Origin of the sequence: Streptomyces sp. SLBN-31, from assembly GCF_006715395.1 — a bacterium.
Lineage (GTDB): Bacteria > Actinomycetota > Actinomycetes > Streptomycetales > Streptomycetaceae > Streptomyces.
In genome coordinates, this window is record NZ_VFNC01000002.1 from 3232125 (window position 1) to 3288795 (window position 56671).

Genomic DNA, 56671 nt, shown 5'->3' on the forward strand with positions numbered 1-56671 from the left:
GGAGGAGAGCAGGGTGCCCGCGGGCTCCTGGCCGAAGGCCTTGGTGCGCATCGGAGTGGCGGTGCGCTCCGGGTTGATGCAGTTGACGCGGATGCCGTCGCCGGCCCACTCGTCGGACAGGGCCTGGGTGAGGTTCACCATGGCGGCCTTGGTCGAGGAGTAGAGGCTGTACTCGGCGCGGCCGCGGGTGTAGCTGCTGGAGGTGTACAGCAGCAGCTGGCCCTTGGTCTCCGACAGGTACTTGTAGCTCGAACGTGCGATCTGCACCGGCGCCAGGTAGTTGACCTTCAGCGCTTCCTCGATGGTCGCGTTGTCGGTCTCGGCCAGCTTGCCGATGCGCAGCACGCCCGCGGTGTTGACGACGTAGTCGATCCGGCCGGTCTCCCCGTACGCCTTGGACAGGGCGTCGTCGACCTCCTCCGGGTTCTCGACGTGGGTGCCGGTGGTGGAGCGGCCGAGGGCGTAGACCTTGGAGCCGTAGGACTCGGCGAGCTCGGCGATGTCCTTGCCGATGCCGTAGGAGCCGCCGAAGATCACGATCGTCTTGCCGGTCAGCAGCTCGCGGTAGGCGTCCTCGCTCACCTGCTCGGGCGCGGCGGTCGAGGCCAGCTGGAACAGCTTGTCGGCGATGAAGACGTCGACCGGCTGGGTGACCTTCATGTTGTACTCGTCGCCCGCGACGACATGGATCGGCACGTCGGGCAGGTACCTGAGCACGACGGAGCAGTCGTCGGTGGCCTGGAAGTTCGGGTCGCCGGCCGCGACCTCGTAGGCCCGCTTGATCGTGGACAGCTTGAAGGCCTGCGGCGTCTGGCCGCGGCGCAGCCGGGAGCGGTCCGGGATCTCGGTGATGAACTCGCCGTCCTGGCCGTGCGTGCGGGTCACGATGATGGTGTCCGCGGACGGGATGGCGACGTCGACGGCCTGGTAGCGCTCCAGTGCGACCACGCAGTCGTCGATCACGCGGCGCGAGAGCAGCGGGCGGACGGCGTCGTGGAAGAGGACGTTGAGGTCCTCGCCCTCGCCAAGACCCTCGCCGAGGGCCTCGATGGCGCGCTCGGTGGTCTCGTTTCGGGTCGAGCCGCCCTCGATGACCTTCTTGACCTTGGTGAACCCGGCCTTGGCGACGATCTTCTCCACGTCGGGCACGTAGCCCGGCGCCATCAGCACGATGATGTCGTCGATCGAGTCCGCCTGCTCGAAGGTGGTCAGGGTGTGCTCGATGACTGCCTTGCCGGCGATCTTCAGCAGCTGCTTGGGGATGGAGAGACCCACGCGCTGGCCGGTGCCACCGGCCAGGATCACTGCGGTGGTACGGGGCTTGGCTATGTGCTGGGACACAGAGGACCTACCTTGGGGCGACAGGGAACCAGGAAATGGTCCCACTTGCGGTTACCGCTGTGCAAGGTGAGCGCCGTTCACTGCATATGTGCGCGCCACCTGACATTCACCTTGCACTACTGGTGACGCCGGGACACTCGCCGGGAGCGTCCGTGGAATTGCTGTGAGTAACCGCACAGGGGATCAGTGCCGTCGCAGCTTCTTCAGGCAGCGGTGTCCGAGCACCTTCACGAGCTCCTTCGAGGACGTCTGGTGAACCGTGCGCGCCTTGGCGGGATTCGCGTGCCGCACGGGTGCGTCGGCGGCCGCGGCGAGGACTCCGTAGAGCGCCTGGGCGGCCACCTCGGGAGCGATCCGCGCCTCACCCGACGCCGGGGCCGGCGCCTGTGACGTCGGCACGGCGGACAGCAGCGCCGGATCCCCGAGGACGCGTACGCCCGTACGGGCGATGCGTTGCGCCATCTCGGCGGCCCTGGCCGCCGCGGCCTCGACGGCCCAGGCGGGGGTGGAGATCTTCACGTCCTGCGGGCTCGGGCTGCACGCATTCTTCATATGCATCACCGCGCCGTTGCGCACGAGTTTGGAATACAGCTCGTCCGGCAGCCCATTGCCGCGGAATTCCTTGTTAAGATTCCGCAGCATTTCGGTCTCGGCGAGGGTAAGGGAACGATTGGCCGTGTCCGGAACCGGTTGCAGCAGGTTCTCCGGCAGCCCGAGCAGTGCCTCGAAGGTGCGCATCAGGCCGTCCCGGTCCCGGTCGTCGACCACGACGACGGTGACCCGCTCCGGGCCCATGACCGCGGCCCAGCGCTCGACCAGCCGGTCGTGCCCGTGGCGGCGCCAGAAGCTGGGGGTGGGCTGCTCGTACGGCGCCTTCCTCAGCATGTGCCGCAGCCAGTCCTCGTAGCCCATGCGCAGGCCGTTCTGCACGTACTGCTGCCACTGCGAGGGCATGATCCTGGCCAGCGGGCGCAGGGTGACCAGGATGTGCGCCCGGTCGCCGCCGAGCTGTCCGACGATCCGCGCGACGGCCGCCTCGTCCTCGGCGTCGGCGAAGAACTCGCTGCTGACCACCGAGGTGCGTCCGCCGGTGGCCTCGACCTGTTTCACCAGCGTCGTCCAGTGCCGGTCGGTGGGCACGATGTCGCCCATCATCGCGGGCCGGGCGCAGGCGGCCAGCGCGGCCTCCATGGGGTGCCGGGTGTGCGCGGGGAACTCCACGCCGTACGCGGGCAGTCGGTCCTTCGCGGCGAACAGGGCGCCCTGGATCGAGGTGGTCCCGGTCTTGTGCGGGCCGATGTGCAGCAGCCGGGTGCCGGCGGGCAGCGGCTCGGGCCGCTTCACCGGGACGTCATCTCTCGTACAGTCCGTCTCCATGGTCACGGGAGGGTAAGAGGCTTACCTGAGACTTACCTGAGAGAGACCTGGGACACGGATGAGCCCCAGGTCCCCTCCCGCGCGGACGTCAGGCGAGTTCGACGCCGGGGCGGCCGTTGTCCACCCGCAGCCGGGCCAGGGTGCTCGCTGCCGCCGTCGGCCGCACCACCGTATCGACCACCCTGACCTGCGCGTCGATGCCGTGCCGGTCGATGTCGAAGAGGTGGTAGCCGCGGTGGGCGTCGATCAGCTTCCAGTGCGGGTTGTCCGGCATCAGCGGGTCCCACTGGGCGTGGAAGGCGGCCTGGTCCTGGTCGCCGTTGCTGGAGATGGACGTGCCCACGAACTCGGCGCCCACGACGTCGGAGTCGGGGTCGGCGTAGTCCGTCCTGAGGTCGCTGATCATCGTGAGGTGGCGGTCGCCGCTGAGCACGACCGGGTTACGGATGCCGGCGAACTCCCCCAGCAGGGCGTTGCGTTCGAGCTGGTAGCCGTCCCAGGCGTCGTAGTACCAGAGCTTGCCGTCGCCGAGCTGCAGGTCCGTCTCGGCCATCATGATCTGCGAGGCGACGATGTTCCAGCGGGCGGGCGAGTCGTGCAGCCCGTCCAGCAGCCACTGCTTCTGCTCGGCGCCGAGCATCGTCATCGACGGCGACCGGGCGCCCTCCTGCGTGGTCGCCTGGTCGGTGCGGAACTGGCGGGTGTCCAGGACGTTGAGGCGGGCGAGGCGGCCGAACTCCAGGCGGCGGTACATCTGGATGTGCGGGCCGTCCGGAACGGCGCTCGCGCGGACCGGCATGTGCTCGTAGTACGCCTGGAAGGCCGCCGTCAGCCGGGCCAGGAAGGCGTCGTGCGGCTGCTTGGCGGGGTCCTGGGGGATCTCCCCGGCCCAGTCGTTGTCGACCTCGTGGTCGTCGAAGGTGACCACCCAGGGGGCGTTCGCGTGCATCGCGGCGAGGTCGGGGTCGGAGCGGTACTGGGCGTACCGGTTGCGGTACTGCTCCAGGGTGTACGGCTCCCCCGTGCCCTCGTGCCGGCGCGGTCCCGCCGACGACGGCGTGGACTCGTAGATGTAGTCGCCGACGAACAGGACGAAGTCGGGGTCCTGGTCGAGCATGTCGGCGTACGGCGTGAAGTAGCCGTGCTGCCAGTTCTGGCAGGAGGCCAGGGCGATGCGCAGCGAGCCGCCCTTGCTGCGGGGGTGCGGGGCGGTGCGGGTGCGGCCGGCCGGCGAGATCTGCCCGTCCACCCGGAAGCGGTACCAGTACGAGCGGTCCGGCCGCAGGCCGCGTACGTCGACGTGGACGCTGTGCCCGTACTCGGGGCGGGCCTGGGCGACGCCCCGGCGGGCGGTCTTTCTGAACCGCTCGTCCTCGGCGATCTCCCACTGCACCGGGACCACCTCGTCGGGCATGCCTCCGCCGTTCAGCGGGTCCGGGGCGAGGCGGGTCCACAGCACGATGCCGTCGGGCAGCGGGTCGCCGGAGGCGACACCGAGGCTGAACACCCCGTCGGGCGCGGTGCTTTCCGCGGCTCGGGCAGTGCCCGGGAGCCACAGCTGGGCGGAGGCCGCGGCGCCGAGGACGGCGGCACCGGCGGTCAGAAAAAAACGGCGCCGGTCGGGCGAGATGGCTCCGGTCATCGGCGAACTCCTTTGCCTCGCTGGCCGCTTGGACTCGTGCAGGCTCACGCATCCGGGCGGTCCACTCCCTGAACCTGACTGTTCGTGCGCATGACAAATAGGCAGACAACAGAAGACCCGTTGCGACACGGGAACAACAGAATGAACCCGATCTTGTCGCAACGGGCCTCACGAACGAGCCGCGTGCGGTGATCCCACCAAGTTGGCCGAAAGCCCAGGGCGGCCACAGCCCCGCGGCAGCCGCCCTACGGCGCCGAAGGCGCCGCCCGTCTACTCCGCGAACGGATCGAAGTCGCCGTACTCCCGGTCCGCCTCGTCCCGCTCCGCCTGGCGGTCCCGCCGCCGCTGCGCCGCGGGCCTCGGCGCCTCGAAGCGATGGTCCTCGCCCCGGCGGCCCAGCATCTCCGCGCCGGCCGTCAGCGTCGGCTCCCAGTCGAACACCACGGCGTTGTCCTCGGGACCGATGGCCACGCCGTCACCGGAGCGGGCTCCGGCCTTCACCAACTCGTCCTCCACGCCGAGGCGGTTGAGCCGGTCCGCGAGGTAGCCCACGGCCTCGTCGTTGTTGAAGTCGGTCTGCCGCACCCAGCGTTCGGGCTTCTCGCCGCGCACCCGGAACAGCGGCTCGCCGCCGACGTCCTCGCGCGTCACGGTGAACCCGGCGTCGTCGACGGCCTTCGGCCGGATGACGATCCGGGTCGCCTCTTCCTTCGGCTTCGCAGCGCGCGCCTTCGCCACCATCTCGGCCAGCGCGAACGACAGCTCCCGCAGCCCGAGATGGGCCACCGCCGACACCTCGAAGACCCGGTAGCCCCGCGCCTGGAGGTCCGGCCGCACCATCTCGGCGAGGTCCTTGCCGTCCGGTACGTCGATCTTGTTGAGGACGACGATCCGGGGCCGCTTGTCGAGCCCGCCGTACTGCTTCAGCTCCTCCTCGATGATGTCGAGGTCGGAGACGGGGTCGCGGTCGGACTCCAGGGTCGCCGTGTCCAGCACGTGCACCAGCACGCTGCACCGCTCCACGTGCCGCAGGAACTCCAGACCGAGCCCCCTGCCCTGACTGGCCCCGGGGATCAGCCCCGGCACGTCGGCGATGGTGTAAACCGTCGAACCGGCCGTGACGACACCGAGGTTGGGCACCAGCGTCGTGAACGGGTAGTCGGCGATCTTCGGCTTGGCGGCGCTCAGCACCGAGATCAGCGACGACTTGCCGGCGCTCGGATAGCCCACGAGCGCAACGTCGGCGACGGTCTTCAGCTCAAGGACGATGTCCTGCAGGTCCCCCGGCTCGCCGAGCAGCGCGAATCCGGGCGCCTTGCGCCGCGCCGACGCGAGCGCCGCGTTGCCGAGACCGCCCCGGCCGCCCTGCGCGGCGACGTACGAGGTGCCGTGCCCGACCAGGTCGGCGAGCACGTTGCCCGCCTTGTCGAGGACGACGGTGCCGTCCGGCACGGGAAGGGTCAGGTCCTGGCCGTCCTTGCCGGAGCGGTTGCCGCCCTCTCCGGGCTTGCCGTTGGTCGCCTTGCGGTGCGGGGAGTGGTGGTAGTCGAGAAGCGTGGTCACCGACTGGTCGACGGTGAGGATGACATCTCCACCGCGTCCGCCGTTGCCGCCGTCGGGTCCGCCGAGCGGCTTGAACTTCTCACGGTGGACGGAGGCACAGCCGTGACCTCCGTTACCCGCGGCGACATGCAGTTCGACGCGGTCCACGAAGGTGGTCATGGTTCGGTGCCTCCAGAGACGTAAGTACTACTCGTGTTAACACGCGAAAGGCGGACCCGCCTTCCCGACCGGGAAGTGAGGTCCGCCTCGCGAAAAGCTTCCGATCAGCCGACTCAGGCGACCGGAACGATGTTCACGACCTTGCGGCCACGGAACGTGCCGAACTCCACCGCACCGGCCTGCAGCGCGAACAGCGTGTCGTCGCCGCCACGGCCGACGCCCGAACCGGGGTGGAAGTGGGTGCCGCGCTGGCGGACCAGGATCTCACCCGCGTTGACGACCTGACCGCCGAAGCGCTTCACGCCGAGCCGCTGGGCGTTCGAGTCGCGACCGTTCCGGGTGGACGATGCGCCCTTCTTGTGTGCCATCTCTCCTCAGTCCCTTACTTCGCAGCCGTGGGGATCTCAGTGACCTTGATCGCCGTGTACTGCTGGCGGTGGCCCTGACGACGGCGGTAGCCGGTCTTGTTCTTGTAGCGCAGAATGTCGATCTTCTGGCCCTTGTGGTGGTCCACGACCTCGGCCTGGACCTTGATGCCGGCCAGCACCCACGGGTCGCTGGTCACAGCGTCGCCGTCGACAACGAGCAGGGTCGAGAGCTCGACCGTGTCGCCAACCTTGGCAGTGGAAATCTTGTCAACCTCAACGATGTCGCCGACAGCAACCTTGTGCTGGCGACCACCGCTGCGCACGATGGCGTACACGCGGATCTCACTCTCTCGCTCGGGAACGGCACCCCCGAAGTCCAGCCACCCGGCACGGGCAGCCTCTCCGGAACGGCCGGCGCGGAACGCCCGGCGCTCTGGAGGAAGAGGTTTACGGGGATGTGGCGCGTCCTATATCCGTGGACATGCCGAGGGTCAAGGTTACGGGGCCGGGGCCGAGGGGGTCAAACCGGACCGGGTCCCGCGGGTATGCGGCCGATCACACCGACCGGCCGCACCCCGCACCTCGTACTGCTCAGCTCTCGTCGGCGGCGGCGGAGACCGAGGTCTTCTTCGCCGTCGACTTGGCCGCGGCCGTCTTGGCGGTCTTCGCCGCCTTCTTGGCCGTCGTCTTCTTCGCGGCCGTCTTCTTGGCCGCGGTCTTCTTGGTGGCCGCCTTCTTCGCGGTCGCCTTCTTGGCCGTCTTGCGGGCCGTCTTCGTGGCCGGAGCGGCCTCCTCGACGTCCCCCTCGGCGGCCGGGGCCTCGTCCGTCGCGGCCGACGGGACGACCACGACGGCCGCCTCCTCGGACGCGGTGGGCGCGGTGGCCTTGCGGACCGCACGGCGCCGGGGCCGGGCCGGGGCGGCGCTCTCGGCAACCGTCTCGGACCGCTCCTCGGCGGGCTCGGCGGCCTTCTCGGCCTCGGCATGCGGCTCGGCCACGGGCGCGGCCTCGGTGACCGTCACCACGGCCGCCTCGGCCCCGGCAGGCGAACCGGCGGGCGCCGACACCTTGCGGGTGGCACGACGGCGGGTACGGCCCTTGGGCGCGGCGTCCTCGGCGGGCTCGGCAGGCTCGGCGGCGACCACCGGGTCCTCCGCGGCGACCGGCTCGGCCTGCGCCTCGGCGGCCGTCTCCGGCTGCACGGGACGCTCGGCCTCCGCCTCGGCCGGCACGACCTGGGCGGTGGGCACCTCGGCGACCTCGGTGTCGGACTCGGCCCTGGCGGCGTCGGACCCGGCCCGGTCGCCCTCCGGTCGCGTCCGCCCCTTCGGCGCGCCGGCCGGAGCCGACGCACGCCGGCTCGCCCGGCGCCGGGAACGCCCACCGCGCACGGCGGCCTCCGCCTCGGCGACGCTGCTGTACAGCTCCTCGTCGGGCTCGAAGACCGGCGCGGGAAGCGCGACCGGCTCGGCGGCCTCGGCGGCGACCTCGGCCTCCGTCTCCTCGACCTCGGCCTCCGGCGCCTCGACGGCCACCGCGGCCTCGTGCACGTGCTCGTGCACGTCGCCGCCACGTCCGCGCTTCTTGCGCTTGCCGCCGCCACCGCCGGAGCTCGGCTGCTCCATGTGGACGATGACACCGCGGCCGTTGCAGTGGACGCAGGTCTCGGAGAACGACTCCAGCAGGCCCTGGCCGACCCGCTTGCGGGTCATCTGGACCAGGCCCAGCGAGGTCACCTCGGCGACCTGGTGCTTGGTCCGGTCCCGGCCCAGGCACTCCAGCAGGCGCCGCAGCACCAGGTCCCGGTTGGACTCCAGCACCATGTCGATGAAGTCGATCACGATGATGCCGCCGAGGTCGCGCAGCCGCAGCTGACGCACGATCTCCTCGGCCGCCTCCAGGTTGTTCCTGGTGACCGTCTCCTCCAGGTTGCCGCCCTGGCCGGTGAACTTGCCGGTGTTGACGTCGACGACGACCATCGCCTCGGTCCGGTCGATCACCAGCGAGCCGCCGCTGGGCAGCCAGACCTTGCGGTCCAGGGCCTTGGCGAGCTGCTCGTCGATCCGGTAGGTGGCGAAGACGTCGACCTCGGAGGTCCACCTCTGCAGCCGCTCGGCGAGGTCGGGCGCGACGTGCGAGACGTAGCCGTAGACGGTCTCCCAGGCCTCGTCACCGCTGACGATGACCTTGGAGAAGTCCTCGTTGAAGATGTCGCGGACGACGCGGACGGTCATGTCCGGCTCGCCGTACAGCAGCGTCGGGGCGTTGCCGTTCTTCGACTTCTTCTGGATCTCCTCCCACTGCGCCTGCAGCCGCTCGACGTCCCGGCGCAGCTCGTCCTCGCTCGCGCCCTCGGCGGCGGTGCGCACGATGACACCGGCGTCCTCGGGGACGATCTTCTTGAGGATGGTCTTCAGCCGGGCCCGCTCGGTGTCGGGCAGCTTGCGGCTGATGCCGGTCATGGAGCCCTCGGGCACGTACACCAGGTAGCGGCCCGGGAGGGAGACCTGGCTGGTCAGACGCGCGCCCTTGTGCCCGATCGGGTCCTTGGTGACCTGCACGAGGACCGACTGGCCGGACTTCAGGGCGGACTCGATGCGACGCGGGCCGTTGGCCATGCCCAGCGCCTCGAAGTTGACCTCACCTGCGTACAGGACGGCGTTGCGGCCCTTGCCGATGTCGATGAAGGCGGCCTCCATCGAGGGCAGGACGTTCTGCACCTTGCCCAGGTAGACGTTGCCGACGTACGAGGTCGCCTGCTCCTTGTTGACGTAGTGCTCGACGAGCACGCCGTCCTCCAGGACGCCGATCTGCGTGCGCTCGCCGCTCTGGCGGACGACCATCACACGCTCGACGGCCTCGCGGCGGGCCAGGAACTCGGCCTCGGTGATGATCGGGACGCGGCGACGGCCCTGCTCGCGGCCTTCGCGGCGGCGCTGCTTCTTGGCCTCCAGACGCGTGGAGCCCTTGATGGACTGCACCTCGTCGGACGGCTCGGACTTCGGACGGGGCTCGCGGACCTTGACGACGGTGCGCTCGGGGTCGCCCTCGCCGGGCTCGACGTCCATGGAGGTGTCCCCGGCACGACGGCGGCGACGGCGCCGGCGACGGCTGCTGGAGCTGGACCCGCCGGGCTCGTCGTGAGCGTCGTCGGCGTCCTCTTCCTCCTGCTCGGCGGTGTCCTCGGCGTCCTGGTCGGCCTGCTCGGCGGCGACGTCGTCGGAGTCCTCGTCCTCGCCGGAGGCGTCCGCGGACTCGCCACGGCGCCGGCGACGGCCACCGCGGCGACGGCGACGGCGCGAGCCGGTCTCCTCGGTCTCGTCGCCCTCGTGGGCGTCCTCGGCCGACTCCTCGGCCTCCTCGGGCTCGTCCTCGTCCGCGGACTCGACGCGCTCCACGGTCTCGGCGGCGGCCGGCGCCTCGGCCTCCTCGCCGAACGCAACGCCCCGGCGGCGGCGCCGGCGCCGCGCCCCGCTCTGCTCCTCCGGGAGCTCCTCGGGCTCGGCGGCCTCGGTACCGGACCCCGCCTCGGCGGCAGCCTCGGCGGCGGCCCGCTCGGGCGTCTGGAACTTCGGCTCGGTGAACACCGGCGCCTGGAAGACGGCAACGGCGGGCCGCGCCGGGCGCAGCGGGCTGTCCTCCTCGACGGACGCCTCGGCGGTCAACCTGGCGGGCTCGGAGAACCCGGTGGCGGCCTTACGGGCGACCCGGCGGCGACGACGCGGCGAGGCGTCCTCCTCGGCCGGGGCGGCTGCGGGCTCCTGAACGGCCTCGGGGGCGGGGGCGCTCTCGGCGGCCTCCTGCGCCGGTGCCGTCTCCTCCTCCGGCGTCCCGGCGGGCGCGGTCACACGACGCGTGGCACGCCGACGGGTGCGGCGCGGAGCCGCTTCCTCGACACCGTCAGCGGCCACGGCGGGCTCGGCGGCCTCGATCGCGTCGGCCTCCGTGCCCTGCTCACTCGCGGCCTCGGGGGTCGCTGCGGGCGCGGTGGCGCGCCGGGTGGCACGACGGCGCGTACGGGCGGCGGGCGCGGCCTCCTCGACGGGGGTCTCGGCCACGGCCGCGGGCTCCTCGACGCTCTCGCTCTCGGCGGCAGCGGCGGGTACGACGGTCTCGGCGGCCTCCGCGGCGGCGGTCGGCGCGGACACGCGGCGCGTCGCACGACGACGGGTACGCGGCGGAGCGGCGTCCTCACCGGTCACGACGGCCTGCTCGGTGTCCGTGTTCGCAGCAGCCTCGGTGACCTCGGCGGCAGCGGCCGGCACGACCGTCTCGGCTGCCTCGGCGGATGCCGGAGAGGCGGTCGGCGCGGACACGCGGCGCGTCGCACGACGACGGGTGCGGGCGGCGGGCGCGGGCTCCTCGACGGGCGCCGGTACGGCGGCCGCCGTCTCCTCGGCACCCTCGGCCTCAGCGGCCTCGTCGAGCTCCTGCGACTCTGCGGCCTTCTCCTCGCCCTCGGCCGCTACGGCCGACGCGATGACTTCCTCCGGCGTCCCGGCGGCGGCACCCGCCGGCGGGCCCGCCGGGCGGGAAGCGGCACGGCGCCGACGACGCGGCGGCAGGGTGTCGCTGGGAGTGTTCAGTTCTTCGGAACCCTCAGTGGGTTCGGTCGGTTCGAGCATGCGGGCTTGTCTCCCGTCAGGCTCCCGGGCTCCGCGCCTGGTCCGGCGTCGATGACTCGACCGCCGTTGACGTCCGCGGCTCGCGCGTTGCGCGGTGCCGCCGTCCGGGGCGCGGGCGCCGCACGGGAGCTCTCCGTGTCTTGTCTCGCCGGTTCCGTACACCCTGTTGGGTACGGCCTGGCGAAAGTCTTCTGTGTCGGTGCGCTGCCCGACCCAGGTGGCTCCCGAGTACGAGGGCGGCGCTACGACGTCCGTCCTTCGCGGGACCTTCCTTACGCCGGCGCCGTCGCGGCGGCAGCGGCCGTTGGGGCCTCAGCTGCCTCGCGGTCGGGCGCGAGCGGGTCGGTCACCGTGCCGGTCTCTTCATCGAACAGCCCCTGCGCCAGCCTGGTCACCGCTGCGGGGACCGGCGGCGCCAGGTCGGCCACGGCGCGGAGACCGGACAGGACGTCGTCGGGTCGTACGGCAGGCGTCACGTGCCGAACAACCAGCCGCAGTATCGCACAGGGCTGGTCGGTCGGCCTATCAGCCGGTTCACTGTGCGTTTCGAGATCCGCCCGCACCTCGAGATCCGCGACCGCGGAACGGGCGTCGAACGTCCGCAGGCCGTTCTTCGTCGTCCGCTGGACCTCCACGGTCCCGGCGGCGTTGAAGGCGGCGACCGCGCGCTCGGCGTCCTCGGGCGCCACGCCGTCCAGGCGCAGCTCCCACACGGAGGCGGTCAGCCGGTCGGCGAGCCCGGAGGTGCGGGCCTCGACGGCGTCGACGACGTCGAGCCCGGCGGGCAGCGACTCGTCGAGCAGGATCCTGAGTTTCTCCGGGTCCCGCGCCTCGGTGAGGGCGATCTCCAGGTACTCCGCCTCACTGCCCGTGCCGGTGGGTGCGGCATTGGCGTACGACACCTTCGGATGCGGCGTGAACCCCGCCGAGTACGCCATGGGCACCTCGGCGCGGCGCAGCGCACGCTCGAAGGCGCGCTGGAAGTCACGGTGGCTGGTGAACCGGAGGCGACCGCGCTTGGTGTAGCGCAGTCGGATGCGCTGCACCGCGGGTGCGGGCGGCGGGCCTTCGGGCTGTCGCTTGCCCAGTGTCGTTCAGTCCTTCGTGAGAGCGGTCGTACTTCTACCAAGAGTACGTGTCTCGCGGCCCGTGGGTTCCCGCCCGTCGATCCTCTCGGTCCGCGCGGGCTCCCCGAACAGCATCCGGCGGAAGTCCGCCCGCGCCTGCCGTACGGACTCCCGGGCGGAGGCCAGCGCCTCCCCGGTCGCCCGTCCCACACTGCGCGCGACCGCGGCCGCGGGCCGCAGCACGGCGTCCCGGACGGCATGGCCGACGGGGGTGAGCACCGTGCGGTACACCCACCGCACCGGCTCCACGAAGACCAGCCGGAAGAGGGTGGCGAGGGCGCGGCCGACGGCGAGCGAGATCCGCCCGGCCACCCGCCAGGCGTGCCCGAGGGCGTCACCGACCTCGCGGGCGACGACGGCGAGGACGCGCCCGACGGGGACGAGGACCCAGCGCCACAGTGCCAGCGCGGGCAGTACCAGCAGCACCCGGGCGACCCAGTACAGCGCGACGCCGATGCCGGTGGCGACCGTGCCCACCAGCCACGCCAGCCCCCTCGCGCACGCGGCGATCGCGTGCCCCACCGGGGTGAGGATCCACGCGTACACCCATCCCGCGGGGAGGACGAGGAGGTACCGCGCCAGCCAGGCCAGCCCCATGTACACCCCGGTCCCCAGGGCCGCGAGCAGCCACCACATGCCACGCGCGACAGGGGTGACCACCCGTGCGTACACCCGGACAAGGGCATGTCCCAGAGGTGTCAGCACCGACCGGTAGAGCCACACCAGGGGGATGACGACGAGCACCTTGCCGAGCAGTCCGAGTGCCTTGCCCACCGGCACGACGACGTATCGCCACAGCCCTGTGAAGGGCCAGACGAACACCGCCCGCCCCACCCACAGCAGGGCCCTGCCCACCGGCCTGAAGACGGTGTCCGTCAGGAACCTGCCCGCCACCACCAGCGCGTCCCACACCATGCGCACCGGGACGACCAGCACGAGCACGACGATCCGCACCGGCAGGCGGATCGCCACGACGAGACACCCCTCCGGCGTCTGCCGCTCGGGCCGCTGCGGGTATTTCTCCAGGTCCATACCGACGTAGACGCGCCGACGGCCCGGATGGATGCGGTCGGTACGCGGTCCTGGGGCCGAACGGCCCCCGCCGTCGCCGCGACAGGCCCTCGGAACGGGCCTACCGTCATCTGCACCCGCCCGCGCGATCGGCGCACGCTGACGACATGACCGGCAATCAGACATCCCCAGGCACCGGGTCATGGCACCTGAAGGGGTTCATGATCCTCACTCCGTCGCAGATCGAGGTCACGGCCGGAGAAGAGTTCACTTCGTCCGTGAGCGTGTGGCCCGCGGGGCCACGGCACGTCGTCAGCGCGTCCGCGTCCGCCGGGTCGGACCTGCGGGTCTCGGTGGAGGGCCACAAGGTCACGGTCACCGGGCGCCTCGGGCGTACGGGCGAGAGGCACACCGTCCAGGTGTCCATGAGCGACGGGGCGGACGTCGCGCACGACACCCTGACCATCGAGGCCACCGACCTGCACCGGCCGATCCCGCCGTTCCTGCACTCCACCACCGGCTGACCGCCGACCGACCACGAACCGACCGCACGTGCCGCGTCTGCCGGGCAAGTCCATACTTGTCGCAGGATCGTCGCCATCCTCCGGCAGAGGGAGGTGGGTGCGGAGATGTGCCGCTGGATCGCCTACTCGGGCACGCCCGTCCTGCTCAGTCACGTCCTGTTCGAGCCGCAGCACAGCCTGATCGACCAGAGCCTGCACTCCCGGCTGGGGGTGGAGACGACCAATGGCGACGGCTTCGGCGTCGGCTGGTACGCGGAGGATCTCGTCACCCCGGCGGTCGTGCGGGACGTGGGCCCGGCCTGGAACAACCGCAACCTGCAGGAGGTCGCTCACCACGTCGGTTCAGGACTGTTCTTCGCCCACATCAGGGCGACGACGGGAACGGCCGTGCAGCAGACCAACTGCCATCCCTTCCGATGGGATCGCTGGCTGTGGATGCACAACGGCGTGATCAACGAGTTCCCACGACTGCGACGTGACCTGGCCCTGGCCGTCGACCCCGCCCTCTACCCCGAGATCGAGGGTTCCACCGACTCCGAGCTGATGTTCTACCTGGCCCTGACGTTCGGTCTCACCGACGACCCGCCGGAAGCCGTGGCCCGCATGGCCGGCCTGGTCGAGGAGACGGGCCACAAGCACGGCGTACGGCACCCGCTCCAGATGACCCTCGCCATGTCCGACGGCGACCGCCTGTGGGCCTTCCGCTACTCCAGCGAAGGCGCCTCGCGGTCCCTCTACTACAGCACCAGGGTGGACTCCCTGCGCGCCCTCCACCCGGACACCGCGTTCCTGCGAGAGGTCGGAGAGGAAACCCGCCTGGTCGTCTCCGAACCCCTGGGCAACCTCCCCGGAGCCTGGAACGAGGTCCCAGAAAGCACCTACGGCATCGTCCAGCCGGGCCAGGACACCCTCCACGCCTTCGAACCGCGGCCGAACACCGTATGAACCGCCCGGGCCGGTCGGGGCCGGCGTCCCTGCGACAGAGTCACTTCGGTCCGGAACCGCTCCCCGCGATGTCCGCCGACGGGTAGGTCCGGCCGCCCATGTCGAGCCGGAACGGCGGGTACTGATCGGTCAGGAGTGCGGCATAGGCGCTCACCCGGGCGACCCATCGGGCCAGGCCCAGCAGGAAGTCGAACAGGGGGACCGGGTAGCGGGCAGTGACCGCGAGGACGATCACGGCGACCAGGGAGAGGAAGGGAATCACGCCGCCGCCACGCCAGGTGTCCCCTGACGCCCAGCCCCAGTCACCGACGAACATCCCGATGACGATGTACTGCGGGATCGCCAGCAGCCACCACTTCACGAGGACCAGACCGCGCGAGAGGCGCTCGGGATAGACGACGTCGAAATGCGCCGGATAGTCCGGCACGTCCTTGAGCGTGAAGGGCGGGTATCGGTCGGTGCCGAGCGCGGTGTGGGCGTAGTAGCTGACACGCCAGTTCCAGCGCAGTACGCCGACATTGAACTCGAAGAGGGACCGGGGGTACCGGCCCGTGAACAGGATGGCGAAGAACGCGATGACGGTCACGCAGACGAACGCGATCCACAGAAAGAACAGCACGATGTAATGCGGGATGGCGAGGAGCCACTTCACCAGCCACAGCCATCTGGACAGCCGAGGGTCGAGAGACGCTTCGATACGCACCGGTGACGCACTGACAGCAATCATGCGCGCAAATCCTTTCGAACGTCCCCGCCCGGCGGTCACCGGCCATGCCCCGCCGGAGCAGGCGGGCGGCCAGGTGGCTTCCTGATCACGGACTCAGGCTCGCACGTGACCGGGAACACCGCGACCGGGGTTGATCCGTTCGTCAGGGAGAAGCAAAGCCGCCGGGCGGGTCGTCATCCCGCACGCCACCCGATCGAGCGCCTCGCACACCTCAGTGCGTGTGACCGCTCGAAGCCGGCGACGGACCCGAATTCTTGACCGTCAAGGGCAGCAACTTCTTGCCGGTCGGGCCGATTTGTATGGCCGTGTCCATCTGCGGGCACACCCCGCAGTCGAAGCAGGGGGTCCAGCGGCAGTCCTCCACCTCGGTTTCGTCGAGGGCGTCCTGCCAGTCCTCCCAGAGCCAGTCCTTGTCCAGGCCGGAGTCGAGGTGGTCCCAGGGGAGGACCTCCTCGTAGGTGCGCTCGCGGGTGGTGTACCAGTCGACGTCCACGCCGAGGGGCGTCAGGGCCTTGTCGGCGCAGGACATCCAGCGGTCGTAGGAGAAGTGCTCGCGCCAGCCGTCGAAGCGGCCGCCGTCCTCGTAGACGGCGCGGATGACCGCGCCGATGCGGCGGTCGCCGCGGGAGAGCAGGCCCTCGACGATGCCCGGCTTGCCGTCGTGGTAGCGGAAGCCGATCGAGCGGCCGTACTTCTTGTCGCCGCGGATCTTGTCGCGGAGCTTCTCCAGGCGGGCGTCCGTCTCCTCGGCCGAGAGCTGCGGGGCCCACTGGAAGGGGGTGTGCGGCTTGGGGACGAAGCCGCCGATGGAGACCGTGCAGCGGATGTCGTTGGAGCGGGAGACCTCGCGGCCCTTCTGGATGACCCGGGTCGCCATGTCGGCGATCTGCAGGACGTCCTCGTCCGTCTCCGTCGGCAGGCCGCACATGAAGTACAGCTTCACCTGGCGCCAGCCGTTGCCGTAGGCGGTGGCGACGGTGCGGATGAGGTCCTCCTCGGACACCATCTTGTTGATGACCTTGCGCATCCGCTCCGAGCCGCCCTCGGGCGCGAAGGTGAGGCCGGAGCGGCGGCCGTTGCGCGTCAGCTCGTTCGCCAGGTCCACGTTGAAGGCGTCGACCCGGGTGGAGGGGAGCGAGAGGCCGATCTTGTCTTCCTCGTAGCGGTCCGCGAGGCCCTTGGCGATGTCGCCGATCTCGCTGTGGTCCGCGGAGGAGAGCGAGAGGAGGCCGACCTCCTCGAAGCCCGTCGCCTTCAGGCCCTTGTCGACCATCTCGCCGATGCCGGTGATGGAGCGTTCCCGGACGGGGCGGGTGATCATGCCGGCCTGGCAGAAGCGGCAGCCGCGCGTGCAGCCGCGGAAGATCTCCACCGACATTCGCTCGTGGACCGTCTCTGCCAGGGGGACGAGGGGCTGCTTGGGGTACGGCCACTCGTCGAGGTCCATGACCGTGTGCTTCGACACGCGCCAGGGCACGCCCGACTTGTTGGGGACCACGCGGGCGATACGGCCGTCGGGGAGGTACTCGACGTCGTAGAACGCCGGGATGTACACGCCGCCGGTCTTCGCGAGCCGGAAGAGGACCTCCTCGCGGCCGCCGGGGCGGCCCTCGGCCTTCCACTCCTTGATGATCCGCGTCATGTCCAGCACGGCCTGCTCGCCGTCGCCGATGATCGCCGCATCGATGAAGTCCGCGATGGGTTCCGGGTTGAACGCCGCGTGCCCGCCCGCGAGGACGATCGGGTCGTCCAGGCCGCGGTCCTTCGACTCCAGCGGGATGTCCGCCAGGTCCAGGGCGGTGAGCATGTTCGTGTAGCCGAGCTCCGTGGAGAACGACAGGCCGAACACGTCGAACGCCTTCACCGGGCGGTGGCTGTCGACCGTGAACTGCGGGACGCCGTGCTCCCGCATCAGCGCCTCCAGGTCCGGCCACACGCTGTAGGTGCGCTCGGCGAGGACGCCCTCCTGCTCGTTCAGGACCTCGTAGAGGATCATGACGCCCTGGTTGGGCAGGCCGACCTCATAGGCGTCCGGGTACATCAGCGCCCAGCGGACGTCGCAGGACTCCCACGGCTTGACCGTGGAGTTGAGCTCTCCGCCGACGTACTGGATCGGCTTCTGCACATGGGGGAGCAGAGCTTCGAGCTGCGGGAACACCGACGCAGCGACTTCGGCAGGCATCTCGCGAACCTTCGTGGGATGGGCTGGATGGACTCTGACTGACAGGGGTGACCATCTAGCCTAACGCGGCCCCGGCCCCTCCCCGACCGCCCGGCTGCCTTCCCCGTCCCCTGGTGGCGGTCCGCGCGAACAGCATCGCCCGGCGGCCGTCAGATGTCCGTCGCCTCCGTGATCCCCCGCCAGACGGCGGGCAGCGCCAGCTCCGCGGCCGCCGCCCGCCGCTCCTCGCGCCCGTAGAGCACCCCGTACGTGAACGAGCTCTCCCCCGCCGCGTGCGCCACGGCCGACAGCTCGCGCAGGCTCTGGCGGGCCATGACGCTGTCCTGGTGGTCGCCGAGCAGGGTCTGGACCGACTTCATCGACTTGACCAGGGCGGACGCGCGGTCGCCGAGGGCGCCCACGGCGGCTTCCGCCGAGTAGCGGGCCCGCTTGGCCTTCTTGCGGGACTCGTGCAGCGCCAGGTCGCGCTCGGTGCCGGGGTCGAGGGCGACGGCGCGTTCCACGAGCTCCGCCAGTTTCCCGAAGTCCTTGCGTACGGCCTTGGAGATCACCCTCTCCGGCTTTCCACCGGCCGCCTTCAGGAAGGGCGGCTGGTCGACCAGCGCGTCCAGGGTGTCGAGCAGGGCCAGGTACCGCGCGGAGTCCAGTACGCCGGTCAGCCGCCGGCGGGAGCCGCCGCGCCGGGCGTTCGCCCACCGCCGCAGGCGGGTGCGGACGGGGCCGGTGACCAGCGTCCGGGGCAGTCCGTCGAGGGCCGTCGACAGGCGCTCGGCGAGGACCTCGCTGTCCCGTCCCACCCCGAGTTCACCGGCCAGCCACTTGAGTTCCTCGCCGACGGGATCGGTGATCGTGCGGTCGAGGACCTTCGCGTAGCTGCGGAAGGCGCTGCGCATACGGCGGGTGGCGACGCGCATGCGGTGCAGGGCGTCGTGGACGTCCCTCCGTACCGCCGGGTCGAGGGCGACGATGGTGTCCCGCTGTTCGCGGACGTAGGCGAGGACGTGGTCGCCGGCGGTCACCGGCGGGGGCGGGGTCGGCATGCCGCTGCGGCGCTTCTTCTTCGGCGCCGTCTCCGTCAGCGCCCGGGCGAGCTTCGAGGCCGACCCGGAGGGCCGTACGCCCGCCTTGCGCAGTCGTTTGTCGACCTTGTCGAGGAAGGCGGGGTCGCCGTCGTCGGCGAGTTCCACCTCCAGTTCCGTCCACTGGGCGGTGCCGCCGGCGCCGGTGAGCCGTTCGGCGTGCACGGCGTCCACGCTGACCTCGGCCAGGACGCGGCCCGTGGCGTCGACGAGGTCGCTGACGTCGCGGTCGGAGCGCAGCCGGACCACGGGCAGCACTTCGGCGTCGCGGGCCCTGGAGCGGATCAGTCCGGCGAGGACGCGCGGGAGGGTGTCGGAGAGCGGGGCGCGGATCTCGTCCCGCACGCCCGGGGAGACGGGGAACTTCAGGTGCCAGCCGGCGTCCGCGCCACCGGTGCGGCGGCGCAGCGTGATCGAGGCGGCGGCGAGTCGCTCGTCCGCGGTGTCGTAGTAGGTGGCGTCCAGGTGGGCGACGCCCTTGTCTACGACGGCGTCGACACCCGCGACGCCGGTCAGGTCGGGCAGCCCGCTGTCGTCGGACTCGTACTTGCGCTCGATCTCGCGTTTTGTGTCCGCCATGACCCGAATCTAGTGGGATCCGGGTCAGGGCGGCAGGGCCGATGGGGCCGACGGTCAGGCGGACATGGGTCTCTGCACCTTGATCGACTGCAGTAGGCCGACGGCCATCCACACGGCGAACATCGACGAGCCGCCGTAGGACACGAAGGGCAGTGGCAGGCCGGTGACGGGCATGATCCCGAGGGTCATGCCGATGTTCTCGAACGCCTGGAAGGCGAACCAGGCGACGATGCCGGCGGCCACGATCGTGCCGTAGAGCTCCGTCGAGTCGCGCGCGATGCGGCAGGCGCGCCACAGGACCACGCCGAGCAGGAGGATGATCAGGCCCGCGCCGACGAAGCCGAGCTCCTCCCCCGCGACGGTGAACACGAAGTCGGTCTGCTGCTCGGGCACGAACTGGCCGGTGGTCTGCGAGCCGTGGAAGAGCCCGGCGCCGGTGAGGCCGCCCGAACCGATCGCGATGCGGGCCTGGTTGGTGTTGTAGCCGACTCCGGCCGGGTCGAGGCTGGGGTTCGCGAAGGCCGCGAACCGCGCGATCTGGTACTCGTCCAGGATGTGCAGCTGCCAGATGGCGGTGCAGCCGACGACACCGGCGGTGATCATGCCGAAGATCCAGCGGTTGGAGGCGCCGGAGGCGAGCAGCACGCCCAGGATGATCGTCACCAGGACCAGGACCGTGCCGAGGTCGGGCATGAGCAGCACGATCAGGATGGGTACGGCGGCCATGCCCAGCGCCTGCAGGACCGTGCGGTGGTCGGGGTACTGCTTGTCGCCCGCGTCGACCCGGGCCGAGAGCAGCATCGCCATGCCCAGGATGATCGTGATCTTCACGAACTCGGCGGGCTGCAGCGAGAATCCGCCGCCGAAGACGATCCAGTTGCGGCTGCCGTTGATGGTGGCGCCGAGCGGGGTGAGGACCAGCAGCACCCCGAACAGGGAGATGCCGTAGAGGATCGGGACGGCGGTGCGCAGGGTGCGGTGGCCGAGCCAGATCGTGCCGACCATCAGGGCGAGCCCGATGCCGGTGTTCATGATGTGCCGGATCAGGAAGTAGTACGGGTCGCCCTGGTTGATCTCCGTGCGGTTGCGGGTCGCGGAGAACACAAGGAGCGAGCCGAGGCCGGACAGGGCGAGGCCCGACAGCAGCATCGGCCAGTCCAGGCGGCGGGTGACCGAATCGCGGGCGAGGACCCGCGTCCAGCCGGCCCGCTCGGGTCCGTACCCGGAGACGGAGAAGCTGTTGGCACCGGTCATGTGAGCATCCTCCGGCTTCCCCTTCTGCGCGGCCTGCGGCGGGTGTTGCGGTTGGTCGCGGTGGGCGAGGCGGTGGTCGCGCCCGGCTGGGTCCCGTCGGGGGACGTGGCGCCTTCCTCGTCGGCCTTCTGCAGGTCCTTGACCGGGTCCTTGGCGACCTTCGGGGAGGCGATGGTGCCGTCCGCCTTGATCTTCGGCAGGCCCTTCTGCGGGGTCGGCAGCAGCGCCTTCTTCTTGTCGATGGAGCCGTCGGACTGGACGCCGTACATCGAGCTGTAGATGTTGCGCACGGCCTCACCGGAGGCGCCGGAACCCGTACCGGCCTGGGCGATGGTCATGACGACCGTGTAGTCCTTGGAGTACGTGGCGAGCCACGAGGTGGTCTGCTTGCCGTAGACCTCAGCGGTACCGGTCTTGGCGTGCAGCTCGATCTTGTCCTGCGGCCAGCCCTGGAACTTCCAGGCCGCGGTACCGCTGGTGATGACGCCTGCGAGGGCCTTGTCCATGCCCTTGAGGGTGGCCTTGCTGACCGGCAGCTTCGCCTTGACCTTCGGCTTGATCTCCTGGACGGTCTTGCCGTCGGCGCTGACGACGGCCTTGCCGATGGTGGGGACGTACTCCGTGCCGCCGTTGGCGAGCGCCCCGTAGATCATGGCCTCCTGGATCGGCGTGACGAGCGTGTCGCCCTGGCCGATGGAGTAGTTGATGGAGTCACCCTCGCGCATCTTGTTGCCCTCGAGGCAGTTCTCGTAGGCGATCTTCTCGACGTACGAGCCGTCCTTCTTGCCCGTCTTGCACCAGGCGTCCTTGTTGGCCTTCCAGTAGGACTCCTTCCACTGGCGGTCGGGGACGCGGCCGGTGACCTCGTTCGGCAGGTCTACGCCGGTCTCCTTGCCGAGGCCGAACTGGTGGGCGGCCTTGTAGAAGTAGTCCTTGGGCTGGCCCTTCTTGGGGTTGATGCCGCCGTCCTTCTTCCACTGCTGGTCGGCCAGGCCGTAGAAGACGGTGTCGCAGGAGACCTCCAGGGCGCGGCCCAGGGAGATCGGGCCGAAGTTCTCGCCCTCGAAGTTCTTGAAGACCTGGCCGCCCACCGAGTACGAGCTGGTGCAGGGGTAGCCGCCGTCCCACACGTAGCCGGCCTCGACCGCGGCGGCCGTGGAGACCACCTTGAAGGTCGAACCGGGCGCGGACTGACCCTGTATGGCCCGGTTGAGCAGCGGGTAGTCGGACTTCTTGCCGGTGAGCGCCTTGTAGTCCTTGGCGGAGATGCCGCCCACCCACACGTTCGGGTCGTACGTCGGCGCGGACGCCATGGCGACGATGCGGCCGGTCTTGGCCTCCATGACGACGACGGCGCCGGAGTCGGCCTTGTAGTTCTCGCCGGTGATCTTGTCGAACTGCTCGCGGGCCTTCTTCATCGCCTCGTTCAGCTCGTACTCGGCGACGCGCTGGACGCGGGAGTCGATGCTGGTGACGAGGTTCGCGCCGGGCTGGGCGGCGTCGGACTTGGCCTTGCCGATGACGCGGCCGAGGTTGTCGACCTCGTAGCGGGTGACGCCGGCCTTGCCGCGCAGTGCCTTGTCGTACTGGCGCTCCAGGCCCGAGCGGCCGACCTGGTCGGAGCGCAGGTAGGGCGAGTCGGTGTCCTTGGCCTGCTGGATCTCGTCGTCGGTGACCGGGGAGAGATAGCCGAGGACCTGGGCGGTGTTGGCCTTGCCGGGGGCCGGGTAGCGGCGCACGGCCTCGGGCTCGGCGGTGATGCCGGGGAAGTCCTCGGAGCGCTCGCGAATCTGCAGGGCCTGACGCGGGGTGGCCTCGTCGGTGATGGGGATCGGCTGGTACGGCGAGCCGTTCCAGCACGGCTGCGGGGTCTTGGCGTCGCACAGCCGGACCTTCTGCATGACGTCGGCGGGCTTCATGCCCAGGACGCCGGCCAGCTTGGTCAGGACGGCCTTGCCGTCGTCCTTCATCTTCAGCAGGTCGGTGCGGGAGGCGGAGACCACGAGCCGGGTCTCGTTGTCCGCGATCGGCACTCCGCGCGCGTCCAGGATGGAGCCGCGCACGGCGGGCTCGACGACCTGCTGGACGTGGTTGCCGGATGCCTCCTTCTGGTACGAGGCGCCCTCGCGGATCTGCAGGTACCACAGGCGGCCGCCAAGGGTGCCGAGCAGGGAGAGGACGAGGATCTGGATGACGACGAGACGGATCTGGACGCGTGGCGTCCGTCCGGTCTCGGGAATGTTGGTCACGTGGGCTGCCTCCCCCTCTCAGTGCGCGAATGTGTGAGCGCGTACGCATGATGAACGACGGACCTGTGAGGCGCCGTTCCGCGAAAAGTGCCCCGTTCGGGTGAACTGACCCGCTCTCACAGCCGCTTGACCCCCTTGATGCGTCCCACCCGGGCGGTGCGCGTGCGCGCCTTGGTCTTCAGACCGCCGAGGCCGCCGCGCTGGCCGCCGATCTTCAGGCCGGTGCCGGCGGAGATCCAGCCGGAGGAGATGTCGGTGGCCTTCTTGCTCGAGGAGTTGGTCTCGGCGAGCGGGTCGTTGTCCGCGCGCCGGGCCAGGGCCATGATTCCGGGGACCACGAAGGGGGCGAGCAGCAGGTCGTACAGGGCGGCCGTGAACAGCAGGCCGACGAGGCCCACATGACGGGCGGCGGTGTCGCCGACGAGGGCGCCCACCCCGGCGTACAGCAGGGTGGAGCCGATGGCGGCGGCGACCACGACGACCATGGGGCCGGTGGCCGACTTGAGTCTGCCGTTCTCCGGTTTGATCAGGCCGGCGAGGTAGCCGATGACGCACAGGACCAGGGCGTAGCGGCCGGCCGCGTGGTCGGCCGGGGGCGCGAGGTCGGCGAGCAGGCCGGCGCCGAAGCCGACGAGGGCGCCGCCGACATGGCCGTAGACCATGGCCAGGCCCAGGACGGTCAGGAGCAGCAAGTCGGGTACGGCGCCGGGGAGATGGAGCCGGGACAGGACGCTCACCTGGATCACCAGGGCGAGGACCACCAGTGCCGAGGAGAGCAGGATCCGGTTGACACGCATGGGGATTCAGCTCCTACTGCTACGGGGTCGGGCCGTTGGTGGGCGCGTTCGCCGAGGGGGTGACCGTGACGGTGACGGTCGGCGTCGGGGTCGGCTTTGGCTTCTTCGGCAGCACCGTGTCGCGGGGGTCCTTCTTCGGGGCCTCGACGACGATGCCGACGATGTCGAGCTTGGTGAAACCGACGTACGGCGTGACGTAGATGGTCCGGGTCAGGCCGCCCTCGGAGGGCTGGACGCGGGAGACCACGCCGACCGGGACGCCGGGCACGAAGGGCTTGTCGGCCTGGGAGCCGAAGGTGACGAGCCGGTCGCCCTTTTTCACCTCGGCCTTGCCGTTGAGGAGTTCGACGCGCAGCGGCCGGTCGCCCTGGCCGGAGGCGAAGCCGAGTTCGTCGCTGTTCTCCATGCGGGTGCCGACGGTGAAGTCGGGGTCGTTGGCGAGCAGGACGGTGGAGGTGCTCGGGCCGACGGTCGTCACGCGTCCGACCAGGCCGTCGCCGTTGAGGACCGTCATGTCCCGCTTGATGCCGTCGTCGGCGCCGGCGTCGATGGTGATGGTCCAGGAGAAGCCCTGGGCCGCTCCTATGGCGATGACCTGGGCGCCCTTGATGCCGTACTGCCCCTCGCCGGCGATCTTCAGCATCTTGTCGAGCTGCTTGAGGCGGCTGGCGTTGCGGTCGTCGCTGCCGAGCTTCGCCTTGAGGGCCGCGTTCTCCTTCTCCAGCCGGGCGAGCCGGTCGTGCTTGGTGCCGGAGTCGCGGATCGCGGAGACGGCGTTGCCGACCGGGTCGACCGCCGCCGACACGCCGTTCTCGATCGGGCCGAAGGCCGCGGCCGCCGCCCGGCGGGCACCGTCGACCGGTGAGTCCTCCCCGCCGCGGATGTCCACGGTGATCAGCGCGAACGCGACGGCGATCAACAGCACCAGGAGCAGCCGGCTCTCTCTCGTGTCCCTCACGTGCGGCGGCCGTGCCTTCCTCATAGGAATGTGCGGGTGTTCAGGTTTTTTCGGGGCGGAGGCTTACGCGTGAGCTTATGCCTCTATATCAACGATCCGCCGTACGAGAGGAGATCATCTCGTACGGCGGAATCGAAGAGTTACGTCATCTGCGCGGCTGGGCGTCCAGCACCTGCTGGAGCGCCTCGAACTCCTCCACGCACTTGCCGGAGCCGAGCGCCACGCTGTCCAGCGGGTCCTCGGCGATGTGGATCGGCATGCCGGTCTCGCGCCGCAGCCGCTCGTCGAGACCGCGCAGCAGGGCCCCGCCGCCGGTCAGAACGATTCCGCGGTCCATGATGTCGCCGGACAGCTCCGGCGGGCACTTGTCGAGGGTCGTCTTGACGGCGTCGACGATCGCGTTGACCGGTTCCTCGATGGCCTTGCGCACCTCGGCGGCCGAGATGACGACGGTCTTGGGCAGCCCGGACACCAGGTCCCGGCCGCGGATTTCGGTGTGTTCGTCAGCGTCGAGGTCGTACGCCGAACCGATCGTGATCTTGATCTGCTCGGCCGTCCGCTCACCCAGAAGGAGGCTGTACTCCTTCTTGATGTGCTGGATGATCGCGTTGTCCAGCTCGTCGCCCGCGACGCGGATGGACTGGGCGGTGACGATGCCGCCCAGCGAGATGACCGCGACCTCCGTCGTGCCGCCGCCGATGTCCACCACCATGTTGCCCGTGGCCTCGTGGACCGGCAGGCCGGAGCCGATGGCCGCGGCCATGGGCTCCTCGATGATGTGCACCTGGCGGGCGCCGGCCTGGGACGACGCCTCGATGACGGCGCGGCGCTCGACGCCGGTGATACCCGAGGGCACACAGACGACGACCCGCGGACGAGCCAGGTACCGCCGCTTGTGGATCTTCAGGATGAAGTACCGGAGCATCCGCTCGGTGATCTCGAAGTCGGCGATCACGCCGTCCTTCAGCGGGCGGACGGCGACGATGTTGCCGGGCGTGCGGCCGATCATCTTCTTCGCTTCGGCGCCGACCGCGAGGATGCCACCGGTGTTCGTGTTGATCGCGACTACGGACGGCTCGTTGAGTACGATCCCGCGACCCCTGACGTACACCAGCGTGTTGGCGGTCCCGAGGTCGACAGCCATGTCACGGCCGATGAACGACATTGAGTTCCCCATCAGGATTCGTCTGGCCTTCCTGGGAGCTTTTGAGGGCTTTTCAGGTCGGCGAAGTGGGTGCTGTGACGTGAAGGCTTCCATCGTATCGGCGCCCGCACGGACACTGCGTAAGGGTCTCCGCCATTGTCAGCAGATGCTGGGTGCGTTCGCTTGGTGAGAGGGGCGTTCGGGGGTGCTCGTTCCCTCGATCGCCACGCATATGCCAGAAAGTCCGGGGGCACCGCCCCCGGACTCGCCGTTCCGCCGGGGCAGCGCTACGCGCGGCCCGGGAAGAAGATCTTCACCTCGCGCTCGGCGGACTCCTCGGAGTCGGAGGCGTGGATCAGGTTCTCGCGCACGATCACGCCGTAGTCGCCCCGGATGGAGCCCGGCGCGGCGGCGATCGGATCGGTCGGGCCGGCGAGCGCGCGCAGCCCCTCGATGACCCGCTCGCCCTCGACGATCAGCGCCACGACCGGGCCGGAGGCCATGAACTCAACCAGCGGCTCGTAGAAGGGCTTGCCCTTGTGCTCGCCGTAGTGCTGCTCCAGCGTCTCCTGGTCCAGCGTCCGCAGCTCCAGCGCGGTGATCTGCCAGCCGGCCTTGCGCTCGATGCGGCTGATGATCTCGCCGGTCAGGCCACGGCGGACTGCGTCGGGCTTGAGCAGGACGAGGGTGCGCTGGCTCACTGCGGGCTCCTAGCGATCAAGAGTCGTGCGGGGTGTTCGAAGATTACAGGGCGTGTCGGGGCCTTCGTCACGCAGCGTCAGGTGTGGAGGAGCCGCTCTGGGCCGCGAATCTGGCCTTCGCCTCGTCGATCTTCCTGCCGTAGTGCACCGACGCCCACCACAGGGCGGCGAAGACCGCGCCCAGGAAGAACATCGTCGGCACGATGAACCCGGAGGCGATCAGCGCGACCTGAAGGGCCCAGCCCAGCGCGATGCCGCCCGGGCGGGTCACCATGCCGCACAGCAGCAGGCACAGGAACATCGCGATGCCGCTGACCGTCCACACCGTCGAGGTGGACAGGTCCGGGTCCTTCATGGCGACCAGCCCGGCGAACCCGATCACGAAGAACTCGCCGATCAGCGTCGAGGAACACAGCGTACGCACGGTGTCAGCCCCTCCCCAGGAGCAGTCGGGCCTCGCCCACGGTGATGACGGAGCCGGTGACCAGGACACCGCCGCCCGCGAACTCGCCCTCCTCCTCGGCGAGGGTGATCGCGGCCTCCAGCGCGTCCGGCAGCCGCGGCTCGACCTGGACGCGCTCCTCGCCGAACACCTCGACGGCGATCGCGGCGAGTTCGTCGGCGTCCATCGCGCGGTGCGTGGAGTTCTGGGTGACGACGACCTCGGCGAAGATCGGCTCGAAGGCCTCCAGCAGCCCCCGCACGTTCTTGTCGCCGCTGGCGCCCACGACCCCGATCAGCCGGCTGAAGTCGAAGGCCTCGCCGACCGCTTCGGCGGTGGCGCGGGCGCCCGCCGGGTTGTGGGCGGCGTCCAGGACGACGGTCGGGGAGCGCCGTACGACCTCCAGGCGGCCCGGGGAGGACACGGACGCGAAGGCCTTGCGGACGGTGTCCATGTCGAGGGGTTCGGGGCGCTGGGAGCCGACGCCGAAGAACGCCTCGACCGCGGCCAGGGCCACGGCCGCGTTGTGGGCCTGGTAGGCGCCGTGCAGGGGGAGGTAGACCTCGCCGTACTCGCCGCCGAGGCCGCGCAGGGTCAACAGCTGGCCGCCGACGGCCACCTGACGGGAGACCACGCCGAACTCCAGGCCCTCGCGGGCCACGGTGGCGTCCGCGTCGACCGCCTTCTTCAGCAGCACCTGGGCCGCGTCGACCGGCTGCTGCGCCAGGATCACCGTCGCGTCCTGCTTGATGATCCCGGACTTCTCCGTGGCGATCGCGGCGGGCGTCTCCCCGAGGCGGTCGGTGTGGTCCAGGTCGATCGGGGTGATGACGGCGACGTCCGCGTCGATGACGTTCGTGGCGTCCCAGGAGCCGCCCATGCCGACCTCCACGACGGCCACGTCGACGGGCGCGTCCGCGAAGGCCGCGTACGCCATGCCGGTGAGGACCTCGAAGAAGGACAGGCGGTACTCCTGCGAGCCGTCCACCATCTCGACGTAGGGCTTGATGTCGTTGTACGTCTCGACGAAGCGCTCGGCCGAGATCGGGGCGCCGTCCAGGCTGATCCGCTCGGTGATCGACTGGACGTGCGGGGAGGTGTAGCGGCCGGTGCGCAGCTCGAAGGCGCCGAGCAGGGCCTCGATCATGCGCGCGGTGGAGGTCTTGCCGTTCGTGCCCGTGATGTGGATCGAGGGGTACGAGCGCTGGGGCTCGCCCAGCACGTCCATCAGCGCGGAGATGCGGCTGACCGACGGCTCCAGCTTCGTCTCGCCCCAGCGGGTGGCCAGATCGGCCTCGACCTCGCGCAGGGCCTTGTCGACCTCCGGGTCCTCGGGGCGGGCGGGCACGTCGGCGCTCGGGGCTCCGCCCTGGGTGCGGAGGGTTCGGCTGCCGGCCTCGATGACCGCGAGATCGGGGTCGCGGTCCGTCTCGGTCGCGATGATCTCGTCGAAGGGGTCGCTGTCACTCACAGGGCCAGTCTAGGGCTGCGCCCGAGGGGAGAGCTGGCTGGTCCTGGTCGACGGGGGCGGGGAGGTGTGTGGCTTGTCGCGCAGTTCCCCGCGCCCCTTGGGTGGGCGCAGGCCCCCGGCGCCTGTCAGCTCCGGGGGCCCGCGCGCCTGGGTCGGTTACTGCTGGGGCAGGCGGTCCAGCTGGGCCTGGATGCGGGTGATGTCCTCCTCCGCCTTGGCCAGGCGGGTGCGGATCTTCTCCACGACGTTGTCCGGGGCCTTCGCCAGGAACGCCTCGTTGCCCAGCTTGGCCGTCGCCTGGGCCTTCTCCTTCTCCGCCGCGGCGAGGTCCTTGGCGAGGCGCTTGCGCTCCGCCGCGACGTCGATGGTGCCGGAGAGGTCGAGGGCGACCTCGGCGCCGGCGACCGGGAGGGTGGCCGTCGCCGTGAAGGTCTCGCCCTCCGGCTGCAGGCGGAGCAGCTGGCGGATGGCGGCCTCGTGCGGCGCCAGTGCCGTGCCGTCCAGGCTGAGGCGGGCCGGGACGCGCTGGCCCGGCTGCAGGCCCTGGTCGGCGCGGAAGCGGCGGACCTCGGTGATGACCGACTGGAGCGTCTCGATCTCGCGCTCGGCGGCGTCGTCGCGGAAACCGGAGTCCCGGGGCCAGTCGGCGACGACGACGGACTCGCCGCCCGTGAGCGTGGTCCACAGGGTGTCGGTGACGAACGGGACGATCGGGTGCAGCAGCTTGAGCGTGACGTCGAGGACCTCGCCCAGGACGCGCTGGGAGACCTCGGCCGCCTCGCCGCCCGCCTGGAACGTCGTCTTGGACAGCTCGACGTACCAGTCGAAGACCTCGTCCCACGCGAAGTGGAAGAGGGCGTCGGAGAGCTTCGCGAACTGGAAGTCCTCGTAGAACGCGTCGACCTGCGCGACCGTCTTGTTGAGCCGCGAGAGGATCCAGCGGTCGGTGGCCGACAGCTTCGACGGCTCCGGCAGCGGGCCCTCGACCGTCGCGCCGTTCATCAGCGCGAAGCGGGTGGCGTTCCAGATCTTGTTGGCGAAGTTCCGCGACGCCTGGACCCAGTCCTCGCCGATCGGGACGTCGGTGCCGGGGTTGGCGCCGCGGGCCAGGGTGAAACGGACGGCGTCGGAGCCGTACTTGTCCATCCAGTCCAGCGGGTCGACCACGTTGCCGAAGGACTTCGACATCTTCTTGCCGCGCTCGTCACGGACCAGGCCGGTCAACGCGATGGTGCGGAAGGGGACTTCGCCGTCCATCGCGTACAGGCCGAACATCATCATCCGGGCGACCCAGAAGAAGATGATGTCGTGTCCGGTGAGCAGGACGTCGGTCGGGTAGAACTTCCGCAGGTCCTCGGTCTGTTCGGGCCAGCCCAGGGTGGAGAAGGGCCACAGGCCGGAAGAGAACCAGGTGTCGAGGACGTCGGTGTCCTGCTTCCAGCCCTCGCCGCTCGGGGGCTCCTCGTCCGGTCCGACGCAGACGACCTCGCCGTCGGGGCCGTACCAGACGGGGATGCGGTGGCCCCACCACAACTGGCGCGAGATGCACCAGTCGTGCATGTTGTCGACCCAGTCGAAGTACCGCTTCGACATGTCCTCGGGGTGGATCTTGACCCGGCCGTCGCGGACCGCGTCGCCGGCCGCCTTGGCCAGCGGGCCGACCTTGACCCACCACTGCATGGACAAGCGCGGCTCGATGGTGGTCTTGCAGCGCGAGCAGTGGCCGACGGAGTGGACGTAGGGGCGCTTCTCGGCGACGATCCGGCCCTGCGAGCGCAGGGCGGCGACGATGGCGCTGCGCGCCTCGAAGCGGTCCAGGCCCTGGAAGGGGCCGTGGGCGGTGATGACGGCCCGCTCGTCCATGACCGTGATCGACTCCAGGCCGTGGCGCTGGCCGATGGCGAAGTCGTTCGGGTCGTGGGCGGGGGTGACCTTGACGGCGCCGGTGCCGAACTCGGGGTCGACGTGGGTGTCGGCGACGACCGGGATGGCGCGGTCCGTCAGGGGCAGCTTGATGCGCTTGCCGATCAGGTGCTTGTAGCGCTCGTCGTCCGGGTGGACGGCGACGGCCGTGTCGCCCAGCATCGTCTCGGCGCGGGTGGTGGCGACGACCAGCGTCTCGTCGCCCTCGCCGTACTTGATGGAGACGAGCTCGCCGTCGTCCTCCTGGTACTCCACCTCGATGTCCGAGATGGCCGTCAGACAGCGCGGGCACCAGTTGATGATGCGCTCGGCGCGGTAGATCAGCTCGTCGTCGTAGAGCTTCTTGAAGATGGTCTGGACGGCCTTGGACAGGCCCTCGTCCATGGTGAACCGCTCGCGGTCCCAGTCGACGCCGTCGCCGAGGCGGCGCATCTGGCCGAGGATCTTGCCGCCGTACTCCTCCTTCCACTGCCAGACGCGGTCGACGAACTCCTCGCGGCCGAGGTCGTGACGGGACTTGCCCTCCTCGGCGAGCTGCTGCTCGACCTTGTTCTGGGTGGCGATGCCGGCGTGGTCCATGCCCGGCAGCCACAGCGACTCGTAGGCCTGCATGCGCCTGCGGCGCGTGAGGGCGTCCATGAGCGTGTGCTGGAAAGCGTGGCCCAGGTGGAGGCTACCGGTGACGTTCGGCGGCGGGATGACGATGGTGTACGCCGGCTTGTCGCTCTTGGCGTCAGCGGCGAAGTACCCCTTGTCCACCCAACGCTCGTACAGCGGCCCCTCTACATCGGCCGGCGCGTACTGGGTCGGCAGTTCGGTGCTGGGCGCTGATGGCTGCTGCTGAGCGTTCTCGGTCACGGGGTCAGTTTAGGGGTGTCGCGGGGCTGTCCCGAAACGCGTTTGTTCTGTAACGGTGCGGCCCCCGATGCACTGCGTCCACGGCGGCTGCGCCAGGATGTCAGGACCACATAAGGCATCTGGAGGGGAACCCAGAGATGAGTCACAACCAGCCGGGCCCGTACGGCGGGCAGCCCCAGCAGCCCGGGCCGTACGGCCAGCCGGGACCCTACGGCCAGCAGCCGCCGCAGGCCCCCCAGCCCGGCTACGGCTACCCCCAGCAGCCACCGCCGCCGACCCAGCCGGGTTACGGCTACCCGCAGGCGCCCCCGCAGGGCGTGCCCCCGCAGCAGCCGAACCCGTACGGGCAGCAGCAGCCGCCCTACGGCCAGCAGCCTTACGGGCAGCAGCCGTACGGCCAGCAGCCCTACACGGTCGCGCAGCCTCCGGTGCCGGGCGGCGGCAAGAAGAAGACCGGGCTGATCATCGGCGCGGTGGCGGTCGTGGCCGCGATCGGGGTCGGGATCTACCTCACGGTCGGCGGGAGCGGCGGCTCCGGTGGTGGCGGAAGCGTCGCGGACGACGGGGCTCACAAGCTGACGACCCCGGCGACGATCCTCGACGGCACGTACAAGAAGAGCAACTCCGGCACGGGCAAGATGACCTCGAGCGACGTCAAGGACGCGGAGTCGTGGGGCGTCCACGATCCCAAGGACGTCAGCGCCGGCTACTCCTCCGGGTCCGGTCTGTCGACGAAGAGCCTGATCGTCTCCGGTGTCTACGGAAGCATCGACGACCCGGAGAAGGTCGTCGACGCGATGTTCGCCCAGATCAAGAAGGACTCCACGGAGAGCTCGAGTTCCTCGTCCGGCAAACTCGTGGGCAGCCCGCAGACGGTGAAGCCCGCCGGTTTCAAAAGCGGCGTCATGAAGTGCCAGGAGATCGAGACCACGACGTCCGGTCAGTCCATGAAGATGCCGTTCTGCATCTGGGGTGACCACAGCACCCTGACGTACGTCCTCTCCTACGACATGGCCGCCCTGGCCACCGGCAAGGGCGCCTCGGTCTCCGAGGCCGCCGATCTGACCGCGAAGGTCCGCAACGACGTGCGCGTCCCCGCCTGACGGACGCCGTACCGCTCAACCACGAAGGGGCCCCGGTCGGTTGACCGGGGCCCCTTCGTTCGGGTCGTTACGCCGTCTTCTGTTCGCCCGGGCCGCGGCCGTTGCGGGCGTCGCGGGGGATCAGGGTCGGGTTGACGTTGGAGTGGACGACGTCGGCCGTGATGACCACGCGGGCCACGTCCTTGCGGGACGGGACCTCGTACATCACCGACATCAGGACCTCCTCCATGATCGCGCGCAGGCCGCGCGCGCCGGTCTGGCGGAGGATGGCCTGGTCGGCGATGGCTTCCAGGGCCTCGCGCTCGAAGTCCAGCTCCACGCCGTCGAGTTCGAACAGGCGCTGGTACTGCTTGACGAGCGCGTTGCGCGGTTCGACCAGGATCTGCAGCAGGGCCTCGCGGTCCAGGTTGTGGACCGAGGTGATGACCGGGAGGCGGCCGATGAACTCGGGGATCATGCCGAACTTGACCAGGTCCTCGGGCATGACGTCCTGGAACTGGTCCTTGGCCTCCAGCTCGCGCTTGGAGCGGATCGTCGCGCCGAAGCCGATGCCCTTGGCGCCCGCCCGGGACTCGATGATCTTCTCCAGGCCCGCGAAGGCACCGCCCACGATGAACAGCACGTTCGTCGTGTCGATCTGGATGAACTCCTGGTGCGGGTGCTTGCGGCCGCCCTGGGGCGGGACGGAGGCGGTGGTGCCCTCCAGGATCTTCAGCAGGGCCTGCTGGACGCCCTCGCCGGACACGTCGCGCGTGATGGAGGGGTTTTCACTCTTCCGCGCGACCTTGTCGATCTCGTCGATGTAGATGATCCCGGTCTCGGCCTTCTTGACGTCGTAGTCCGCCGCCTGGATCAGCTTCAGCAGGATGTTCTCGACGTCCTCGCCGACATAGCCGGCCTCCGTGAGCGCCGTCGCGTCCGCGATCGCGAACGGGACGTTCAGCATGCGGGCCAGCGTCTGTGCCAGGAGTGTCTTGCCCGAGCCCGTGGGGCCGAGCAGGAGGATGTTGGACTTCGCCAACTCGATCGCGTCGTCACGGCTGCTGCCGCCGCCGTTCTCGCCGGCCTGGACGCGCTTGTAGTGGTTGTAGACCGCTACGGAGAGGGCTTTCTTGGCCGCCTCCTGGCCGACCACGTAGCCCTCGAGGAACTCGTAGATCTCGCGCGGCTTGGGAAGCTCCTCCCAGCGCACCTCGCTGGTCTCCGCGAGCTCTTCCTCGATGATCTCGTTGCAGAGATCGATGCACTCGTCGCAGATGTACACACCAGGCCCTGCGATGAGCTTCTTGACCTGCTTCTGGCTCTTGCCGCAGAACGAGCACTTCAGCAGATCGCCGCCGTCACCGATGCGTGCCACGGTGTGCTTCCCCTTCGCCTGGGAGACGCCTAGATCCAGCGGCTCCTGGTGCTGCCTATTCCGACGGTACCTTGCCGGGCCCCCCGTTCGGGCCCCCCTTGGCGCGGTTCACTGTGACGTGCAGCGTGTCAAAGCAGACCAACCGTGCCAAGGGGCGGCAGACGATACAGCTTCCGCCCGCCTCTTTGTCAGCGGACGGCCGCGTTGTTCATCTTCCGAGTGGAGATGATCTGGTCGATCAGGCCGTACGACAGCGCGTCCTCGGCCGTGAGGATCTTGTCGCGCTCGATGTCCTCGCGGATCTTCTCGATCGGCGTGGTCGAGTGCTTGGCCAGCATCTCCTCCAGCTGCGAACGCATCCGGAGGATTTCGTTGGCGGCGATCTCCAGGTCGGAGACCTGACCGCGGCCCGTCTCGCTGTACGGCTGGTGGATCAGCACGCGCGCGTTCGGCAGCGCCATGCGCTTGCCCGGCGTGCCGGCGGCCAGCAGGATCGCGGCGGCGGAGGCCGCCTGGCCCATGCAGACCGTCTGGATGTCGGGCTTCACGAACTGCATCGTGTCGTAGATCGCCGTCAGCGCCGTGAAGGAGCCGCCGGGGCTGTTGATGTAGACCGAGATGTCCCGGTCGGGGTCCATCGACTCCAGGCACAGCAGCTGCGCCATGACGTCGTTGGCGGAGGCGTCGTCGATCTGGACACCGAGGAAGATCACTCGCTCCTCGAAGAGCTTCGCGTACGGGTCGTACTCACGAATGCCCTGCGAGGTGCGCTCGACGAAGCGCGGGATCACATAGCGGGACTCGGCGCGCGGGCCGGTGTACTCGGCCTCGGTGCGGGCGTGGAGGCCGCTGCCGGGGAAGTCGTTCACTGTCTGTCTCCTAGGGGCTGTGGCGGTCGGCTGGGGGCTCGGCAGGGTGGCCTCAGGCCGCGCCGGTGCCGCCGCCGCCCGGCATACCGGCGGCCGTCGGGATGACGTCGTCGATGAGGCCGTACTCCTTGGCCTCGAAGGCGTCGAACCAGCGGTCGCGGTCCGAGTCGCGGGTGATCTGCTCGACCGACTGGCCGGTGTGCTGCGAGGTGAGCTCGGCCATGCGCTTCTTGGTGTGCAGCAGCCGCTCGGCGTGGATCTTGATGTCGGAGGCCGAGCCCGCCAGGCCCGCGGAGGGCTGGTGGATCAGGATCTCGGCGTTCGGCAGCGCGAAGCGCTTGCCGGGGGTGCCCGCGCTGAGCAGGAACTGCCCCATGGAGGCCGCGAGGCCCATGGCGATGGTCACCACGTCGTTCTTGATGAACTGCATGGTGTCGTAGATCGCCATACCGGCCGTGATCGAACCGCCCGGGCTGTTGATGTAGAGGTAGATGTCCTTGTCCGGGTCGGCGGCAAGGAGCAGCAGCTGTGCGGTGATCTTGTTCGCGATGTCGTCGTCGACCGGCTGGCCGAGGAAGATGATCCGCTCGTTGAGCAGCCGGTTGTAGACCTGGTCGCCGAGGCCACCACCGATGGAAGGCTCGCCGGCGGCGGAGGGCATCAGATTCGTCACGTATCCACCTGCTCGTCTTACGACGGCGCCGGGCCGTCTCACGTGTTCCCATCCGGGGGCTGGGCAGTTCTGGGGACTCCCCTGCCCTTGTACATGGACCCTAACGCGCAGGCCGGACAGTGCCATCCCGGTTCCCGGACTGTTCGCTGTCAGCGCATGCGCCGTTGCTCCGTGGGACGGGCGGCGGGCACGAGTGCCGGAAAGGGCCCGGGGAGCGTGTCCCCGGGCCCTTTCCCTACGGCGTTCGGCGGCGCCGGGGGCGTCAGCCCTCGGTCTTCTCCGCCTCGTCGGCGTCGGTGGCGTCGGCCTCGGTCGCCTCGGCGGCGACGTCGGCGGCGGCCTCCGTCTCCTCCTCGTCGTCCAGGTCGATGACCTCGCCGTTGGTGTCCTTGACCGTGGCGGCCTCGACGACGACCGCGAGGGCCTTGCCGCGGGCGACCTCGCCGACCAGGAGCGGCACCTGACCGCCCTCGACGACGGCCTGGGCGAACTGGTCGGGGGACATGCCGGAGGAGGCGGCGCGGCGCATGAGGTGCTCGGTGAGCTCCTCCTGGTTGACGTTCAGCTTCTCCTGCTTGACCAGCTCGTCGAGGACGAACTGGGTCTTGATGCCCTTGACCGCGGCTTCCTTGGTCTCGGCATCGAACTCCTCCTCGGTCTTGCCCTGGATCTCCAGGTACTTCGCGAGGTCGAGACCCATCTGGCCGAGCTGGTGGTGCTCCAGGTTGTGCTTGCGGGTGTTGATCTCGTCCTCGAGCAGCTTCTCGGGGACGGGCACCTCGACGAGCTCCAGCAGCTTCTCCAGGACGCGCTCCTGGGCCTGCGTGGCCTGGTCGTACTGCTTCATGTTCTCGAGGCGCTTGCGGCTGTCCGCCTTGAGCTCCTCGAGGGTGTCGAACTCGGAGGCGAGCTGCGCGAAGTCGTCGTCCAGCTCGGGCAGTTCGCGCGCGGCGACCTGAGTGACCTTGACGGTGACCTCGGCCTCCTTGCCCGCGGCGGAGCCGCCCTTGAGCTCGGAGGTGAAGGTGGTCTCCTCACCGGCGGACAGGCCCTTGACGGCGTCGTCGATGCCGTCGAGGAGCTCGCCCGAGCCGATGGTGTAGGAGACGCCGTCGGCGACGCCGTCCTCGAGGACCTCGCCCTCGACCTTGGCCTGCAGGTCGATCGTGACGACGTCGCCGTCCTCGGCGGCGCGCTCGACCGGGGAGGTCGAGGCGAAGCGCTCGCGGAGCTGCTCGACGGACTTCTCGACGTCCTCGTCGGTGACCTCGACCGCGTCGACCTCGACCTCGATGCCGGAGTAGTCCGGGATCTCGATGGTCGGGCGGACGTCGACCTCGGCGGTGAAGTTCAGCGTCTCGCCGTCCTTCAGCTCGGTGATGTCGACCTCGGGCTGGCCGAGGACGTCGATCTCCGCCTCGTTGACCGCCTCGGTGTAGAACTTCGGGAGCGCGTCGTTGACCGCCTCCTCCAGGACCGCACCGCGGCCGAACCGCTGGTCGATGACGCGGGCCGGGATCTTGCCCTTGCGGAAGCCCTTCACCGTGACCTGCTGGTTGATCTTCTTGTACGCCGCGTCGAGGCTGTCCTTGAGCTCCTCGAAGGGCACCTCGACAGTGAGCCGAACCCGAGTCGGGTTCAGGGTCTCCACGGCGCTCTTCACGGTTCGGTCTCCTTGATGGCTGACTGCTTGGGTTCTGCCGGGGCCAGAGCGGCTCCGGCGGATCGCCGCCCGGGAGGACTACTTCGTAGAGGAGAGACACACGGGCGTGCAGCTTGCATAGTAACGGCAGCGGCGACACGCCCCAAAGGCGATCACTGGGTGATCAGATGGTCGGGGTGGCGGGATTTGAACCCACGGCCTTCCGCTCCCAAAGCGGACGCGCTACCAAGCTGCGCCACACCCCGTCTGGTGCGACACGTAGGGTACATGCCCGCACGCTGTGCGACCGCCGCATTTCCCGGAGTGCCGCCGCCGGGCCGGGCCGGGCGGCGAAGGGGTGTGCGGCGAGGCCGGCCGACCCGCTACGATGCCTTCAGTGCCGCGGTCTTCCGACCTGCGGCGCGCGTTGTGCGGGCGTAGCTCAATGGTAGAGCCCCAGTCTTCCAAACTGGCTACGCGGGTTCGATTCCCGTCGCCCGCTCTTTCACGGCCGAGGCCCAGGTCAGGTAGTAAATTTACTACCCGCCTGGGCCTCAGTCATTTGGTGCGAGATCAGTCCCGCGTGCCCCCCGCGTGCCCGTTCCGGTCGGAACCGCCCTTGAACGCCTTCACGATCATGCCGTCAACGGCATCGGCGATCTCACGTTCCCGATCGAAGTTCGCGTGCCGGTAGATCAACGCCGCGCGAGCCGTGCTGTGCCCCAGACGGGTCATCAATTCCTTGGTACTTGCGTTCGTCCGCGACGCGAGGGTGTTGCCGGTGTGCCGAAGATCATGGAATCTCAGACCCTTCACCCCAGCATCGGCGCATGCCTTATGCCACAGCCGGTTGAAGTGATTCCGACGCGGTGTGGCCTTCTTGGCTCCGATGAACACACGACCGTCCGAGCCGGATTCGGCGTACACCTTCATGTGCTCATCGAGGACGGGCAGTACCGAGGACGGGACCGCAACCAGCCGCTTGCCGGCCGCACTCTTGGGCGCCTTGTAGACCCGCTTGCCGCTGGTCAGCTCGGAGACCGCGCCCCGAACTCGGATCATGCCGTGGTCAAGGTCAACGTCCGACCGATGCAGGGCCACCAGTTCACCCCAACGAAGTCCGCAGAAGGCGGCGAGCAGGACCAACGCCTTGTAGCGCGGCTGGATTTTGTCGGCGATCCGAAGACCTCGGGGATGGTCGCGGTCGGCCGCTCTGGGGTGACCACCGCACCGCCGTTCCTGATCTGGCACGGGTTGCGGCGGATCAGCTCATCCTGGACGGCAGTACCCATGATCGTCCGAAGGAGGGCGTACGCCTTCGCGACCGTGGACGGACCGACCCCAGCGTCGAGGCGAGCACGACGCCAACTCCGCACGGCAGCGGGGGTGATGGCGGCGAGTGCCATAGGGCCGAAGGTGGGCGCCATGTGCAGCCGCAGCAGCGAGGCGTACAGCTCAGCCGTCCGGGGCGCCAACGGCCGTTCCCGAACCCAGGCTGCCGCGTAATCACCGAAGGGCACCTTGCCCGCGTCAGGGTCGCGCCAGTCTCCCTGTCGCAGTTCGGACTGCTTGTCGGCCAGCCAGTCATCCGCATCGCGCTTCGTGCGGAACGTCTCCGGAGCGGGGCGGTCGACCCCGTCAGGACCCCGGTAGCGAGCCTGGAACCGACCGGACGGAAGCTTGCGGACGCGGCCGAAGGGACGACGCTTGCTGGCCATCAGGCAGCCACCGCCCACCGGCCGGAACTACGGCGGCGCGGCTGCACCGTGTTGGCCTCGATGTACGCGTCAACGACGCTTTCCTTGATCCGGACATACCGGCCCACCTTGACGTAGGCGATCCGGCGCTCTTCAACCAGACGGCGGGGGAAACGCTCCCCGCTCTCTTCCCAGGTCCCGAGCTTTACGGCGACTTCCGCCACCGACAGAAGGCGATCACTCATACTGCGGCTCCTTCCAGGTCAAGCAGGGCGGGTAGCTCTTCACGTGCGGTGTCGCGGTTGTGCTGGATGTCGCGGCGGATGTTGGCGGCGAGCCAGGATTCGCCGGGGGTGTGGCCGTGGCCGGCGTAGGCCCAGTGGGCGAGGGTGAGCGTGGTCGCCTCCGGGGCGTCGTCAGGGTCGGGCAGGCCGAGCGCGGCGCGTTGCTGGGCGGCGCGGTAGTCGGCACGGACCTGGCGCAGGGCGCCGAGGGTGGTGGAGTAGCGACGGGACTTGGTGGAGAAGTGGCCGCGGAAGCCGAGCATGTGGGCCCAGTCGCGCAGCTTGCGGTCCGGGTAGAGCGGGTGGAGGTCGAGGCAGGCCGCGATGAGCCGGGCCGGGTGGTCGGGCACGTCGAGGAGGACCAGGGCCTCCTTGTTGCCGATCCGTCGGTCGACCGTGCCGGTGGTCTCGGCCGCTTTGGTGGCGTACTTGGCGACGTAGGAGGCCACGGCCCGTTCGGTGATCTCCTCGCCGTGGCCGAAGGCGCCAATCGGCTGGACGTCGAGCTGTGCGCCCCAGCGCAGGGTGCGCGCCGGCTGGTCCCCGGCCGGGTCGATGTCGACCGCGACGCGGGCGGCAGCGGCGTGGATGGCGTCGGTGAGGAGATCGAGGGTGGCCCAGGCCGGGCGGATCGTCGGGCCCGTCGGGGCCGTCGAAGCGGATCACGGCGTGGAAGTGCACGGCCCCGCGCTTTTGGTACTCGGCGACCTTGCCGAAGGAGACCCTCGACTGTTCGCGGGCGGCCTTCTGGGTGAGTCCGGCCCGCTTGGCGATCTCGCGGCGCAGGTAGATCGTGAAGTAGCGCCACAGTTCGGAGGCGTGGTTGTTCCACAGCACCGCGCCTGCGTAGTCGTACGTGTCGGGATTGAGCGGTGTGCCGAGTTCGGGAGCGTCCTCGCCGTGGCGGATGCCGCAGCGGCAGGGCCGGTTGCCGGGCCGGTTGTGGACCGGGCCGAAGCTCGGGGCGGTGAGGGTAGCGAAGACCCGCGGGTGATCCCGAATGGTGCGCGGGGTGCCCTTGTCCGGGTCGCCGACCAGACCGGCGCGGATGAGGTGGTAGGTGTCGCCGGCGTAGGTCCAGGCGCAGGCCGGGCAGCGGGAGGCCCGCCGGTTGCCGCACGCGATCCGCAGCATGCCGCCGGGCTCGGTCTCGGTCGTGTATGCGTGGAGCACGGTCTTCGTGGCGGGGTCGATCGTCTTGGTGGCGCCGATCAGCCGGATCGGGTCGGAGCAGCCGCCGGTGCGGCGGATCTGTTCTTGCCAGCGGTCGAAGTCGGCCCGATTGGCCACCCTCAGCACGTCGCTGAGGGTGGCCGCATCGAGGCCCGCCAGGGTGGCGGCGTCGGTCACGTGATCACCGGCCCCAACGACGCTTCTGCGGAGTGCTGGCAGTGTTGCTGGACGGGCCGGACTGGTCCTTGGAGGGCCGACCGCCATTCATCGGCAGGTTGCCGCTGTCGTGGCGGTTGTGGGCCTTGACGGTCTTCTTCAGTCGGTCGTAGTCGCCGTCGATGCCCTCGTAGTGGGTGCGGTCGACGCCGAGGCTCCAGCGGCGGGGCATCAGATGCTCACCTCCTGCTTGCGCGCGGCCAGGGCGCGGCCGGTGCCGTCGCAGCAGGGGCAGACAACGTGGAGGATCGCGCGGGAGCCGTCGCGGTGCCGGCTGCCGGTGGTGATGGCGACGACGGGGAAGCCGTCGCAGTGGTGGCAGACCGGGCGCTTGGAGATGCGGACAGGCATGATGAGTGAAGCCCTTTCGGATCGAAAGATCGGGAAGTGGTGGAGCCGTCCGGGGCGGCGGAAACTTGGCGGTTGAGGCCGCCCCGGAGGGCGCTACTTGCGGTAGCGGTGCGCGGACCGGACGGGCCGGGCGCGCTTCGTGCGCGGCGGGCGGGAGCGCCGGAGGGTGCCCGCGCGGGATAACTCCTTGTGCTTGCCGTGGTGGAGCGTGTAGCTGATCCCGCCCGACGCGGAGAGGACACCGACAGCAGCGGCGGCGATGACCTGGACGACGAAGGCGAGCACGAGCAGCACGGTCACGGCGCCGGCAGTGATGACCAGGGCCAAGACGATCGGGCCCTTGTAGGAGCGCGGGGCTTCCTGGACGATCACGACCTTGTGGACGTCGGTGCCGTCGGGAAGTTGCCGGTAGATCTCGGCCGGGATGTGCCCGGCGCGCATCTGGTCTTCGGGTAACTGCACGCTTCGGCCCTCCCTGTCAGGCGGTGCAGCGGTGGGTGCGGGCGGCGAGTTCGGCGGCCGAGCGGTCGCCGTGCTCGGTGGAGAAGCCGCAGTTGGGTGCGGTGCAGGCGGCGGTGTGCTTGGTTTGGCCACGGCCGTTGTTGAACGTGCCGACCTTGACCGGGCCGATACGGATCACGTTGTAGAAGCGGTTCGGACGCACGGTTGAACCTCCTTGCTTGTCAGGCGAGTTGGGCGGCGATGGCGCCGGCGAGGTCTTCCGGGACCCCGAGGCGGGTGCGCAGGGTCGCGGTGTCGATCTCGGTTCCGGTGCGGGTGCGGTGGTCGGTGGCGACCTTCCGGGCGTGGTCGATGAGAGCCGGAGGCACGGACGGGACAGTCGCCGCGGGCAGGGCCGGGGCGGGCTCCGGTTCGGTGATCTCCGGGGCCGGGGCGGGCGGTTCGGGGTGGTCGACGACCGGCGCCGACTCAGGCACGGGCTCCGGAGCCGGGGCGTTGGGTGCGTGGGCGAGCAGGGTGCCGCCGAGGAAGGCCAGCGCGGGCCAGCCGGCGACGCCGAGGCGGAGCAGGGCGGGCGGGTGGTCGAGGTCGAGGAAGCCGGCCGTGGTGACGTTGGCGCCGAGCGAGGCGACCAGGGCGACCAGGAACCAGCACCAGGCCAGCCGGGAACGCTGGGCCCGCAGGCGACGCCAGGCGGCGACCATCAGCAGGTCGACCGAGATGGGGTAGGCCCAGGCTTTCCAGCCGGTCTGTCCGGCCGCTTGGGCGAGGTCGTGCAGGTGGGCGAAGGACAGCGCACCGGCGATCACGGCTTGTACGAGGACGGCGTCCGGGCGGATCGAGCGGGTCACGACTCTTCACCTCCTTCGCAGGGATCGGGCCGGGGCGGGGAGGGGAACGTCGAGCCGCCCCGCCCTGGGCGGTCAGGTGTCGGCGGGGATCTCACCGGCGCCCAGGCAGGTCAGGCACAGCCCGGTCTGCCGGTGGTCGGTGAGGCGGCCGTTGCGGGTGCCGACGCGGACGGCTTGGGTGATCTCGCCGTTGCCGTCGCAGTCCGGGCACTTCACCGGCCGGGGCTTGGTGGGTTTGCGCGCCATGAGCGATCTCCGTTCGGTTTTCGGCATGGCTCGGGTAGGGGCCTGGCGCGAGGCGGTCACGCCGACCGTGGGGCGGAGGGTGTTACTCGGTGACGGGCCGGGGCTGGACCCTCGGCGGAGTCGCCGGCATCGGCGGGACGATCCCCGAGCCGACCGGGCGGAACGGTGCCAGGAACGGCAGTTCCGGAGTGAGGTGGGCGAACTCGCGGCACACGGCCGCCGCTTCTTCTGCGCTGATCTCCGGGGTGCGGATGCGCGACCAACCGCCCGAGGTGTCACCGGCCACCGCGAGGCCGGGACGATCGGCCGGGATTGCAGTAGCGGCCACGACCGCATCCGGGGAGATGTCCCCCAGGCCCATATCCGCACTGGCCTTGTCGTTCACCCGATGCACGACCCGGCCGGTGAGCTGGGCACGCACGGCCGTGGCACCCTTGCCCTGGTCCGACCCGAAGCGCTGGCCGCACACCTCCAGATAGATGCCGATCGCGCGGGCCATCTGCCCCAGGCGGACCAGTTGCATGACCACCCGGTCCCGCTCCGGCTCGTCCTTCTTGGAGAGCACGAAGAAGAGTTCGGCGACCTCGTCGATCAGCACCACCAGCGGCACCGGCCGGACCTGATCGGGCAGTTCCCACAGGTCCGAGACGCCGTAGAGGGCGAGGAGGTCGAAGCGCTCTTCCATCTCCGCGACCAGGGCGTCGATCAGGCGACCGGCCGAGGGCAGATCGGTGGCCAGCGCCGACAGGCGCGACGCGTACCGGCCGTGTTCCACCCCCCGCTTGCAGTCGATGCCGATCAGCCCAACCGGCAGCTGTGCAAGCCCGTTGATCAGGTTGCGCTGATACACCGACTTGCCGGACTGATTCGCGCCCAGCGTCAGAGCGTGCGGCACCGCGCGGTAGTCCCGCTCGAACACCGAACCGTCCTCCCGCAGCGCCACCGGGACGACCAGGTCCCGGGGCCGGGCCTTGCGCGGCAGGGTGACCCGGTTCAGGACGTCCCAGCCGGTCATGCGCAGTTCGACGTAACCGGGCTTGGTCTCCGCCACGGTCACCGACCGCACACCCCACGCATGGCGCAGGCGCTCGCAGGAGGCGGCGAGGTCGGCGGGCTCCAGACCGGCCGGCAGTCGCAGAGTGACCCGCAGGCCGGTCGAGGTCCCACGGACTCGGCGCACCTTCGGCGGCACCGGTCGGACCTCACTGTGGGCCAGGTTGCGCTTGACGAAGGCATGGAAGCCGGACGGCTGGACCGTCAGCCCGCACACCTCCATCGTGTCGCGGTAGGTCCAGGTGAACCGGCCCCAGGTGACCGGCAGGCCCACCAGCGACCAGTACACGCGCGGGGCGCGGTGCTTGGCGTAGCCGATGCCACCGGCGCCGGCCGCCAGTCCCCCGGCCTCCAGCCAGGTCGCCAGGTCGGTCATGGTCAGACCCCCGCCGTTACGGCGACCGCACGGAAGGAGATCCCGTGCCGCTTCTGGCCGTTGAACTCGTTCTCCCAGTCACGGGCCTTGAGCCCGACCACCCGCACCGGCATACCCGGCATCAGGCCCTCGGGGATACCGGTCTCGGGCACGGTGACCTGGTAGAGGTTGCCCTCTCCCTCGTCCGAGATCAGCAGGCCCACCGTCGACAGGCCCGCACCGGTCTCCCGGTCCATGGCCCGTTCCCCGGTCTGCTTGTTGGCCAGCTTCGGCGTCGGCGCGGTCGCCACGAACACCACAGCAGTCGAAAGATCGATCTTGAAGGACGGCACGGAAAGCACTCCTCACAGAGGCGAGAACGGGAGTGGAATCAACCTCCCTAGGGAGGTTGAATCGCAACCTCCCTAGGGAGGTCGACAGGTTCCGCCTCGCCACCCCATGCGGGCACAGCAAAAAGGCCCACCGAAGTGGGCCTTTCGTCCTGCGACTTATTTTCTGACGGTACGTCAACTACCGAACGTGTAGCGGAGTGCGTAGGCGCCAGCGTCGAGCAACATCTGATTGAGCTCAACTGGCCTACCGTCCGCGGTGTATGCCGTGCGGCAGATCTCGATCACGGGCGTGCCAGGAAGGATCGACAATCCTTCGGACTCCGCAGAGCTGGGCATGCGGCCCGGCCGGCACCGGGATGGAGGCGGCGCCGTCGCCGACCGCGGGTCCGTAGTGGCGTGCGCGGGGTGCTCCCATCCCGACCACCGTTGACCCAGGCAGAGCCGAGCAGACGCGGCCCAGGGCGTCCAGGTCGTTCGTACAGTGGCGCGCTCCACCTGGACGCCCTGAACCACGCCCGCTCCACGGTGTGTGGGTCGACGGCGGACGGGATGGGAGCAGAGGTAGGTGGTGGTCGAGGTCGTCGGCCGGTGCAGCCGGGACCGCATCCGCACTTGCATGCGGTCACACTGTGGATCCGCCTTGACCGAAGGCTTCGGCTCGGAGTTTCTGCAAGTCGGGGAGGTGGTTCTTCAAGGTGCCGATCTAAACGCACGGTGCCACGATGTGGAGTACAGCCGTCTTTGCCACGAGGCGAGCTGCGGTTAGGCCACGTCAAGCTTCCGAGGAGCGGGACAGCCATGAGCAGTGAGGTGTCAGAGCTCACGCAGTTGGCCTACGAGGGCGGCAGGCTTCCCCTCACCGCGGCTCCCGTGGTCGGGACTCCCGATCGGACCTATGGGGAAGTGTTCGAGCCCGGGACGGAGCCTCTGGAAACCGGCGAGATGCGGGTGACCGTCCTGGGCAGCGGCGACCCGTTCGTCCGCCGCAGCCAGGCGGCCGCCTCGGTTCTGGTCGAGGTGGGCAACCAAGAACACGACTTCTTCTTCCTCGACATCGGGTCGGGGGCGGTCGCGAACTTCAACGGCCTGGGCCTGCCCGTCACGGCTGCGACGAAGTTGTTCCTGTCGCACCTACACGCGGACCACGTCGGCGACCTCCCCACCCTGCTGTGGTGCCTGGCCAAGGGCGGCCGACGTGACCCGGTCGAGGTGTGGGGCCCGGCCAGCGAGTACGAACCTCTCGGAACCCGCGCCTTCACCGAGAACCTCGCTGCGGCGTTCGCCTGGGACACCGAGTCCTTGGCGGGCGACCCGCGTCAGGGCGGCGCGCGGACCCTGACTACCGAGGTTCCCTACGACGCGCAGGCGGTCGTCTACGAGCGCAACGGGGTCACCGTCACCTCGTTCCCCGTGATCCACATCCTGAACGGGGCGGTCGGCTACCGCATCGACTTCGCGGGACTCAGCGTGGTCTTTTCCGGCGACACCAGGCCGTGCCGCACCCTGGTGGACGCCGCCGCCGGCGCCGATCTGCTGATCCACGAGACGTTCCCCGCCGCGCGTACCTTCGCGGCTAAGGCGGGCATGCCCCTGGATGTCGCATCGAAGATCATCGACCAGGCGCACACGAGCCCGACCATGGCAGGGCGGGTCTTCAAGCGCGTGGGCGCGCGGATGTCGTCTTTCTGGCACCTCGCGCTCGACCACGAAACGGTCGGACCGGTGTTCCAAGAGATGCGCCGCGAATACGACGGCCCGGTCACAGCCTCGCAGGATCTCACCGTCTTCAACATCACGAAAGACGCCGTCGTAACGCGTCAGGGCAGGTCCGCGCCCATGCCCTGGCCGGTCACCGGCCCCTCCCAGCGCCCCGCACGGCCCGGCCCGGCGCACCCCCCACCCGGGTGGTGGAACGAGGCCCTCCTGTCCTGACCACTGGGGAGGCCGGCCAGACGGATGATGCCGACCAGTCGGATAAGGACGTGGTTCGCACGGGCGAGCTTGCTGCTACGGCTGTCAAGCGGCCCGCTGATGTCTGACATCAGCGCCTGCCACCAACAGCGGCGAACGCACGCGCATCACAGTGGACCCTGGCGACCGCAGCTGCGCCGCGTAGCGGCCGACGTCCAGGGGCGAGGGTTCACGGTGATCGACCTGACGAGGATGAGACCAGTCGGCAACGGCCAGCAGGGCGCGACTACATGACCGTTGAACAAGGCCAAATCGCGCCCTACTGGCATCCGGTCAGAATGAACCACACTTCAATACATGGGGGTTTTATCCGATCAGGACCAGTTCGTATGTGATCGCTGCGGTAGCGCAAGCCCGACCGTGTGCGAACGAGGGCGCATCGACCTAATGGCCAAGCTCTGTGATGACTGCTGGAACAGGCTCGCCAACGAGATGGCCGAAGTCGACGGAGCCACAGCCGCCCCGAGGCCCGATCCCGACCCCGACGACGTGTCTTGGATCGAGTCGCCTATTTGCCCCAGATGTGGAGCACTCATCCGCGTATATCCCACCAACTACGATCGGTGGGTCAGCCTGGCCACGGTAGAACTGCCCGCCAAGGACGTCCCAGAGGCCTTCCGCTGGCGTTTGACGCCACTCCCGACCCGATCCCGCATCGCGACCGATACCGTGGTTGTACAGGTCCGTGGAGTCGATCCCCTGCCCAGCGAACCCGTCGTGCCGGCTCACCGCATGATGTGCGTCCCCGATCGGGATGGGCCGTAGAGCGCAGCCCGTACGCGAGACGTAGGCGTGCCCCCAGCGTGCCCGGTCGAGCAGCATCCAGCGGGGAACACCGGGGAACCTCGGCGAGCAGCGCCAGGACCCGCAGGTCAGGGTCTCGCCAGGTCAGCCCGGATCCGCATACGCGATCTTCCAAACTGGCTACGCGGGTTCGATTCCCGTCGCCCGCTCCATACGGCCCGGGGCCGGACCGGAGGATGATCCTCCGGTCCGGCCCCGAGTGTTTTCCGCGGCGCGCGTGTCCCTGCCGGTGCCGGATCGCGTCGCCCCAGCCGAGGCGGCGGCGGGCGCGTGGGCGGACATGACGGGGCCGCCGCCGGGTACGCGAAGCGTGGGCGGCCGGCGAGGCCCGGGGTCAGAAGCTGATCGAGTTGATCGTTTCCGCTATCGAGTTCAGGAAGCGGTTGATCGACGGGGCCATGCCGGTCGACGCGAGGAAGAAGCCGAAGAGCACCGCGACGATGGCGGGTCCGGCCTTGATCGATCCACCCCGGATCAGGACCACCAGGATGATCGCCAACAGCAGCACCACTGACAGTGAAATGGCCACAACTGATCACACACCCTTGGTCGGTCCGCTCTCCCGGCCCGGGGGCGCGTCCCCGCGCACCCCCGCCAGAACCATCGTGCCACCAACAGGGCCTGCGTATGCGGCTGGTGGGACATCGGCGCGGCACCTGTGTCACACGTTTGCCTGAACCATACGGCCACACGGGCACCGTGGGTCCCAACACCGGCTGTCCGCACGGCAATTCGAGGACCCACCCGCCCGAGTAATTCGGCGGGATCGTTTCCATGTCCACACAACGCGTTCGCAGTTATTTCGAATTGTCGCCACGGGCACATCAAAGCGGGCGGACAGCCGACCCAGTTGTCGGGATTCATCCGGACTAAGCCACCCATAAGTCCAGCGAGCGACTCGGCAGGAATGTCCCCTTCATGCCTCTTTGCCGGGACGAACCGCGAGGTCAACTCCTCGCAATTTCGGGGCACACGAAGCACATAAGCAGGAATGACATGGACGGTTTCACGAAAAGCCACAGACAACGCTAGGGTGCCTCAGATGTTTCACGCCGCCTCGTCCCCCGGTCAGCACAGAACGCCGCTCCCTCCGGCACAGTCGCCGGCGTCCGGAGTGCCGAGTCCGCGTTCACCGCAGAGTCAGCAGGCGCGTGCGGCCCAGGGACGACCGGCCGGTCCCGGCAAGCAGCGCGACGCCTTCTTCGACAACGCCAAGTACCTGGCGATCGTGCTGGTGGCCATGGGCCACTCCTGGGAGCCGCTGAAGGGCGACAGCCGCGTCCTGGAGGCCGTGTACACCGTCGTCTACGCCTTCCACATGCCGGCGTTCATCATCATCTCCGGCTTCTTCTCGCGCAGTTTCGACATGCGCCCCGACCGCCTCCGACGGCTGGTCACCGGCGTCCTGGTGCCCTACGTCCTGTTCGAGACGGCGTACTCCCTGTTCAAGCGCTACGGCGACCACGACCCGAGCATGGACATCAGCCTGCTCGACCCCTGGTACCTCACCTGGTTCCTGATCGCGCTGTTCATCTGGCGGCTGACGACCCCGCTGTGGAAGACCGTCCGCCGGCCGCTGCCCCTCGCGCTCGCCGTCGCCATGCTGGCGTCCGTCTCCCCGGACATCGGCGACGACCTCGACCTGCAGCGGGTGCTGCAGTTCCTGCCGTACTTCGTGCTGGGTCTGTGCATGAAGCCGGAGCACTTCCAGAGGGTGCGCACCCGCCGGGTGCGGATGCTGTCCGCGCCGGTCTTCGCGGCCGCGCTGGCCGTCGGCTGGTGGGCGGTGCCGCGGATGGACACCGCATGGTTCTACCACCGCGACGCCGCGCAGAACCTGGACGCGCCCTGGTGGTCCGGCCCGGTGATGACGCTGGCGCTGTTCGGCTGCTCGCTGCTGCTGACCGCCTGCTTCTTCGCCTGGGTGCCGCGTCGGCGGATGTGGTTCACGGCACTCGGCGCGGGCACGCTGTACGGCTATCTGCTGCACGGTTTCGTGGTCAAGGCCGGTGACTTCTACGGCTGGTTCGACTACGGGTGGATGCGCCGGCCGCTCGGCGAGATCCTCGTGACGCTCGCCGCTGCCGCCGTCGTCACCGTGCTGTGCACCCGGCCGGTGCAGCGGGTGTTCCGGTTCGCGATGGAACCCGAGATGAAGTGGGCCTTCCGGCCGGACTCCGTCGAGGCGGCGCGCGGCCGGGTCAACGCCCCGCGCGAGAAGGTCAACGCCTAGCCACGCCCCAGCAGGGCGCCGAGGCGTCCAGACCGAGAAGTGCGCGCATGCCGGCGTACTTCTCGGTCAGCCGTGTGCGGGTGGCCTCGTCCTCGACGCCCTCGATGCGTGCCGGGTCGGCGTTGTGGGCGATGTCCGCGGCCTTCACCAGCAGCGCGCCGGGGGTGGCCAGGATCCGGTCGGCGTATTCCCGTGCCGGCTCGCCGTCCCGCTTGGTGAGCGCGAGCACGATGTCCTGCGCACGCGGGCTCAGTTCGAGTCCGCGCAGCCACCGCTCGGTCAGCGGCGTGTCCTCGACGGCGTCGTGCAGCCAGGCCGCCTTCAGCTGGTCCTCGTCCCCGGCGCAGGCCCGCACGCCGGCCACGACGGCGACGAGGTGCTCGACGTAGGGGCGGCCCTGCTTGTCGGTCTGGGTGGCGTGCGCCCAGCGCGCGATCTTCTCGACCTCGAGCAACGACAGTGTCATCGGCTACGCCGGCCTGGGCTGTACGGCCGTCGGGCCCTCGCGGCAGATCAGCAGCAGGGCCCGGTCGTCGTTGACGTCCTTGGCCACCGCCTCGATCAGATGCCAGGCCGCGCCGTGAAAACCGCCCGCGACATACCGGTCGGCCTCCCCGGTCAGCCGGTCGATGCCCTCGACGATGTCCCGGTCGGAGGTCTCCACCAGGCCGTCCGTGAACAGCATCAACACGTCTCCGGGGCGCAGCGATCCCTTCACGGGGTCGAACTGCGCGCCGTCGTACACGCCCAGCAGCGGTCCCTCGGCCGCCTTCTCCTCCCAGCGGCCGCTGCCCGCGCTGAGCTGCAGGCCCGGTGGGTGGCCGGCGGAGTAGAGCTCGTAGTCGCCGGAGTCGAGGTCCAGCACGAGGTGGATCGAGGTCGCGAAGCCCTCGTCCCAGTCCTGGCGCAGCAGGTAGCCGTTCGCGGCCGGGAGGAAGGCGTGCGGCGGGAGGGAGCCCAGCAGACCGCCGAAGGCGCCCGACAGCAGCAGCGCGCGCGAACCGGCGTCCATGCCCTTGCCGGACACGTCCGTCAGGACGACCTCCAGGGTGCGGCCGCCGTTCGTCCGGGCCGCGACCACGAAGTCGCCCGAGAAGGACTGGCCGCCGGCCGGGCGCAGCGCCATCTCGCGGTGCCAGCCGTCGGGCAGTTTGGGCAGTTTGCTCTGGACGCGGATGCGTTCGCGCAGGTCGAAGAGCATGGTGCCGCCGCGCCGCCACGGCACCCCGACCCGGCTGCGGAACTGGGCCACCAGCAGGCCGAAGAACCCACAGGCGGCGACCACGAGGACCACGCCCGGGGTGACGCGCGAGGGCCCCTCCGTGTAGGGGCCCAGCTTCACCGACTCCACGATCAGCGCCGTGGCCGCAGCCGCGTACAGGCCGAGCAGGCTGGCCGGACGCAGCAGCAGGCCGCCCGCGACGATCGGGACGACCAGCAGGGCCGGGGAGCACCACACCGAGTTGGCCAGGGTCACGGCCGCGATGACCGGGATGGTGAACAGCAGCAGGCCCAGCGCGATCCACTCCGAGCCGTCCCCGCGGAAATAGTCGACGGCGCTTCTGCGCACGCCGACCCGGGCCCGGTGCCACTGCATCTTCAACCGGGCCGTGAACGTCTCGGCTTCCGCGCGCCGCTCTCGTCCTGCTGCCATTAGTTCGGGACCTTATCCGTCGGACCCGTCACTTGGCACAGGAGGTACGACTTGTCCCCCATCCGAGGTTGAACTTCACAGTCACCGTGAAGGCCGCGAATAGACCGGTTTGTACGGGCCCGTTGAGCCTTTCGACCTGCGCCGCAAATTCCCTCGCTCCTCTCGGGCCGTCCTGATAGGCATGGTTCATGGGGACCGATGTGCGCGTGCTGCGCCAGGACGAGTGGGACGAGTGGTACGACAACCTGATCCGCGCCTTCGGCGGGGTTCCGGAGTCGGACGAGGAGCGCGCGCTGTGGCGCGAGCTCACCGAGCCGGAGCGGTGCGTGGGCGTCTGGGACGGTGCGGCGTGCGTCGGGACGGCCGGAGCGTTCGCCTTCCGGCTGACCGTGCCCGGCGGTGCCGCGGTGCCGGTCGCCGGCGTCACCATGGTGTCCGTGGCCGCCACGCACCGGCGGCGGGGCATCCTGACGGCCATGATGCGGCGCCAGTTGGACGACGTTCGGTCCTGGGGCGAGCCGCTGGCCGTGCTGACGGCCTCCGAGCCCGCGATCTACGGGCGCTTCGGGTACGGGACCGCGACCTTCCACGTGAACGCCGAGATCGACACGACCCGCGTCCGGCTGTCAGCGCCGCCCGGCACCGACGACGTACGACTGCGGTACGCGCGGCCCGAGGAGGTGCTCGACGTCTGCGAGGCGGTGTACGCCCGGCTCGTGCCGCGGCGGCCGGGGATGCTGGTGCGCGGCGCCGGCTGGGAGTGGCTCGGGGTGCTGGACCCGGCGAGCGACCGGGACGGCGGGTCGCCGATGCAGTGCGTGCTGGCGGAGCGGGACGGCGAGGTCGTCGGGTACACCCGGTTCCGGGTCAAGCCGGACTGGGAGCCGACGGGCCCCAACGGCAGCGTGCTGGTGCGGGACCTGGAGGCGCTGGACCCGGCGGCGCACGCGGCGCTGTGGCGGTTCCTGTTCGACATCGACCTCACGTCGAAGGTGAACGCCCGGGGCCGCCCGCTGGACGAGGCCTGGCAGCACCTGGTCTCCGACATCCGGCGGTGCTCGCTGCGGGTGCGGGACTCCCTGCACGTACGGCTGGTGGACGTCGGCGCGGGGCTTCAGGCGCGGACCTACCAGGCGCCGGTGGACGTGGTACTGGCGGTCGAGGACGCCTTCTGCCCCTGGAACGAGGGCCGTTGGCGGCTGACCGGCGACCCGAAGGGCGCCTCCTGCGCCCGCACCGAGGACGCTCCCGATCTCGCCCTGTCGGTGCGGGAGTTGGGGTCGGCTTACCTCGGCGGCGTCACCCTGGAGGCGCTCGCCGCGGCCGGGCGGGTGCGGGAGCTGCGCCAGGGCGCGCTGGCGGAGGCGTCACTGGCCTTCGCTTCGACGCCGGCCCCGTGGCTGCCGCACGGCTTCTAGGTCCGCTGGCAGGTGGGGCACCAGAAGAGGTTGCGGGCGGCGAGGTCGGCGGTGCGGATCTCGGCGCCGCAGATGTGGCAGGGCAGGTTGGCCCGGCGGTAGACGTAGACCTCGCCGCCGTGGTCGTCGACACGCGGCGGGCGGCCCATGGCCTCCGGGGTGTGTTCGGGGCGGACGGTGTCGATGCGGTTGTCGCGCACGCCCTCGCGCATCAGCGCGACGAGGTCGGCCCAGATCGCGTCCCACTCGGCCGGGGTGATGTCCTTGCCCGCCCGGTAGGGGTCGATGCCGTGCCGGAAGAGGACCTCGGCGCGGTAGACGTTGCCGACGCCGGCGATCACCTTCTGGTCCATCAGCAGTGCGGCGATCGTCGTACGGCTGCGGGAGATCCGCCGGTACGCCGGCCGCGGGTCGGCGTCGGCGCGCAGCGGGTCGGGGCCGAGGCGGGCGTGTATCGCCCGTTTCTCGGCGTCCGTGACGAGCGCGCAGGTCGTCGGGCCGCGCAGGTCGACGTAGGAGGCGGCGTTCGCCAGGCGCAGCCGGACTGTGTCGGTCGGCGGGGGCGCCGGGGCGTCGCCGAAGGTCACCTTGCCGAAGAGGCCGAGGTGGATGTGGACCCAGTCGCCGTCACGGAAGCCCAGGAAGAGGTGCTTTCCGTGGGCTTCCGTACGGGTGAGCCGGGCGCCGTCGAGCAGTGCGGCGGCGTCGGAGAACTTGCCCTGGGGGCTGGTGACGCGCGGCGCCGTGCCGGAGAAGCGGTCGGCGTAGTCGGACGCCAGCCGGTGGATCCTGTGCCCCTCTGGCACGGTGCCCGTTCCTTTCCGGCCCCTTTCGCGGGGCGTCAGTCCTGCTGCGGGTGGTGCGCCGGGATCGGGGGCAGGTCGCCCGTCGTCTCGTAGTCCGCGAGCATGTCGATGCGGCGGATGTGGCGCTCGTCACCGGAGAACGGGGTGCCCAGGAAGGTCTCGACGAACTTCGTCGCCTCCTCGGCCGTGTGCATGCGCGCGCCCACCGCGACGACGTTGGCGTTGTTGTGCTGGCGGCCGAGCGAGGCGGTCTCCTCGCTCCAGGCGAGCGCCGCGCGCACGCCCTTCACCTTGTTGGCGGCGATCTGCTCGCCGTTGCCGGAGCCGCCGATCACGATGCCGAGGGAGTCGGGGTCCGCGGCCGTCCGTTCGGCGGCACGCAGGCAGAAGGGCGGGTAGTCGTCCTGGGCGTCGTAGATGTGCGGGCCGCAGTCGACGGGGTCGTGGCCGGCCGCCTTCAACCACTCGACGAGGTGGTTCTTGAGTTCGAAGCCGGCATGGTCGGAGCCGAGATACACGCGCATGCCTGTGAGTGTGACACGGCCGTTTCCGGGCAGCAGCCCCGGGTGTCGGCCAAGGGGAATCCGTGCCTCACCATGGAACCTCAAGGAAACCTCAAATAACGATCCGGATTCAAAGGTTCACGAATTCCCTTGCCTCCGTTTCACTGGACCGACCCGTACACACCCCTGTGCGGGAAACCGCTCAGACCGCTCACCCGGCGCAAAGGAATTCCCCCATGACTTCCGGGCACCAGCCCTCCGGGCTCCAGGCAGGACTCAAGAACCGTCATCTGTCGATGATCGCCATCGGCGGTGTCATCGGCGCGGGCCTCTTCGTCGGCTCCAGCTCCGGTATCGCCACCGCGGGACCCGGCATCCTCCTGTCGTACGCCCTCGTCGGCACACTCGTCGTCCTCGTGATGCGCATGCTCGGCGAGATGTCCGCCGCGAACCCCACCTCCGGTTCGTTCTCCGCCCACGCCGACCGGGCGCTGGGCCGCTGGGCCGGCTTCTCCATCGGCTGGCTGTACTGGTTCTTCTGGGTGGTGGTCCTGGCGGTGGAGGCCACCGCCGGCGCCAAGATCCTCGAGGGCTGGATACCGGCGGTCCCGCAGTGGGGCTGGGCGCTCATCGTCATGGTCGTGCTGACCGCCACCAACCTCGTCTCGGTCGGCTCCTACGGCGAGTTCGAGTTCTGGTTCGCCGGGATCAAGGTGGTCGCGATCGGCGCGTTCATCGTCGTCGGCGCGCTCGCGGTGTTCGGTGTGCTGCCGGGCGTCCACAGCGACAAGGCGGGCCTGGACAACCTGACCGGCCACGGCGGCTTCCTCCCGCACGGCCCCGGCGCGATCCTCACCGGTGTGCTGCTCGTCGTCTTCTCCTTCATGGGCAGCGAGATCGCGACCCTGGCGGCGGGCGAGTCGGAGGACCCGCAGCGGGCGGTGACGAAGTCGACGAACAGCATCATCTGGCGTATCGCCGTCTTCTACCTGGGCTCGATCTCCGTCGTCGTCTGCCTCCTGCCGTGGAACGACCCGTCCATCAAGGATCAGGGCTCCTACGTCGCCGCCCTCGACTCCCTCGGGATCGCGCACGCCGGCCAGATCATGAACTTCATCGTGCTGACGTCGGTGCTGTCCTGTCTCAACTCCGGCCTGTACACGGCCTCCCGCATGGCCTTCTCGCTGGGCGAGCGGGGCGACGCGCCGAAGGCGTTCGCGCGGACCACGTCCCGGGGTGTGCCGATGGCGGCGATCGTGGCGTCGGTGGTGTTCGGCTTCGTGGCCGTCTTCTTCAACTACAAGTTCCCCGACTCGGTCTTCCTCTTCCTGGTCAACTCCAGTGGCGCGGTGGCCCTGTTCGTGTGGCTGGTCATCTGCTTCTCGCAGCTTCGGATGCGGCGGATCATCCAGGCCGAGGCGCCGGAGAAGCTGGTCGTACGGATGTGGCTGTACCCGTATCTGACGTGGGCGACGGCCGCGTTGATCGTGTTCGTGCTGGGCTACATGCTCACGGACACCGAGCACGACGGACGCGAGACCGTGCTGTTGTCGCTGCTGGTCGCGGCGGTCGTGGTGGTGATCGCCGTGGTCAGGGAGAAGGTCCGCGGGAGCCGCCCGGCGGCCGTGGGCGACGCCGTGCCCGCCGCGGCGCTTGACGAGGCCGGGAAGGTCAGGACCGGCTGACGCGCGGGGTGCCGTACGTGCCGGAAGGGGCTCTCGGTTCGTACCGCGGGCCCCTTCGGCGTGCTCTGCCGGGCTCCCCTGCTCACAGGACGGTGAAGCTGTCCTTGACCCGGTCGTAGATCCTGACGGCCTGGGTCTCGACGTCCGGGTGGTACCAGGTGTTGATCTGGTACGACCTGCCCTCCTGGTCGAAGCCGAGCAGCCGCGCGTGCCAGTTCACGCCCTTGAGGGTGAAGGTGTACTCCCAGACCACCGCCGGGTGGCCGCGGAAGGTCGTCTGCTCCAGGCGGATCTTTTGGTAGTTCTGGCCCTGGTGGGCGTCCTGCTCCGACTGCCGCCAGGTCCCCATGAGGTCGTCGCGGGCGATGGAGGACTTCGCCACGAGTTCCTGGGCGCCGTCGGGCGAGGTGTAGTGGACCTCGGCTCCCGTCATCACGTTGCGCTTCCAGCCCTTGGGGGTCGCCCACGCGTAGCCGCCGGCCTCCTCGTGGGTCCCCGGTGGCAGTGTCCGCGGCCGGGAGGTGCCCTCCACGGTGGGAGGCGGGCTGCTGCCGGAGGTGGTGGGGGGCTTGGTCGCGGAGGTCGTGGGACCGGCGTGATCGCCGCCCTGCGAACCGGAGTTCAGGAGCAGTGTCACAACGACCACCGCGCCGGCGGCGACCAGCGCGGCGGCGGCCAGGAGCCCGGCACGGCGGCGACGGCGACCGGTCGCGGGCGGGGGCGCCAGGACCGGGGGCTCGCCGTGCAGCGGGTGGGGGCCCAGGTGTTCGTGCACGGAGCGGCTCGGTGGGGCCGCGGGGCGGGGCCGGGTCACCGCCGGGGAGCGGGTCAGGGAGACGCCGGGGCGGGTGGTGGCCGGAGGGCTTGGCAAAGTGGGGTCGGCCGCCGGGGAGTTGGCGGACGGCTTCTCCGCACCGGCTTCCGAGCGCAGCTCGGAGGGAACCTCGGCGGCAGCGGATGTCCGGAGGCCGCCGAGGGGAGCCTCGCCGGGGTCCGTGGGTGCCACGGCAGTCCCGGCCGGTGCGGCGGGTTCGGGCGGCCCTTCGGCGGGAGGAGGACCGACGGCCGGTGAGGCGGAGGCGGGTGACGGTTCGAGTGGCGGGTGGCCGCGGCGGAGCGGGTGGGTGTCCTGTCGGGCCGGAGGTGGGGTGTCCTCCGGCGGCACGGGGCGCCGGGGGTCCGGGGTGGCTCGTACCGGCAGGGTGTGCGGGGCGGGCGGTTCGTGCGAGGGCCGGTACCCGTGAGTGGGCGGCTCTGGTGAGGGGGGTGTGGGGGTGCCCGCAGCCGTCGGTCGGCCCGGCGGGTGCCCCTCCTCCACCGGTTCCGCGCCGCCGGTGCCCACCGGCAAGGTCGGGGTGGGCGGCGGGAAGGCGACGGGGCGCAGGGCCTCTTCCAGTTCCCGCAGGGCAGGCCTGGCCTCGGGTTCCTTCTCCAGGAGTGCTGCCAGGACGTGGCTCAGGGGGCCGGCCGCGGCGGGGAGTTCTGGCTCCTCGTGGAGCACCGCGTGCAGGGTGGCCAGGGTGGTGCCGCGGGAGAAGGGGGAACGGCCGCCCAGGGCCGCGCAGAGGGTCGCGCCCAGGGACCAGATGTCGGACGGCGGGCCCTGCGGGCGGCCGGAGACCCGCTCGGGGGCCATGTAGTCGGGCGAGCCGACCAGCATGCCGACCATGGTGAGGGCCTTGGCGTCCTGGATCGCGGCGATGCCGAAGTCGGTCAGGACGACCCGGCGGTCGGGTTCGCCGGAGCCCTCGACGATCACGTTCCCGGGTTTGATGTCGCGGTGCAGGACGCCGCGGGCGTGGACCTGCCGCAGGGCCGCCACCAGGCCGAGCCCGGTGCGTGCCGTCTCCCGCGGGCTCAGGGGG

General features: G+C 70.0%; 51 protein-coding genes, 2 tRNA genes and 1 pseudogene (2 of these 54 only partly in view). 9 read left to right on the forward strand and 45 right to left on the reverse strand.

Annotation, left to right across the window (positions count from 1 at the left end):
- The 9 genes from FBY22_RS34705 to FBY22_RS34745 form a co-directional block, all read right to left on the reverse strand.
- Positions 1–1341, reverse strand: the 5' portion of a protein-coding gene (locus tag FBY22_RS34705; protein ID WP_142151929.1) for a bifunctional cytidylyltransferase/SDR family oxidoreductase. The gene continues 156 nt to the left of window position 1, outside the view; only the first 1341 of its 1497 coding nucleotides appear in the window; the start codon lies at positions 1339–1341; the stop codon falls past the left edge of the window.
- A 183-nt stretch (positions 1342–1524) separates the two neighbouring features.
- The gene (locus tag FBY22_RS34710; protein ID WP_142151930.1) at positions 1525–2718 is read right to left on the reverse strand and encodes a hypothetical protein; all 1194 of its coding nucleotides are present in this window, start codon (positions 2716–2718) and stop codon (positions 1525–1527) included.
- An 88-nt stretch (positions 2719–2806) separates the two neighbouring features.
- Positions 2807–4360 (reverse strand): alkaline phosphatase, encoded by a 1554-nt coding sequence (locus FBY22_RS34715; RefSeq protein WP_142151931.1) that lies wholly within the window; start codon positions 4358–4360, stop codon positions 2807–2809.
- 270 nt (positions 4361–4630) lie between these two features.
- Positions 4631–6082, reverse strand: coding sequence for a GTPase ObgE (gene obgE / locus FBY22_RS34720; protein ID WP_142151932.1), 1452 nt, complete (start codon positions 6080–6082; stop codon positions 4631–4633).
- A gap of 113 nt (positions 6083–6195) precedes the next feature.
- Positions 6196–6450: a 50S ribosomal protein L27 gene (gene rpmA / locus FBY22_RS34725; protein ID WP_142151933.1), complete on the reverse strand. Its 255-nt coding sequence runs from the start codon at positions 6448–6450 to the stop codon at positions 6196–6198.
- Positions 6451–6464: 14 nt separating this feature from the next.
- Entirely contained in the window at positions 6465–6785 is a 321-nt protein-coding gene (gene rplU / locus FBY22_RS34730; RefSeq protein ID WP_003990208.1) for a 50S ribosomal protein L21, read from the reverse strand.
- Between the two features lie 256 nt (positions 6786–7041).
- Positions 7042–11076: an Rne/Rng family ribonuclease gene (locus tag FBY22_RS34735; protein ID WP_142151934.1), complete on the reverse strand. Its 4035-nt coding sequence runs from the start codon at positions 11074–11076 to the stop codon at positions 7042–7044.
- Positions 11077–11348: 272 nt separating this feature from the next.
- Positions 11349–12122, reverse strand: coding sequence for a TIGR03936 family radical SAM-associated protein (locus tag FBY22_RS34740; RefSeq protein ID WP_142151935.1), 774 nt, complete (start codon positions 12120–12122; stop codon positions 11349–11351).
- A gap of 48 nt (positions 12123–12170) precedes the next feature.
- Positions 12171–13235: a hypothetical protein gene (locus FBY22_RS34745; RefSeq protein WP_142151936.1), complete on the reverse strand. Its 1065-nt coding sequence runs from the start codon at positions 13233–13235 to the stop codon at positions 12171–12173.
- Between the two features lie 200 nt (positions 13236–13435).
- Between FBY22_RS34745 and FBY22_RS34750 the strand changes: the two genes are divergently transcribed.
- Complete coding sequence (locus FBY22_RS34750; protein ID WP_142151937.1) at positions 13436–13738, forward strand: hypothetical protein; 303 nt, start codon at positions 13436–13438, stop codon at positions 13736–13738.
- A 105-nt stretch (positions 13739–13843) separates the two neighbouring features.
- Positions 13844–14683, forward strand: a complete 840-nt coding sequence (locus FBY22_RS34755) for a class II glutamine amidotransferase (protein WP_142151938.1) — start codon at positions 13844–13846, stop codon at positions 14681–14683.
- 40 nt (positions 14684–14723) lie between these two features.
- Here the strand turns inward: FBY22_RS34755 and FBY22_RS34760 are convergent, their stop codons facing one another.
- The 12 genes from FBY22_RS34760 to FBY22_RS34815 form a co-directional block, all read right to left on the reverse strand.
- Positions 14724–15410 (reverse strand): DUF4389 domain-containing protein, encoded by a 687-nt coding sequence (locus FBY22_RS34760; protein WP_142151939.1) that lies wholly within the window; start codon positions 15408–15410, stop codon positions 14724–14726.
- Positions 15411–15621: 211 nt separating this feature from the next.
- On the reverse strand, positions 15622–17592 hold the full coding sequence (locus tag FBY22_RS34765) for a TIGR03960 family B12-binding radical SAM protein (protein ID WP_142151940.1): 1971 nt from the start codon (positions 17590–17592) through the stop codon (positions 15622–15624).
- Between the two features lie 149 nt (positions 17593–17741).
- The gene (locus FBY22_RS34770; protein WP_142151941.1) at positions 17742–19250 is read right to left on the reverse strand and encodes a CYTH and CHAD domain-containing protein; all 1509 of its coding nucleotides are present in this window, start codon (positions 19248–19250) and stop codon (positions 17742–17744) included.
- Positions 19251–19304: 54 nt separating this feature from the next.
- Entirely contained in the window at positions 19305–20504 is a 1200-nt protein-coding gene (gene rodA / locus FBY22_RS34775; RefSeq protein ID WP_142151942.1) for a rod shape-determining protein RodA, read from the reverse strand.
- Positions 20501–22753 (reverse strand): penicillin-binding protein 2, encoded by a 2253-nt coding sequence (gene mrdA / locus FBY22_RS34780; protein WP_142151943.1) that lies wholly within the window; start codon positions 22751–22753, stop codon positions 20501–20503. Before mrdA ends, rodA begins: the two co-directional genes overlap by 4 nt.
- A gap of 116 nt (positions 22754–22869) precedes the next feature.
- The gene (mreD, locus tag FBY22_RS34785; protein ID WP_142151944.1) at positions 22870–23550 is read right to left on the reverse strand and encodes a rod shape-determining protein MreD; all 681 of its coding nucleotides are present in this window, start codon (positions 23548–23550) and stop codon (positions 22870–22872) included.
- A gap of 19 nt (positions 23551–23569) precedes the next feature.
- The gene (gene mreC / locus FBY22_RS34790) at positions 23570–24508 is read right to left on the reverse strand and encodes a rod shape-determining protein MreC (protein ID WP_142151945.1); all 939 of its coding nucleotides are present in this window, start codon (positions 24506–24508) and stop codon (positions 23570–23572) included.
- A gap of 145 nt (positions 24509–24653) precedes the next feature.
- Complete coding sequence (locus tag FBY22_RS34795) at positions 24654–25673, reverse strand: rod shape-determining protein (RefSeq protein WP_004931372.1); 1020 nt, start codon at positions 25671–25673, stop codon at positions 24654–24656.
- A gap of 266 nt (positions 25674–25939) precedes the next feature.
- Complete coding sequence (ndk, locus tag FBY22_RS34800; protein WP_142151946.1) at positions 25940–26353, reverse strand: nucleoside-diphosphate kinase; 414 nt, start codon at positions 26351–26353, stop codon at positions 25940–25942.
- 67 nt (positions 26354–26420) lie between these two features.
- The gene (locus FBY22_RS34805; protein ID WP_142151947.1) at positions 26421–26777 is read right to left on the reverse strand and encodes a DUF4233 domain-containing protein; all 357 of its coding nucleotides are present in this window, start codon (positions 26775–26777) and stop codon (positions 26421–26423) included.
- 4 nt (positions 26778–26781) lie between these two features.
- Complete coding sequence (locus FBY22_RS34810; RefSeq protein ID WP_142151948.1) at positions 26782–28266, reverse strand: folylpolyglutamate synthase/dihydrofolate synthase family protein; 1485 nt, start codon at positions 28264–28266, stop codon at positions 26782–26784.
- A 156-nt stretch (positions 28267–28422) separates the two neighbouring features.
- Positions 28423–31047 (reverse strand): valine--tRNA ligase, encoded by a 2625-nt coding sequence (locus tag FBY22_RS34815; RefSeq protein WP_142151949.1) that lies wholly within the window; start codon positions 31045–31047, stop codon positions 28423–28425.
- A gap of 137 nt (positions 31048–31184) precedes the next feature.
- Here FBY22_RS34815 and FBY22_RS34820 point away from each other — a divergent pair, with 137 nt between their 5' ends.
- Positions 31185–32150: a hypothetical protein gene (locus FBY22_RS34820; RefSeq protein ID WP_142151950.1), complete on the forward strand. Its 966-nt coding sequence runs from the start codon at positions 31185–31187 to the stop codon at positions 32148–32150.
- Positions 32151–32217: 67 nt separating this feature from the next.
- Here the strand turns inward: FBY22_RS34820 and clpX are convergent, their stop codons facing one another.
- The 5 genes from clpX to FBY22_RS34845 all read right to left on the reverse strand — a co-directional run bounded on the left by clpX (position 32218) and on the right by FBY22_RS34845 (position 36957).
- A complete protein-coding gene (clpX, locus tag FBY22_RS34825; RefSeq protein WP_142151951.1) occupies positions 32218–33507 on the reverse strand; it encodes an ATP-dependent Clp protease ATP-binding subunit ClpX in 1290 nt (429 codons plus the stop codon).
- A gap of 188 nt (positions 33508–33695) precedes the next feature.
- Positions 33696–34376: an ATP-dependent Clp protease proteolytic subunit gene (locus FBY22_RS34830; protein ID WP_142151952.1), complete on the reverse strand. Its 681-nt coding sequence runs from the start codon at positions 34374–34376 to the stop codon at positions 33696–33698.
- Positions 34377–34428: 52 nt separating this feature from the next.
- Positions 34429–35037: an ATP-dependent Clp protease proteolytic subunit gene (locus FBY22_RS34835; RefSeq protein WP_055570713.1), complete on the reverse strand. Its 609-nt coding sequence runs from the start codon at positions 35035–35037 to the stop codon at positions 34429–34431.
- Positions 35038–35311: 274 nt separating this feature from the next.
- Positions 35312–36712, reverse strand: a complete 1401-nt coding sequence (gene tig, locus FBY22_RS34840; protein ID WP_142151953.1) for a trigger factor — start codon at positions 36710–36712, stop codon at positions 35312–35314.
- Between the two features lie 168 nt (positions 36713–36880).
- Positions 36881–36957: transfer RNA gene (locus FBY22_RS34845), tRNA-Pro, on the reverse strand.
- A 165-nt stretch (positions 36958–37122) separates the two neighbouring features.
- Between FBY22_RS34845 and FBY22_RS34850 the strand changes: the two genes are divergently transcribed.
- A tRNA-Gly gene (locus FBY22_RS34850) sits at positions 37123–37193 on the forward strand.
- Between the two features lie 71 nt (positions 37194–37264).
- Here the strand turns inward: FBY22_RS34850 and FBY22_RS45470 are convergent.
- The 13 genes and pseudogenes from FBY22_RS45470 to FBY22_RS45805 all read right to left on the reverse strand — a co-directional run bounded on the left by FBY22_RS45470 (position 37265) and on the right by FBY22_RS45805 (position 44350).
- Entirely contained in the window at positions 37265–37837 is a 573-nt protein-coding gene (locus FBY22_RS45470; protein WP_260845336.1) for a site-specific integrase, read from the reverse strand.
- Positions 37750–38409: a hypothetical protein gene (locus tag FBY22_RS45475; RefSeq protein ID WP_260845348.1), complete on the reverse strand. Its 660-nt coding sequence runs from the start codon at positions 38407–38409 to the stop codon at positions 37750–37752. Before FBY22_RS45475 ends, FBY22_RS45470 begins: the two co-directional genes overlap by 88 nt.
- Positions 38409–38633, reverse strand: a complete 225-nt coding sequence (locus FBY22_RS34860; RefSeq protein WP_142151954.1) for an excisionase family DNA-binding protein — start codon at positions 38631–38633, stop codon at positions 38409–38411. Before FBY22_RS34860 ends, FBY22_RS45475 begins: the two co-directional genes overlap by 1 nt.
- Positions 38630–40022: pseudogene (gene repSA, locus FBY22_RS34865) on the reverse strand (replication initiator protein RepSA). The gene FBY22_RS34860 and the pseudogene repSA overlap by 4 nt, the downstream one beginning before the upstream one ends.
- A gap of 4 nt (positions 40023–40026) precedes the next feature.
- Positions 40027–40233: a hypothetical protein gene (locus FBY22_RS34870; protein ID WP_142151955.1), complete on the reverse strand. Its 207-nt coding sequence runs from the start codon at positions 40231–40233 to the stop codon at positions 40027–40029.
- Positions 40233–40412 (reverse strand): hypothetical protein, encoded by a 180-nt coding sequence (locus tag FBY22_RS34875; protein WP_142151956.1) that lies wholly within the window; start codon positions 40410–40412, stop codon positions 40233–40235. The genes FBY22_RS34870 and FBY22_RS34875 overlap by 1 nt, the downstream gene beginning before the upstream one ends.
- 93 nt (positions 40413–40505) lie before the next feature.
- Positions 40506–40874 (reverse strand): hypothetical protein, encoded by a 369-nt coding sequence (locus FBY22_RS34880; protein WP_260845253.1) that lies wholly within the window; start codon positions 40872–40874, stop codon positions 40506–40508.
- Between the two features lie 16 nt (positions 40875–40890).
- Positions 40891–41076 carry a mobile element transfer protein gene (locus FBY22_RS34885; protein WP_142151957.1) on the reverse strand — a complete coding sequence of 62 codons (186 nt, stop codon included), beginning with the start codon at positions 41074–41076 and terminating at the stop codon, positions 40891–40893.
- Between the two features lie 19 nt (positions 41077–41095).
- Positions 41096–41725 carry a DUF2637 domain-containing protein gene (locus FBY22_RS34890; RefSeq protein WP_142151958.1) on the reverse strand — a complete coding sequence of 210 codons (630 nt, stop codon included), beginning with the start codon at positions 41723–41725 and terminating at the stop codon, positions 41096–41098.
- A gap of 72 nt (positions 41726–41797) precedes the next feature.
- The gene (locus FBY22_RS44330; RefSeq protein WP_174267337.1) at positions 41798–41971 is read right to left on the reverse strand and encodes a hypothetical protein; all 174 of its coding nucleotides are present in this window, start codon (positions 41969–41971) and stop codon (positions 41798–41800) included.
- An 82-nt stretch (positions 41972–42053) separates the two neighbouring features.
- Positions 42054–43400: an FtsK/SpoIIIE domain-containing protein gene (locus FBY22_RS34895; protein ID WP_142151959.1), complete on the reverse strand. Its 1347-nt coding sequence runs from the start codon at positions 43398–43400 to the stop codon at positions 42054–42056.
- 2 nt (positions 43401–43402) lie between these two features.
- Complete coding sequence (locus tag FBY22_RS34900; protein WP_142151960.1) at positions 43403–43732, reverse strand: hypothetical protein; 330 nt, start codon at positions 43730–43732, stop codon at positions 43403–43405.
- Between the two features lie 174 nt (positions 43733–43906).
- Positions 43907–44350, reverse strand: a complete 444-nt coding sequence (locus tag FBY22_RS45805; RefSeq protein WP_142151961.1) for a UTRA domain-containing protein — start codon at positions 44348–44350, stop codon at positions 43907–43909.
- 180 nt (positions 44351–44530) lie between these two features.
- Between FBY22_RS45805 and gntH the strand changes: the two genes are divergently transcribed.
- Positions 44531–45664, forward strand: coding sequence for a guanitoxin biosynthesis MBL fold metallo-hydrolase GntH (gntH, locus tag FBY22_RS34910; RefSeq protein ID WP_142151962.1), 1134 nt, complete (start codon positions 44531–44533; stop codon positions 45662–45664).
- A gap of 471 nt (positions 45665–46135) precedes the next feature.
- Positions 46136–46468 (forward strand): DUF6083 domain-containing protein, encoded by a 333-nt coding sequence (locus FBY22_RS44610; protein ID WP_260845337.1) that lies wholly within the window; start codon positions 46136–46138, stop codon positions 46466–46468.
- A 373-nt stretch (positions 46469–46841) separates the two neighbouring features.
- Here the strand turns inward: FBY22_RS44610 and FBY22_RS34920 are convergent, their stop codons facing one another.
- Positions 46842–47036, reverse strand: a complete 195-nt coding sequence (locus FBY22_RS34920; protein WP_016435177.1) for a hypothetical protein — start codon at positions 47034–47036, stop codon at positions 46842–46844.
- 585 nt (positions 47037–47621) lie between these two features.
- Here FBY22_RS34920 and FBY22_RS34925 point away from each other — a divergent pair.
- A complete protein-coding gene (locus FBY22_RS34925; protein ID WP_260845255.1) occupies positions 47622–48740 on the forward strand; it encodes an acyltransferase family protein in 1119 nt (372 codons plus the stop codon).
- On the opposite strand, the gene FBY22_RS34930 is transcribed toward FBY22_RS34925, so the two are convergent.
- Positions 48730–49206, reverse strand: coding sequence for an HD domain-containing protein (locus FBY22_RS34930; RefSeq protein ID WP_142151964.1), 477 nt, complete (start codon positions 49204–49206; stop codon positions 48730–48732). The genes FBY22_RS34925 and FBY22_RS34930 overlap by 11 nt on opposite strands.
- A gap of 3 nt (positions 49207–49209) precedes the next feature.
- Entirely contained in the window at positions 49210–50394 is a 1185-nt protein-coding gene (locus tag FBY22_RS34935) for a PP2C family protein-serine/threonine phosphatase (protein ID WP_142151965.1), read from the reverse strand.
- Positions 50395–50582: 188 nt separating this feature from the next.
- Between FBY22_RS34935 and FBY22_RS34940 the strand changes: the two genes are divergently transcribed.
- Positions 50583–51812: a GNAT family N-acetyltransferase gene (locus tag FBY22_RS34940; RefSeq protein WP_142151966.1), complete on the forward strand. Its 1230-nt coding sequence runs from the start codon at positions 50583–50585 to the stop codon at positions 51810–51812.
- Here the strand turns inward: FBY22_RS34940 and FBY22_RS34945 are convergent.
- Both FBY22_RS34945 and FBY22_RS34950 read right to left on the reverse strand, forming a co-directional pair.
- Positions 51809–52618, reverse strand: a complete 810-nt coding sequence (locus FBY22_RS34945) for an Fpg/Nei family DNA glycosylase (RefSeq protein WP_142151967.1) — start codon at positions 52616–52618, stop codon at positions 51809–51811. The genes FBY22_RS34940 and FBY22_RS34945 overlap by 4 nt on opposite strands.
- Before the next feature lie 35 nt (positions 52619–52653).
- On the reverse strand, positions 52654–53142 hold the full coding sequence (locus FBY22_RS34950) for a ribose-5-phosphate isomerase (protein WP_142151968.1): 489 nt from the start codon (positions 53140–53142) through the stop codon (positions 52654–52656).
- 215 nt (positions 53143–53357) lie between these two features.
- On the opposite strand from FBY22_RS34950, the gene FBY22_RS34955 reads away from it, so the two are divergent.
- Entirely contained in the window at positions 53358–54806 is a 1449-nt protein-coding gene (locus FBY22_RS34955) for an amino acid permease (protein ID WP_142151969.1), read from the forward strand.
- Positions 54807–54888: 82 nt separating this feature from the next.
- On the opposite strand, the gene FBY22_RS34960 is transcribed toward FBY22_RS34955, so the two are convergent.
- A protein-coding gene (locus tag FBY22_RS34960) for a protein kinase domain-containing protein (RefSeq protein ID WP_399212361.1) crosses the window boundary here: on the reverse strand, positions 54889–56671 show its 3' portion. The gene runs 257 nt beyond the window's last position; 1783 of the gene's 2040 nt are visible here — the last part of the coding sequence; its start codon lies off the right edge, out of view; its stop codon occupies positions 54889–54891.

What these genes read in the sequence shown, in the direction of transcription:
- FBY22_RS34715 (WP_142151931.1), bottom strand. Translation starts at nt 4,360, where the DNA reads ATGACCGGAGCCATCTCGCCCGACCGGCGCCGTTTTTTTCTGACCGCC.
- FBY22_RS34750 (WP_142151937.1), top strand. Translation starts at nt 13,436, where the DNA reads ATGATCCTCACTCCGTCGCAGATCGAGGTCACGGCCGGAGAAGAGTTC.
- FBY22_RS34755 (WP_142151938.1), top strand. Translation starts at nt 13,844, where the DNA reads ATGTGCCGCTGGATCGCCTACTCGGGCACGCCCGTCCTGCTCAGTCAC.
- FBY22_RS44330 (WP_174267337.1), bottom strand. Translation starts at nt 41,971, where the DNA reads ATGGCGCGCAAACCCACCAAGCCCCGGCCGGTGAAGTGCCCGGACTGC.
- FBY22_RS45805 (WP_142151961.1), bottom strand. Translation starts at nt 44,350, where the DNA reads ATGCAAGTGCGGATGCGGTCCCGGCTGCACCGGCCGACGACCTCGACC.
- FBY22_RS34860 (WP_142151954.1), bottom strand. Translation starts at nt 38,633, where the DNA reads ATGAGTGATCGCCTTCTGTCGGTGGCGGAAGTCGCCGTAAAGCTCGGG.
- FBY22_RS34820 (WP_142151950.1), top strand. Translation starts at nt 31,185, where the DNA reads ATGAGTCACAACCAGCCGGGCCCGTACGGCGGGCAGCCCCAGCAGCCC.
- FBY22_RS34940 (WP_142151966.1), top strand. Translation starts at nt 50,583, where the DNA reads ATGGGGACCGATGTGCGCGTGCTGCGCCAGGACGAGTGGGACGAGTGG.
- rodA (WP_142151942.1), bottom strand. Translation starts at nt 20,504, where the DNA reads ATGACCGGTGCCAACAGCTTCTCCGTCTCCGGGTACGGACCCGAGCGG.
- FBY22_RS45475 (WP_260845348.1), bottom strand. Translation starts at nt 38,409, where the DNA reads ATGGCCAGCAAGCGTCGTCCCTTCGGCCGCGTCCGCAAGCTTCCGTCC.
- FBY22_RS34735 (WP_142151934.1), bottom strand. Translation starts at nt 11,076, where the DNA reads ATGCTCGAACCGACCGAACCCACTGAGGGTTCCGAAGAACTGAACACT.
- FBY22_RS34875 (WP_142151956.1), bottom strand. Translation starts at nt 40,412, where the DNA reads ATGCCTGTCCGCATCTCCAAGCGCCCGGTCTGCCACCACTGCGACGGC.
- FBY22_RS34930 (WP_142151964.1), bottom strand. Translation starts at nt 49,206, where the DNA reads ATGACACTGTCGTTGCTCGAGGTCGAGAAGATCGCGCGCTGGGCGCAC.
- FBY22_RS34870 (WP_142151955.1), bottom strand. Translation starts at nt 40,233, where the DNA reads ATGCCCCGCCGCTGGAGCCTCGGCGTCGACCGCACCCACTACGAGGGC.
- FBY22_RS34795 (WP_004931372.1), bottom strand. Translation starts at nt 25,673, where the DNA reads ATGTCGTTCATCGGCCGTGACATGGCTGTCGACCTCGGGACCGCCAAC.
- FBY22_RS34950 (WP_142151968.1), bottom strand. Translation starts at nt 53,142, where the DNA reads ATGCGCGTGTATCTCGGCTCCGACCATGCCGGCTTCGAACTCAAGAAC.
- FBY22_RS34710 (WP_142151930.1), bottom strand. Translation starts at nt 2,718, where the DNA reads ATGGAGACGGACTGTACGAGAGATGACGTCCCGGTGAAGCGGCCCGAG.
- FBY22_RS34770 (WP_142151941.1), bottom strand. Translation starts at nt 19,250, where the DNA reads ATGGCGGACACAAAACGCGAGATCGAGCGCAAGTACGAGTCCGACGAC.
- FBY22_RS34745 (WP_142151936.1), bottom strand. Translation starts at nt 13,235, where the DNA reads ATGGACCTGGAGAAATACCCGCAGCGGCCCGAGCGGCAGACGCCGGAG.
- gntH (WP_142151962.1), top strand. Translation starts at nt 44,531, where the DNA reads ATGAGCAGTGAGGTGTCAGAGCTCACGCAGTTGGCCTACGAGGGCGGC.
- FBY22_RS34760 (WP_142151939.1), bottom strand. Translation starts at nt 15,410, where the DNA reads ATGATTGCTGTCAGTGCGTCACCGGTGCGTATCGAAGCGTCTCTCGAC.
- FBY22_RS34835 (WP_055570713.1), bottom strand. Translation starts at nt 35,037, where the DNA reads ATGCCCTCCGCCGCCGGCGAGCCTTCCATCGGTGGTGGCCTCGGCGAC.
- FBY22_RS34765 (WP_142151940.1), bottom strand. Translation starts at nt 17,592, where the DNA reads ATGCCTGCCGAAGTCGCTGCGTCGGTGTTCCCGCAGCTCGAAGCTCTG.
- obgE (WP_142151932.1), bottom strand. Translation starts at nt 6,082, where the DNA reads ATGACCACCTTCGTGGACCGCGTCGAACTGCATGTCGCCGCGGGTAAC.
- FBY22_RS34955 (WP_142151969.1), top strand. Translation starts at nt 53,358, where the DNA reads ATGACTTCCGGGCACCAGCCCTCCGGGCTCCAGGCAGGACTCAAGAAC.
- mreD (WP_142151944.1), bottom strand. Translation starts at nt 23,550, where the DNA reads ATGCGTGTCAACCGGATCCTGCTCTCCTCGGCACTGGTGGTCCTCGCC.
- FBY22_RS34895 (WP_142151959.1), bottom strand. Translation starts at nt 43,400, where the DNA reads ATGACCGACCTGGCGACCTGGCTGGAGGCCGGGGGACTGGCGGCCGGC.
- rpmA (WP_142151933.1), bottom strand. Translation starts at nt 6,450, where the DNA reads ATGGCACACAAGAAGGGCGCATCGTCCACCCGGAACGGTCGCGACTCG.
- FBY22_RS44610 (WP_260845337.1), top strand. Translation starts at nt 46,136, where the DNA reads ATGGCCGAAGTCGACGGAGCCACAGCCGCCCCGAGGCCCGATCCCGAC.
- FBY22_RS34935 (WP_142151965.1), bottom strand. Translation starts at nt 50,394, where the DNA reads ATGGCAGCAGGACGAGAGCGGCGCGCGGAAGCCGAGACGTTCACGGCC.